This is a genomic window from Emticicia soli (genome assembly GCF_037860775.1).
Taxonomy (GTDB): Bacteria; Bacteroidota; Bacteroidia; order Cytophagales; family Spirosomataceae; genus Emticicia; species Emticicia soli.
The window spans coordinates 1-57671 of sequence record NZ_JBBEWC010000007.1 but is presented as its reverse complement, the minus strand read 5'-3'; the positions used below and the strand labels follow the sequence as shown (position 1 = coordinate 57671).

Annotated in this window: 42 protein-coding genes (1 of these 42 running past the window's edge); 24 read left to right on the top strand and 18 right to left on the bottom strand. The window is 39.7% G+C overall.

Translation table 11 applies throughout. From position 1 onward, the window contains the following. The 5 genes from WAE64_RS12320 to WAE64_RS12300 form a co-directional block, all read left to right on the top strand. On the top strand, window positions 1–456 hold the final stretch of the coding sequence (locus tag WAE64_RS12320) for a glycoside hydrolase family 44 protein (RefSeq protein ID WP_340236848.1). It extends 1425 nt beyond the left edge of the window; only the last 456 of its 1881 coding nucleotides appear in the window; its start codon lies off the left edge, out of view; it ends in the stop codon at window positions 454–456. Between the two features lie 116 nt (window positions 457–572). Further along, a complete protein-coding gene (locus WAE64_RS12315; RefSeq protein ID WP_340236846.1) occupies window positions 573–980 on the top strand; it encodes a Dabb family protein in 408 nt (135 codons plus the stop codon). A gap of 95 nt (window positions 981–1075) precedes the next feature. Further along, complete coding sequence (locus tag WAE64_RS12310) at window positions 1076–2830, top strand: glycoside hydrolase family 9 protein (protein ID WP_340236845.1); 1755 nt, start codon at window positions 1076–1078, stop codon at window positions 2828–2830. Between the two features lie 128 nt (window positions 2831–2958). After that, window positions 2959–3324: a DUF4406 domain-containing protein gene (locus WAE64_RS12305; protein WP_340236843.1), complete on the top strand. Its 366-nt coding sequence runs from the start codon at window positions 2959–2961 to the stop codon at window positions 3322–3324. A 32-nt stretch (window positions 3325–3356) separates the two neighbouring features. Beyond that, window positions 3357–4130 (top strand): cupin domain-containing protein, encoded by a 774-nt coding sequence (locus WAE64_RS12300; RefSeq protein ID WP_340236841.1) that lies wholly within the window; start codon window positions 3357–3359, stop codon window positions 4128–4130. A 63-nt stretch (window positions 4131–4193) separates the two neighbouring features. On the opposite strand, the gene WAE64_RS12295 is transcribed toward WAE64_RS12300, so the two are convergent. The 4 genes from WAE64_RS12295 to WAE64_RS12280 form a co-directional block, all read right to left on the bottom strand. After that, window positions 4194–5831 (bottom strand): glucoamylase family protein, encoded by a 1638-nt coding sequence (locus tag WAE64_RS12295; protein ID WP_340236839.1) that lies wholly within the window; start codon window positions 5829–5831, stop codon window positions 4194–4196. 85 nt (window positions 5832–5916) lie between these two features. Beyond that, the gene (locus WAE64_RS12290; RefSeq protein WP_340236838.1) at window positions 5917–6906 is read right to left on the bottom strand and encodes a LamG-like jellyroll fold domain-containing protein; all 990 of its coding nucleotides are present in this window, start codon (window positions 6904–6906) and stop codon (window positions 5917–5919) included. Beyond that, on the bottom strand, window positions 6906–8438 hold the full coding sequence (locus WAE64_RS12285; protein ID WP_340236837.1) for a RagB/SusD family nutrient uptake outer membrane protein: 1533 nt from the start codon (window positions 8436–8438) through the stop codon (window positions 6906–6908). Before WAE64_RS12285 ends, WAE64_RS12290 begins: the two co-directional genes overlap by 1 nt. Before the next feature lie 34 nt (window positions 8439–8472). Further along, entirely contained in the window at window positions 8473–11484 is a 3012-nt protein-coding gene (locus WAE64_RS12280) for a SusC/RagA family TonB-linked outer membrane protein (RefSeq protein ID WP_340236835.1), read from the bottom strand. A 343-nt stretch (window positions 11485–11827) separates the two neighbouring features. On the opposite strand from WAE64_RS12280, the gene WAE64_RS12275 reads away from it, so the two are divergent. Next, window positions 11828–14632 carry a triple tyrosine motif-containing protein gene (locus WAE64_RS12275; protein ID WP_340236834.1) on the top strand — a complete coding sequence of 935 codons (2805 nt, stop codon included), beginning with the start codon at window positions 11828–11830 and terminating at the stop codon, window positions 14630–14632. 34 nt (window positions 14633–14666) lie between these two features. Here WAE64_RS12275 and WAE64_RS12270 read toward each other — a convergent pair whose 3' ends face one another. The 4 genes from WAE64_RS12270 to hisG form a co-directional block, all read right to left on the bottom strand. After that, window positions 14667–15938 carry a Xaa-Pro dipeptidase gene (locus tag WAE64_RS12270; RefSeq protein WP_340236833.1) on the bottom strand — a complete coding sequence of 424 codons (1272 nt, stop codon included), beginning with the start codon at window positions 15936–15938 and terminating at the stop codon, window positions 14667–14669. Window positions 15939–16246: 308 nt separating this feature from the next. Further along, the gene (gene hisD / locus WAE64_RS12265) at window positions 16247–17515 is read right to left on the bottom strand and encodes a histidinol dehydrogenase (RefSeq protein ID WP_340236831.1); all 1269 of its coding nucleotides are present in this window, start codon (window positions 17513–17515) and stop codon (window positions 16247–16249) included. Then, a complete protein-coding gene (locus WAE64_RS12260) occupies window positions 17516–17821 on the bottom strand; it encodes a phosphoribosylpyrophosphate synthetase (protein WP_340236830.1) in 306 nt (101 codons plus the stop codon). It lies immediately after the preceding gene. Between the two features lie 195 nt (window positions 17822–18016). Further along, the gene (gene hisG / locus WAE64_RS12255; protein ID WP_340236828.1) at window positions 18017–18886 is read right to left on the bottom strand and encodes an ATP phosphoribosyltransferase; all 870 of its coding nucleotides are present in this window, start codon (window positions 18884–18886) and stop codon (window positions 18017–18019) included. 474 nt (window positions 18887–19360) lie between these two features. On the opposite strand from hisG, the gene WAE64_RS12250 reads away from it, so the two are divergent. Together WAE64_RS12250 and WAE64_RS12245 are read left to right on the top strand one after the other, a co-directional pair. Beyond that, window positions 19361–21196, top strand: a complete 1836-nt coding sequence (locus WAE64_RS12250) for a CocE/NonD family hydrolase (protein WP_379977065.1) — start codon at window positions 19361–19363, stop codon at window positions 21194–21196. A gap of 372 nt (window positions 21197–21568) precedes the next feature. After that, window positions 21569–22027, top strand: coding sequence for a hypothetical protein (locus tag WAE64_RS12245; RefSeq protein WP_340236824.1), 459 nt, complete (start codon window positions 21569–21571; stop codon window positions 22025–22027). A 126-nt stretch (window positions 22028–22153) separates the two neighbouring features. Here WAE64_RS12245 and WAE64_RS12240 read toward each other — a convergent pair whose 3' ends face one another. Continuing rightward, a complete protein-coding gene (locus tag WAE64_RS12240; protein WP_340236822.1) occupies window positions 22154–24430 on the bottom strand; it encodes a GH92 family glycosyl hydrolase in 2277 nt (758 codons plus the stop codon). Between the two features lie 138 nt (window positions 24431–24568). Here WAE64_RS12240 and WAE64_RS12235 point away from each other — a divergent pair, with 138 nt between their 5' ends. The 6 genes from WAE64_RS12235 to WAE64_RS12210 all read left to right on the top strand — a co-directional run bounded on the left by WAE64_RS12235 (window position 24569) and on the right by WAE64_RS12210 (window position 36460). Then, entirely contained in the window at window positions 24569–24892 is a 324-nt protein-coding gene (locus tag WAE64_RS12235) for a DUF6660 family protein (protein WP_340236821.1), read from the top strand. A 105-nt stretch (window positions 24893–24997) separates the two neighbouring features. After that, a complete protein-coding gene (locus WAE64_RS12230; protein ID WP_340236820.1) occupies window positions 24998–27157 on the top strand; it encodes a TonB-dependent receptor in 2160 nt (719 codons plus the stop codon). Between the two features lie 93 nt (window positions 27158–27250). Further along, window positions 27251–29383, top strand: coding sequence for a heavy metal translocating P-type ATPase (locus WAE64_RS12225; RefSeq protein WP_340236817.1), 2133 nt, complete (start codon window positions 27251–27253; stop codon window positions 29381–29383). A 175-nt stretch (window positions 29384–29558) separates the two neighbouring features. After that, the gene (locus WAE64_RS12220) at window positions 29559–30728 is read left to right on the top strand and encodes a Gfo/Idh/MocA family protein (protein ID WP_340236815.1); all 1170 of its coding nucleotides are present in this window, start codon (window positions 29559–29561) and stop codon (window positions 30726–30728) included. A gap of 251 nt (window positions 30729–30979) precedes the next feature. Beyond that, entirely contained in the window at window positions 30980–34285 is a 3306-nt protein-coding gene (locus tag WAE64_RS12215; RefSeq protein ID WP_340236813.1) for a hypothetical protein, read from the top strand. 48 nt (window positions 34286–34333) lie between these two features. Next, window positions 34334–36460 (top strand): outer membrane protein assembly factor BamB family protein, encoded by a 2127-nt coding sequence (locus tag WAE64_RS12210; RefSeq protein ID WP_340236811.1) that lies wholly within the window; start codon window positions 34334–34336, stop codon window positions 36458–36460. A 213-nt stretch (window positions 36461–36673) separates the two neighbouring features. Here WAE64_RS12210 and WAE64_RS12205 read toward each other — a convergent pair whose 3' ends face one another. Further along, window positions 36674–38365: a tail fiber domain-containing protein gene (locus WAE64_RS12205; RefSeq protein WP_340236807.1), complete on the bottom strand. Its 1692-nt coding sequence runs from the start codon at window positions 38363–38365 to the stop codon at window positions 36674–36676. A gap of 151 nt (window positions 38366–38516) precedes the next feature. Here WAE64_RS12205 and WAE64_RS12200 point away from each other — a divergent pair, with 151 nt between their 5' ends. The 6 genes from WAE64_RS12200 (at window position 38517) to WAE64_RS12175 (ending at window position 44935) form a co-directional block, all read left to right on the top strand. Then, on the top strand, window positions 38517–38669 hold the full coding sequence (locus WAE64_RS12200; protein ID WP_340236805.1) for a hypothetical protein: 153 nt from the start codon (window positions 38517–38519) through the stop codon (window positions 38667–38669). 220 nt (window positions 38670–38889) lie between these two features. Then, window positions 38890–39405: an RNA polymerase sigma factor gene (locus WAE64_RS12195; RefSeq protein ID WP_340236803.1), complete on the top strand. Its 516-nt coding sequence runs from the start codon at window positions 38890–38892 to the stop codon at window positions 39403–39405. Window positions 39406–39434: 29 nt separating this feature from the next. After that, window positions 39435–40226 carry a HEAT repeat domain-containing protein gene (locus WAE64_RS12190; protein WP_340236802.1) on the top strand — a complete coding sequence of 264 codons (792 nt, stop codon included), beginning with the start codon at window positions 39435–39437 and terminating at the stop codon, window positions 40224–40226. A 221-nt stretch (window positions 40227–40447) separates the two neighbouring features. Beyond that, window positions 40448–42850, top strand: coding sequence for a TonB-dependent receptor (locus WAE64_RS12185; protein ID WP_340236801.1), 2403 nt, complete (start codon window positions 40448–40450; stop codon window positions 42848–42850). Between the two features lie 105 nt (window positions 42851–42955). Beyond that, entirely contained in the window at window positions 42956–43894 is a 939-nt protein-coding gene (locus WAE64_RS12180) for a DUF4097 family beta strand repeat-containing protein (protein WP_340236800.1), read from the top strand. A 288-nt stretch (window positions 43895–44182) separates the two neighbouring features. Beyond that, complete coding sequence (locus WAE64_RS12175; protein WP_340236799.1) at window positions 44183–44935, top strand: DUF4097 family beta strand repeat-containing protein; 753 nt, start codon at window positions 44183–44185, stop codon at window positions 44933–44935. 137 nt (window positions 44936–45072) lie between these two features. On the opposite strand, the gene WAE64_RS12170 is transcribed toward WAE64_RS12175, so the two are convergent. The 6 genes from WAE64_RS12170 to WAE64_RS12145 all read right to left on the bottom strand — a co-directional run bounded on the left by WAE64_RS12170 (window position 45073) and on the right by WAE64_RS12145 (window position 52471). After that, window positions 45073–45639: a MarC family protein gene (locus tag WAE64_RS12170; RefSeq protein WP_340236797.1), complete on the bottom strand. Its 567-nt coding sequence runs from the start codon at window positions 45637–45639 to the stop codon at window positions 45073–45075. 187 nt (window positions 45640–45826) lie between these two features. Further along, the gene (locus WAE64_RS12165; RefSeq protein WP_340236796.1) at window positions 45827–46858 is read right to left on the bottom strand and encodes an aminotransferase class V-fold PLP-dependent enzyme; all 1032 of its coding nucleotides are present in this window, start codon (window positions 46856–46858) and stop codon (window positions 45827–45829) included. Between the two features lie 91 nt (window positions 46859–46949). Further along, a complete protein-coding gene (gene cdaA, locus WAE64_RS12160; protein WP_340236794.1) occupies window positions 46950–47738 on the bottom strand; it encodes a diadenylate cyclase CdaA in 789 nt (262 codons plus the stop codon). Between the two features lie 87 nt (window positions 47739–47825). Next, a complete protein-coding gene (locus WAE64_RS12155) occupies window positions 47826–49016 on the bottom strand; it encodes a sialidase family protein (protein ID WP_340236792.1) in 1191 nt (396 codons plus the stop codon). A 422-nt stretch (window positions 49017–49438) separates the two neighbouring features. After that, entirely contained in the window at window positions 49439–52066 is a 2628-nt protein-coding gene (locus WAE64_RS12150) for a TonB-dependent receptor (protein WP_340236790.1), read from the bottom strand. Window positions 52067–52297: 231 nt separating this feature from the next. Next, complete coding sequence (locus WAE64_RS12145; RefSeq protein ID WP_340236788.1) at window positions 52298–52471, bottom strand: hypothetical protein; 174 nt, start codon at window positions 52469–52471, stop codon at window positions 52298–52300. Window positions 52472–52658: 187 nt separating this feature from the next. On the opposite strand from WAE64_RS12145, the gene WAE64_RS12140 reads away from it, so the two are divergent. Beyond that, window positions 52659–53363 carry a cytochrome b/b6 domain-containing protein gene (locus tag WAE64_RS12140; RefSeq protein ID WP_340236787.1) on the top strand — a complete coding sequence of 235 codons (705 nt, stop codon included), beginning with the start codon at window positions 52659–52661 and terminating at the stop codon, window positions 53361–53363. A gap of 6 nt (window positions 53364–53369) precedes the next feature. After that, window positions 53370–54140: a molybdopterin-dependent oxidoreductase gene (locus WAE64_RS12135; RefSeq protein ID WP_340236785.1), complete on the top strand. Its 771-nt coding sequence runs from the start codon at window positions 53370–53372 to the stop codon at window positions 54138–54140. A 3-nt stretch (window positions 54141–54143) separates the two neighbouring features. Here WAE64_RS12135 and WAE64_RS12130 read toward each other — a convergent pair whose 3' ends face one another. Then, window positions 54144–54746 carry a 2OG-Fe(II) oxygenase gene (locus WAE64_RS12130; protein WP_340236783.1) on the bottom strand — a complete coding sequence of 201 codons (603 nt, stop codon included), beginning with the start codon at window positions 54744–54746 and terminating at the stop codon, window positions 54144–54146. 156 nt (window positions 54747–54902) lie between these two features. Here WAE64_RS12130 and WAE64_RS12125 point away from each other — a divergent pair, with 156 nt between their 5' ends. Next, a complete protein-coding gene (locus WAE64_RS12125; protein WP_340236781.1) occupies window positions 54903–56498 on the top strand; it encodes a peptide chain release factor 3 in 1596 nt (531 codons plus the stop codon). A gap of 37 nt (window positions 56499–56535) precedes the next feature. On the opposite strand, the gene WAE64_RS12120 is transcribed toward WAE64_RS12125, so the two are convergent. After that, window positions 56536–57036: an NADH-quinone oxidoreductase subunit C gene (locus WAE64_RS12120; protein WP_340236779.1), complete on the bottom strand. Its 501-nt coding sequence runs from the start codon at window positions 57034–57036 to the stop codon at window positions 56536–56538. A 168-nt stretch (window positions 57037–57204) separates the two neighbouring features. On the opposite strand from WAE64_RS12120, the gene WAE64_RS12115 reads away from it, so the two are divergent. After that, entirely contained in the window at window positions 57205–57603 is a 399-nt protein-coding gene (locus WAE64_RS12115; protein ID WP_340236777.1) for a hypothetical protein, read from the top strand. Window positions 57604–57671 lie beyond the last annotated feature (68 nt).

Sequence of the window (57671 nt, the reverse complement as noted above, 5' to 3'; positions counted from 1 at the left end):
TTCATTCTTGATAACCAAACAGCAAAAGTACTAAGTTTAAAATCTTTGCCAAGCTCCGAGACTTTTTTCTCAAGCACACGAAATGCATTAACAGAAAGTTCAATCCATATTACCAATAATAAAATAGCGGCAGCCTTGCCGCCAATGTCGGTTACCTCAATACAGCTATCAGGTAAAATCGGGCAGTATATTATTCTGAATACAGAAGAAACGAGTGAGGCAAACATTAAGGTTTTTCCGAACCCATCGAGTGAGAGAATAACTGTTCAGTGGGGAGCTGAGGTATTCGAAAAGATTGAAATAATTGACGTACAAGGTCAACTTATTTATGAGCAGCCTATTCCGAATGACAATCAACAATTAGAACTCAAACTTAGCTTAACCGATAAAATTTATTTTGCCCGCTTAAGCCAAGGGAATAAAGTAGTTGTTAAGAAAATAGTAGTGCAAAAGTAGTTGTTTCAAAACGGAGGGTCTCCTGAATATATCATTAGATAATTGTCAATTCGACAGTTATTTGCGTTATTCGCATAAGTTTTGGCATTAACACAAAACATTAAATTGAACAAAAAATGAAAGGAATATCACGTAGAAACTTTGTAAAAAATACGGCTCTTGCCACAGGTGCTGCTAGTATTATTGGTACTGCCGAAGCAAAACCGGCCAAAGAGTTATTTGTACACCATGTATATTTTTATCTGAAAAACCCAAGTAGTGAAGCCGACAAAGCAAAATTATTGGAAGGACTAGAGAAATTATCAAAAGTGCCAACTATACGCATGGTACATATTGGTGTTCCAGCCCCTACAACTCGTAGCGTAATTGTGCGTGATTACTCTATCTCATGGTTGTGTTTCTTTGATAACCTTGAAGAAGAAGAAATTTATCAAAAACACCCAATTCACCTCAAATTCGTTGAAGATTACTCACACCTTTGGGAAAAAGTAAATGTTTACGATTCGGTTGGTCCTAAAAGATAATTACCTATTTGCAGGCAAAACCTTGTTTTGCTCATTCAAGCCACACTTTCTGGTACTAACATAAAGTGTGGTTTTGTTTTTAAACCTCTATCACCATGACCAGACTATTCAACTTCAAAAAAATTGCAAGCATTCTTATTCTCTTTATTGGTTTGCAACAGGCTTTTGCTCAAAATGAAAGCATAAGGCTAAATCAGGTTGGTTTTTATCCTAATGCACCTAAAGAGGCCGTTTGGGTAGGCGAAAAACAAACCGACTTTGTGATTTTAGCAAAGGATAAAAAAAAGGTAGTTTTCAATGGAAAATTGTCAGAACAACGAACCAACGTTATCTCACAAAAAACTACCCAAATCGCCGATTTCTCTGCGTTTACAAAACCAGGCACCTACTATATTTCTATTCACGATAAGGGCATCTCCTACCCTTTTGAAATCAAAAAAGATATTCACAGAGAAGCCGCCAAAGCCTCATTAAAAGGCTTCTATTTTCAGCGTGCTTCAATAAAATTACCAGAAAAATATGCTGGCAAATGGCAGCGAAATGAAGGCCATCCTGACGACAAAGTTTTGATACACCCATCGGCGGCGAGTAAAGAACGTCCCGAGAATACCGTCATTTCATCAACAAAAGGCTGGTACGATGCCGGAGACTATAACAAATACATTGTAAACTCGGGCATTACAATGGGTACGCTGTTTTCGTTATATGAAGACCACCCTGAATATTTCAAGAGCTTTGACATTAATATTCCGGAAAGCAACAACGCCATACCAGATTTACTGGATGAATCACTCTGGAATTTAAGATGGATGCTTACCATGCAAGACCCTAACGATGGTGGCGTATATCATAAATTAACCAACGCCTCTTTTGATGGCATGGTAATGCCTGATAAGGCAACCAAACCTCGCTATGTAGTTCAGAAAAGTATTACTGCGGCGCTCGATTTTGTGGCTGTAATGGCACAGGCGAGCAGAATTTTTAAACCTTGCGATAAGCAATTACCGGGTTTGGCCGACTCTTGCCTGACTGCCGCACTTAAAGCGTGGGACTGGGCAAAAGCAAATCCAAAGTTATTTTATAGACAAAATGAGATAAATAAGCAGTTTGACCCAGATGTAGTTACAGGCGAATACGGTGATGGAAACAATGCCGATGAATGGATTTGGGCTGCCGCCGAACTTTGGATAAGCACCAAAGATGATTCTTATTCTCAGGCAGTAAATTTATTTCCTGATGCTAATCTTCAATTACCAACATGGAGCCAGGTACGAATGCTAGGATATTATAGCTTAATTCGTTCTGAGGCAATACTGACCCCTAAGGGAAAGGAAGCATTACCTGCCTTGAAAAAGATGCTTACAGGTTTTGCAGATGGGCTTCTTGATGGCGTTAATCAACAAGCGTATAATATTGTGATGGGTAAAACTGCCAGAGATTATATGTGGGGCAGTAGCTCACATGCAGCCAATCAAGGCATTGCGCTTTTGCAGGCTTATAAAATTACAGCTGATAAGAAATATCTAAATGCTGCTTTAGGCAATCTGGATTATCTATTAGGAAGAAATGCCACAGGATATTCGTTTCTGACAGGTTATGGTTCTAAGCAGGTAATGCACCCACACCACCGCCCGTCGGAGGCTGATGGTATTGTTGAGCCTGTTCCGGGTTTACTTTCTGGTGGGCCAAATCCGGGTCAGCAAGATAAATGTACTTACACTACAAAAATTGCTGATGAATCTTTTACCGACCATGTTTGCTCTTATGCTTCTAACGAAATCGCCATTAACTGGAATGCACCAATGGTGTATCTGGCTGCTGCGATTGAAGCCTTACAAAAGAAATTCTGAGGTTTTAGGGTTAATAAGCCCTTAATGATTTCTCAATAAGGCATATATTTTTTAGATTTAGGGAATGTTTAGGCTAAATATGTTTAGCCCGAACATTCCCTAATTTTTTATTTAAAAATCTTCTTTTTATGGAGCAACAAATGATTCTGATTGCAGGGCCGTATCGCTCGGGTACAAATGATGACCCAATTCTAATTGAAAAAAATGTACACTTGATGAACGAAACAGCCTTGGAGGTTTATAAAAAAGGCCATTTGCCTGTATTGGGTGAATGGTTTGCCCTTCCTCTGATTGCCACAGCCGGTTCAAAAGAAATGGGCGATGAAATCTTTAACCAGATATTTCACCCCGTAGCAGTTGATTTAATCAGTTTTTGCACAGCGGTGTTAAGAGTAGGTGGCCCATCAAAAGGCGCTGACGAAATGATAAGCACAGGACAAGAAAAAGGAAAAATCATTTATTATGATGTTAATGAGATTCCTGCGATTAAATAAGTGATTCATATTATTCACCTAAATTCAACCTCATGAAAATTCATTTACTCCTCCCCTTTTTCTGCGTTTCACTTTTCAGTTTTGGACAAGAAGTTTATAAACCTATTCAAGCTAATATTTATCATTGGGCTAATGCGCCTGTAACGAAAAAAGAAAACACCGAGCAGCGTTTCTTGCTGGAAGGTAGCTCGGTTGACTTTAAGCACATTAAAATCCATGCTACAAGTATCTCGCCGAAACAAACACCACACCCAAGCCACAAGCACGAAGAAGAAGAATTGATTATTGTAAAAGAAGGTGAGCTAACTGTTACGATTGAAGGCAAAACCCAAACTTTAGGCACAGGTAGCGTAGCACTCATCATGTCAGGCGATGAGCATGGTTTTGAAAATAAAGGAAATAGCACTGCCACTTATTATGTGATGCGCTATGAATCGAAAGAACCTAAAAATATAGAAAGAGGCAAACAGGCTGGCGGCTCATTTATGATAAACTGGAACGATGTTAGTTTTAAAGAGCATGACAAAGGGGGTATCAGAAAGTTTTTTGATAAGCCAACTTCAATGACCAAGCGCTTCGAAATGCATGTAACTACCCTGAAAGAGGGCATGGAAAGCCACCCGCCACATACACACAGAGCTGCAGAAATACTCTTACCTATTGATAACATAGCAGAGGAACACATAGCTGGGCAATGGATAAAAGCCGGAATTGGAGACATTATTTTTCTGGAATCAAAAGTGCCCCATGCTATCCGAAATATTACAAAAGGCACTGTTACCTACTTTGCTTTTCAGTTCGAATAAAAAACAAAGCCCTTGGCAATGCCAAAGGGCTTGTTTCTCAAATTTTACTTTATGTTGGGTCAATTATTGAAAACCTAGTTTTGTTTTACCAACTTTTACCTCCGGTGCCGACATGAATAAATTCCAAAGCAATGCTGTGCGATGGTTTTCAATCATGAGGATAATGGGCCCTTGGTCAATCGCCAGAAACGAATCTGCAAACCAGATGTTTGTCAGATTGAAAGCATCGGCAAAACCATGATTCTTCCATATTTTGTCTCCTAATTTATAATAAAAGAAATGCAACGCCGCCATTGATTCTTTAGGCGTGTAAGGCATAGCCGATAAAGCTGCCGTTGGTGTAATAACACCTAAATCTTCGGTTGGAGAGTGAGCAGCATAACCTGTGTTGGTATCGCTGGCAGTTAGTCCCCAACAATTTGGGCCATACCCATTATAACCTTTCGGGTTAGCCACACAATAACCGTAGTTTACTTTAGTATGTGCTACGTTTTGTTCCCAATAATTAGCATATTGGTCTTTCAGGTTACGAGGGTCAAGACCCAAAAACGAATAGTGAGAGAAAAACAGCGGTCCACCATATTCAAAACCTAACGGCAATACTGTACCATAGTAGTTTTTACCATTTTTCATTTTGCCGTTATCAGCCCAGCCATTGTCGTATACGTCTTTCGAAATACTGTGCGTTGGCGATGCCGCAGCCAGAAAATAAGTAATCAAACACTCGTTCCAACCACGAATCTGGTGGTTCATTTTCCAACCAACAGTTGGCGACCAGTGCCAGTAAAGCACTTTTTCGCCACCTTTAGTAAACCAATCCCATTCTACGGCCTCCCATATATCATTAACTTCTTTTCTGAGTTTTGTTTCTTCTGCGTTACCTAAAGTAAAATATTGGCGCACTGTCAACAAACCCTGAATCAGGTAAGCTGTTTCAACCAAATCGGCACCATTATCGTCAGGACTAAACGGAATAGTTTCGCCCGTTGCTCCATTCAACCAGTGAGGATATACCCCATGATAACTCTTTGCCTTGTTTTTAAGGAAATCGGTTATTTTCAGCATTCGGTCTAGCCCCTCTTTACGGGTAATAAATCCACGCTCAATAGCTACCGGAATAGCCATGATACCAAAACCCGAACCACCGGAAGTAATCACATCGCCCGAAGTATTTCGCTCACGAGCCAAGCCGGAAACCGGATGACCGAAATCCCAGAAATACTTGAAAGTCTGTTTCTGTACTAAAGTTAGAAGCTCATCGTCGCTGATACGAGGAAATTTATCTGTCGTATCAATTTTGGTTGTCATACCAAATTTGATTGAGCTATTTAATAAAGTCTTGTTTTTTGATATTAATTCCGGATTAACCATTAAGTCGTATTGCGTAATGCTTTTTAATGGTTGTTGCGGAACAACACTCACTGCACTATCATTTTTTGAAAATGATAGGCTCAGAGGAACCTTAATCGATGTGTTTTTTTCCTGCAAAGTGATATTTGACTGGGCGGATTCTTTGTTGAGCGGAGCGGAAAAGGAAATATCGACTTTGGGCAAAAGATTAAGGTTGTTCGCATAAAACCCGGCAGACTGATTGCCGTTAACCATCACAGTTCTGAAATAAAACTGCTCAGGGGCAACACTTTGGGTTTTACAAGAACACAGCAACATTATCAATATGACACCCAAATTGAAGATTTTCATGCTTGTATTAATTAAATTAGTGAATAAAAAAGCACCCACCCACAAGGATAGGTGCTTTGATGTTGATGAGTGTTAACTGCGATGATTATCTTCCTGCTAGCTCTAACTGATAAAGTGAGCTGATATCTCCTTCAGAAAGGGCTTTATTATATACACGGATTTCGTCGATTTGTCCATTAAACAAACTTTGCCAATCTTGAATTGGAGATTTAGTATAGCCTGTACTAGCATTAGCAAACCCACCAACTAAAACTGTTGTAGATGTTGGAAATACTAATGCGCCCAATTTACCATCATTCCTTAATCTAAAGTTTTTGTTTGATACAAGAACACCATTACCATAAACATCAATAGTTGAAGCCGCAGCATCGTATCTTACTACTATTTGAGTCCATTTACCTGCACCTTTCACCACTTGGTAATCAGTCCCCATAACACCAAAATTGTTCAAATTATCATGTCCTGCTCTTACAGCACCTGAATATTGACCCAAAATACCTTTCAATACCAAAGTATCGCTTGTTGGTTTATAAGATGCCGTTTCTAAAATAAGCCCAATCGCTCCACCCCAGTCAGTCTGTGCAGCTAAAGCTTCATTTAGAGCAAAAACGCTTGATGCTCCCTTATCCTTATTTTTAGCATTTACCCAAGCAGTAGCCGTAAAACTAGCAAAACCATTTGCACTATTTAAGCCTGCAATAGTAGGATAACGCAAATAACCATTACTCAGACTCACTGCCTGCCCTTTAATACCGGTTGCAAAAGAAGCATTTTCGACTTTGTCTGGTGCTACACCAGATTTTCCCTCTTTATTATCGCCATTAAATCCCCAATAAGCTACAAGATTTGAAGTTGCTACTTCATCAGCACTATTATATCCGCCAATTGGTGGTAAACTTGGGCCATCATCTTTAGAACATGATGCGAAAAAAATACCTGCTGTTAGCACACCTGCTAAAACTCCCAATGAAATTTTACTCGTCTTCATAAATCGAAAAATTGTTAAAAATGTGTAAATAATTGTAGGTTGATTGCAAATCGGCTTTTCGCCGATGCTATTGGTCTGTCGGTTCATTAATAACCGTTGTTTTGTGTAAGCTTTCCACCACTTAAAGCAATCTGCAAAGATGGAATCGGCAACAATTCATTTACTCCAGGTCTGAAGTTTCTATTATGAGCCGATAACACTTGAGCAGCTCTGCCCGTACGAACCAAATCAAAGAATCGGTCGTGTTCCATTGCTAATTCTACGTGTCGCTCTTGCCAAATGGCTTCTCTCACCTGTGTCTGAGAGCCAACTGTCAAATCTTTTAAGCCCGCACGCTGACGTAATCTATTTAAATTAACTATTGATTCACTTGGTTTGCCCAGTTCATTTGCCGCTTCGGCATTCATAAGCAATACCTCTGCAAAACGTAACAAGTGAATATTTTTTTGTTTTTTATCACGGTTACCCAGCCAACTTTCTACATTTTTGTTTTCTGAATGATACGCTTTATAGTTGTATCGTAGATTCTGAACTGAATCAGCACTTGGAATACGGAAGCCATCAAACAATACCGTACCTGTATGTTTGCCACTATTATCAATAAAAATGATGGTGGAATTTCTTCGTAAATCACCAGATTCGTATGCACTTACCAAACTTTGCGAAGGCGTGCAGAATCCCCAACCAAGGTCTGTCCAACCACCTGCGCCACCAACACGCGGTCCTTGCGACATAGAATAATTACTCACTCCATAGTCAGAATTATTAAATTGCCCAGTTTGTACTTCAAAAATAGCTTCACGGTTATTATCACCTGCTTGTCGCCAAATGATAGAGTAATCGGGCACTAAATCATACTGGCCTGAATTCATTACCTCTTTAGTTAGGTCATAAACCTTCTGCCATTCTTTACGATACATATACACCTTTGCAAGCAGCGACTGTGCAGTTCCTTTTGCAATTCTACCTGCGCCTGTCTGCGTTTTTAATGGCAGATTATCGGCACTAAACTGCAAGTCTTCCGTTATCAATTGATAGATTTCATCAACGCTTGCCCTGGTCTGGAAAACCGGGTCGGTGTTAGCATCGCTGGCATCTTTAGGAACTCTCACAATTTTAGGTACTCCACCAAACCATCTTACAAGATTGAAATAATAATAGGCTCTTATAAACCTTATTTCTCCACTCAAGCGTTTCTTAGCAGCATCATCGAGGTTTGAACCATCAATAATTGCCAATGCATTGTTTACTTTGGCAATACCATTATAATGTCCACTCCAAAGTGCTTGTACAAACGAATTAGTTGAGGTTACTGTAAAATCATCAAGTACGCCTGCTGTAATCTGCTGATCAATGGCGGTGCTGCCTTTATCGGCGTCATCAGACATAATATTTGTAGCTGATACAAAAGCAAAACCATGCACGTCTCCTTCTGCTCCGAATGATTCGCCTGTTAATAAGCTATTATAAACACCTACTACCAGATTCTGAACCAAGTTAGGGTCAGTATCAGCAGTTGGCTTGCCTTGCAGTGGCACATCAAGAAAATCACTGCTACAAGAAGAGGTCCAGAACAGACCAATAAGCCCAAGACTTATTTTGATTATATTTTTTTTCATCGATTTCATTATTTATAAAAATCCGTTTTTAAAATTAAAACCCTACATTCAAGCCAACTGCTAATGTTTTAGTAGTTGGATACGCATTCAGCTCAATCCCTGCTTTTGTGGGGTCTCCTGTTAGTTCAGGAGTAAATCCGGAGTATTTTTTAAATGTGAAAAAGTTTTGAGCGGTCACAAAGACCCTGATAGAAGCGACTTTTAGTTTACTGGCTATATCAGGAGAAACGTTGTAACCCAAGGCAATATTATTAATACGAATGAAATCACCAGATTCAACAAAGTAGGTTGAGGCAGGTAAATTACCCGCATTACCGCCCGGTTCGTTGTTTATTCCGCTTCCTCGAGACCAACGTCCGTACGCCATTGAAGCCTCTATGTTATCGTACATTCCTTGTCTGAAAGCACGCTTTCCATTATAAATCTTATTTCCAAAATTACCGTAGCCATCAACGCTTAAATCAAAGCTTTTGTAGGTTACTCCCAGATTAAAGCCAAAATAGGCTTTAGGCTGATATGCTCCTGCAAATACCCGGTCGTTATCATCAATTTTACCATCGCCGTTTGTATCCTGATATTTGAAATCACCCGGTGATGCGCTTGGCTGAATAACTTGTCCGGTTGAGCTTTTATAAGCATTAATTTCTTCATCAGTCTGGAAAACGCCTAATACCTGCAATACATAAAAACTACCAACTGGCTGGTTGTTATCTGTACGGGTAGTGTATTGCTGTGAACCACCAATGCCGCCATCAAGAATAGGTTGACCACCATTCAACCCAATAACCGAGTTTTTGTTGAAGGTGATGTTTCCACCCACACGATAGCTCAGGTTTTCATTAATCTTATCTCTCCAGTTCAAAGCAGCTTCAAAACCTGTGTTTCTGATAGAAGCAGCATTTGTTAGCACAACTCCATCTTTATCACCCGTTACCGAAGGCACTTTTACATTTATCAGGAGGTCTTTAGATCTTTTATCGTAGAAACCAAACTCTCCTTGTAGTTTACCGTTTAGCAAGCTAAAATCTAGACCCAAGCCAGCTTCCTCGGTAGTTTCCCATTTCAGATTCGGGTCTTTTATTTGCGTAATGGCAGAACCAATGGTAGCTACTCCTCCACCAAACGGATAAGCAAGGTTTGGTTCAACTGTTACAATATAACCATCGGAACTGATGCGGTCGTTACCCACACGCCCCCAGCTTGCACGAAGTTTCAAAGTCTGAAATATTGTATTTCCTTTCAAGAAATCTTCATTACTCAATACCCAACCAGCACCAAACGATGGGAAGTACCCCCAACGATTTTGCACCGGGAAACGTGAACTACCATCAGCACGCATAGTTGCGGTAAACAAATACTTATCGTTGAAATTGTAGTTCAAACGGCTGATGTAAGAATTTCTGGCCCACATATCGCCGTCACCTGCATTGGTAGACGTATTAGCATTACCAGTATTGATGTACCAAAGATTTTTAGCAGGAGGCACGTCTCTTCTAAATGCCTCAAAATTACTCATGGTGTATTTCTCGGCTGTTGTACCTCCCATTAAAGACACTGTATGCTTCCCAAACGTCTGGTTGTAAGTAAGCGTATTATCCCATACCCAACGGAAGAAAGTTTCTGCCGAGGTCTTAAGATTACTATTCGGGTTACGTTGATTTCCTCCGGCCTGAATAAATGTTGTTTGGTCGTTATTGAACTGATAGTTGTACAAACGGGCATTTTTGAAATTCAAATCACCACCTATACTACTACGAAACGTAAGAAACTTAAACGGCTTAAAGTCAAGATAAGCTGATGATTGCAGGCGGTTGATAACTGTGTAATCGTCGTTATTATTAATATCAAGTATCGGGTTACCAACATTATTATGCAGAGAAGTATTGCCATATTTGCCATCAATCATCGACGGAATAATCGGGGCAGCTCTATATGCATTGTTGTAAGCTGCATTCAGGTTTACGTTCTGGTCTCGGCTGTTTGAAAACGAAGTAGCCAACCCTACAGTTAGTTTTTCGTGAAGGGTAAAATCATCATTCAAACGAGCAGTGAAACGTTTAAAATTGTTTTTAATTACAATTCCCTCGTCGCCCAGATAACCTAAACTTAAATAGTGCTTCGATTTTTCAGAGCCACCTGAAATAGAGAGATTATGGTTTTGCATAAAAGCATTTCGCAGAATCTGTCCGTACCAATCGGTTGATACTTCACCTGGTTGAATAATGTTTCCGCTGGCTGCGCTCACATAATTGGCGTACTCGGTTGAATTAGCCATTTTTACCAGATTAGTTGCCGAACGTGTACCTATCTGCATATTATAGTTAATTACCATTTTACCCGAAACACCCTTTTTGGTAGTAATAATTACTACACCATTAGCACCACGCGAACCATAAATAGCTGTTGCCGAAGCATCTTTCAGAATATCAATATTCGTAATATCGGCGGTATTAATGTTGCTGATGTCGTCGGTAAGTACACCGTCAACCACAAAAAGTGTTGCCGTACCTGCCAAAGCCGTACCAGTACCACGGATACGAATGTTTGGCGAGCTACCCGGACGACCACTGCTAATGATTTGCACCCCTGCTACTTTACCCTGAATGGCCTGCGTAGGCGTCATAACAGGTTGTTTCATCAGTTCTTCACCTTTCACGCTCGAAGTAGCACCTGTTACATCAACCTTACGCTGTGTACCATAACCTACTACAACCACTTGCTCTAATTCGTTAAGCGATTCTTCAAGACCAATTGTCAAATCTGATTGATTATTTACCGGAACTTCTTTAGTTGTGTAACCAATAAAAGAAACAATCAGCGTGGCATTAGGCAGTGCATTGATACTAAACTTTCCTTCGAAGTCTGCCACGGCTCCGGTATTAGTATCTTTGATTCTGACAGAAGCTCCCGGAATGCCTTCTTTTGTTTTCTGGTCGATTATTTTGCCTGAGATTTTGTTCTGTGCAAAAGTGAATGAACAACTAAACAAAAAGAGAAAAACACCTAAGCCTCTTTTCAGAGATTTGTTGAGAGAAATTTTATTCATACGGTAATTAACGGATGTAAGAATTTGTTTTGTTGTGTTTTTTTAATACTTAATAATACCTCCAAAAAACCAGAGCGGGTGTCAAGAAAGTACATCATGCGCTGTGGTTACCAAAAACTAACTGAAGAACAATTACTAAAACACGTTTACTTTGTTAAAGTTTAAAAATTATCATTTATTGAAATAAACAAAGAATTTATTTAATTTATCCGACACAAAGTACAGGTTTTTAAAACCATTATCCTAAAAAAACGCTACATCAATACTACATCATTTTGTGTATTTTGTATGGTTTTTTAGTAATTTTACCACATCATTGCCAAAAACACATACATCATAGCGCATGCTACGACAAAAAAATACACTTTACTGCTGCATCATATTATTGTGTTTGCTTACGAATAAATCTTTCTCGCAAAGACTAGCAGATTTGTGCCAACCAGATTTATTTAACTACTCACAACAGACATATAAGGCGCATCGACAAAACTGGGGAATTGCACAAAACCCAGTTAACAAGTTTATGTATTTTGCTAATTCAAAAGGCTTATTGGAATTTGACGGTACACAATGGACAACCTACGAGCTACCTGCCAGACAGATTGTACGCTCGGTAATGTGTGATAAAAATGGCAGAATTTACACAGGAGCTTTGGGTGAATTTGGCTATTGGGCAAAAAAGCCAAACGGAGTGTTGGCTTACCATTCTTTAAAGAACTTGATTAAAGAAAGTCAGTTCAATCAAGAGGAAATCTGGCATATTATCGAAACACATAATGGAATCATTTTCCAATCGTTTGCCTATATGTTTATTCTTCAAGGCAATGTAGTAAAGAAATTATCAACACCCGGTAATATACTTTTTGCTTTTGAAGCAAACGGGCGATACTTTCTGGAAGTGCTCGACAAAGGTCTGTACGAAATCAATAACAATCAGTTTGATTTTATACCAAATAGTGAATTTCTGAAAAATGAATCGGTGCATACAATTCTGCCCGGTGCCACTGTATCTACTTTTTTGGTAGGAACTAATAAAGGCATTTATTCTTTCGATGGTAAAGTATTTAAGCCTTTCAATAAACAACTTCAACAGTTTGTTCAGCAAAATCAATTAAACGCCGGCGTAAGGTTGGCTAATGGTAATTATGTTTTTGGCACTATTCTGAACGGCGTGGTGATTACCGACAATCAGGGGAATATCATCAATAACTTTAATCAGAAAAATGGTTTACAGAATAATACGGTGCTATCACTACAAAATGATGAAAGCGGTAATATCTGGCTTGGGCTCGATAAAGGCATTGCCATGATAGCTATGAGTTCTCCGTTTAAATACTTTGAAGACATAGAAGGCGAACTGGGGACTGTATTTGATGCCGCCATCTTTCAGAACAAATTATATCTGGCAACTAATCATGGTGTATTTTATACCTCACTCGAAAAACCAACCCGACAGTTTAGCTTATTGCCTAATACCCAAAGCCAAACCTGGGACTTGGAAGTGATTGACAACCAATTGTTTTGTGGGCACAACAATGGCACATTTAGAATTGACAACCTGAAAGCTACGCCTATTTCGACTATTACGGGTGGGTTGGTGATTAAATCTTTAAAGAATTACCCTAATCATCTCATTCAAGGTACTTATACCAAATTGTGTATTTATGAAAAAGATAAATCGGGGCAGTGGATTTTCTCCCACACTATCGATAATTTCTCCGCCCCTATCAAGCAATTGGAAGAAGACGAAAAAGGAGAAATTTTTATAAATACACTAAACAATGGCATTTTTCGACTACGTCTATCGGCCGATTTAAAGAAAGTTGAGAAAGAAACTGCAATTAAGCAAAACTTTACGCCTAAAAACCTAAGTAAAATACGAGGTAAAATAGTAGTAACGACTGATAAAGGCATAATGGAATATGATGAAGCCAGTCAATCTTTTCGGCTTATAGAAGCCTTGAAAGAACACATCAATACCCAAAAGATATTTAATGTAAGCAATACAGAGCAATGGATGCTGAAAACAAATGGTTCGTTTGGTATTGTTTCGACCCAGAATATCTGGCTTGAGTTACCCCTAAAAAAAGACACATGGGTAAGCGACTACGAAAACATGAAGGTATTTGGCTCTACTTTTTTCTTTTGCAAAGAAAATGGCTTCACAATATTAGAAAAGAATAGTATTCCGGGTTTGTTAGGGCTTAAAGGCAAAAAACCTATCATTAGAAGTGTAAAAGTTGAAAATTATCCTGAACTGAATCAGCTTTTTACCGAAAATGATAAAAGTTTAAGTTTCAAGTATAACCAGAATACCCTGAATTTCACTTTCAGTTCGTCTGACTATTCGTCGTCTGTCAGATTCAGTTATTGGCTTGAAAACAATATGAATCATTGGTCGGAGTTTTCGGAGAATTATGAGAAAGAGTTTAACAACCTTTCGCCTGGTGCCTACACCCTGCATTTACGCACCAATACCAGCGATGCCGAAACTGTTTTGCATTTTGTGGTACGTGATCCCTGGTATTGGAATCCATTGAGCAAAACCCTTTATCTGCTTCTGTTTATTGGTATTTATTATTACTTATATAAACTGCATCTGAAACGCCTGAAAGAGCAAAACATGAAATTGGTACAGGAGAAAGAAGAAGAACTGAGACGACAGCAGGAAAAAAGTAAGCAAGAGATAATCAGGCTGCGCAATGAACAACTAGAACAAGATGTTGTGCGTAAGTCAGAAGAGCTGGCGAATTCGACTATGCAATTAATTAAAAAAAATGAATTATTACAAAAACTGAAATCTGAAAGTCAGGAAATAGAAAATCAATCAAAAACAGGCTCTCTTGGACATATTATCAAACTGATTGATAATAATATTTCCTCTGGGCACGACTGGCAAGTATTTGAGCAGAATTTCAACAGAGTGCACGAAGAGTTTTTTAAAAAATTACTGGAGCGTTATCCGAACTTATCTCCGGGCGACTTGAGGCTATCTGCCTATTTACGCATGAACCTGTCGTCGAAAGAAATTGCTCAGTTACTTAACATTACTTACCGAAGTGTTGAATTGAAACGCTACAGGCTTAGAAAAAAACTGAATCTGGAAACAGATGAAAATCTGGTTGAGTGGCTGATTGGAGAATTTTAAAAAGCCGAGGATAAGATCCTCGGCTAAAATAGTATTATTGATTTTTATAAACCTTACCGTCTTTCATTACAAAAACCATTTTCTTTTCAATCAGCGTAATGTCTTGCTGAGGGTCTCCATCAACAGCTACAATATCAGCCCATTTACCAGTGCTTATTGAGCCAGCTTTATCTTTGATACCAATCAAATCGGCAGCATTGATGGTGGCAGCTTGTATGGCTTGTATTGGTGTAAGACCAAATTTTACCATGTAGAAAAACTGCTTAGCATTATCGCCGTGCGGATAAACACCCGAATCTGTTCCATAAGCTACTTTTACGCCAGCCTTAACAGCCTTCTGAAAGTTTTCTCTTTGCAAACGCCCTACGAGTTTTTCTTTCTCTATGATTTTTTGAGGAACACCCATTTTTGAGTATTCTGACAAAATGAAATCATCGTTATAAATATCCGCTACCAGATACGTTCCTTTCTCTTTCATCAGGCGAATGCCTTCTTCGTTTACGAAACTTCCATGTTCAATAGATGATACTCCGGCTTTTACAGCCATAATAATCCCTTCGGTGCCGTGTGCATGAGCCGCTACTTTCTTGCCCCACAAATGCGCTTCGGCAACAATAGCATTCATTTCTTCTTGCGAATACTGCGGCGCCCCTACCGATTCTTCTTCGCTCAATACTCCGGCAGTTGCACCGAATTTAATTAAGTCGACACCGTATTTAACATTCGTACGAACCATTTTACGTACACCGTCAACACCATCGGCAACACCTGACCCTTGTTGAAAATGCACATTAGGCGAGAAGCCCGTTAAATCGCCATGACTTCCGGTTGCCCCTATAAAGAATCCGGCAACATACAACCTTGGGCCGGGCACTTTGCCTGCATTAATGGCGTTGCGAAGGGCAACATCAATATATTCGCTAGCGCCTACGTCTCGGCAAGTTGTAAAACCTGCTTCTAAGGTGCGCTTTGCATAAATATGTGCAGTAATGGCTACATCTACCGGAGACTTACGGAAGAGGTCTTCCATGTAGTTTTCAGGCTGACCCGTAATGTGCGTATGGCAGTCTATCAGACCCGGAAGAACAGTTTTTGTGCTTAAATCAATTACTTCTGCGTTAGCAGGTATCTTCACATTGCTTCCTACTTCACTAATCAGGTTATCTTTTATAAGTATTACCTGATTATTAAGAAAAGTACCTTTCTCGCTATCGAATAATTTTCCGGCTTTAATTGCCGTAATTTTCTCCTGTGCAAAGGCAAAATTGCTTCCAAAGATTAATAAGACACAGATTAGTTTCTTCATGCAGGTAGCAGATTAGTATTGGTAAAATTTCGATGATGTGATTGCAATCTATTGATTTTCAAGAAATAAGCATTCTTTTGAATAACAAAAAAACGCAAAATTATGTAGAGACGTATTGCGATACGTCTCCTGTCGTAGAACCTGCTTTTTCCGCTAAAAATGGAACAAATAATATAAAAATTTAACGCATTTGGCCATACTTCGTTCAAAAATCTAGATAAGCCTTTGAGACGTATTGCAATACGTCTCTACGAAAAATACAATTTATCTAGAATTTTCATTTCTTAAACCCTAACTACCGGCAAATTCTACATCAGGCTTTCAACCCTAAGCGTTACTGCTCTTTTATGCGCTTCCAAAGATTCAGCTTCGGCCATTAATTCTACAGTTTTACTGATATTTTTGATGCCTTCCTCTGAAATCTCCTGAAAGGTTATCTTTTTCACAAAACTATCTAACGAAACACCGCTGTATGCACGGGCATAGCCATTAGTTGGCAGAGTATGGTTAGTACCAGAGGCATAATCACCGCAAGACTCTGGTGTATAATTCCCTAAAAATACCGACCCCGCATTAACAATCTTCTCTGCTACGCTTGCGTAATTGGCAACCGATAAAATAAGGTGCTCGGGTGCATAATCATTCAATAATTCAACACAATCTTCTTCGTTTTCAAGTAGAATAATTTTTGAATTTTCGATAGCCTGTGCAGCTAACTCTTTTCGTGGTAAACGATTCAACTGCCCTGAAACAGCCAGATTCACAGCAGAAACCAGTTTTTTGCTTGTTGTAACCAATAGTACCTGGCTATCGGCACCGTGCTCCGCTTGGGATAATAAGTCAGAAGCAACAAAGGCAGGTACGGCCGTATCATCTGCAAATACTGCTACTTCCGATGGTCCGGCGGGCATATCAATGGCTACGCCTTCTTTACTTAATAATTGCTTAGCGGCTGTTACATACTGGTTCCCCGGCCCGAAGATTTTATATACTTGCGGAATAGTTTCGGTACCATAAGCCATAGCAGCTATGGCTTGTGCCCCTCCTACCCTGAAAACCTGTGTTACACCAACCAGCTTGGCAGCATAATAAATAGCAGGGTGATTACTCGGCGAACACAGTATTACCTCCTGACAAGCTGCAATCTGGGCAGGTACACCCAACATCAGCACAGTTGAAAACAAAGGTGCTGTGCCACCAGGAATATAAAAACCTACTTTTTGTATACCTACGCTTTTTCTCCAGCATTTAATACCCGGCATGGTTTCAATTACCTGCGGCTCTTGTTTTTGCGCCACATGAAAAGTATAGATATTGTGGTACGCCTGCTGAATAGCCGATTTGAGCTCATCAGAAAGTTGATGCTCGGCAGCATCAATTTCTGATTGAGATACACGAATGGTGTCTAACTCAACCTTATCGAATTTCAAAGCAAATTCTTTCAGGGCATTATCGCCCTCAGCTTTTACTTTGGCTAAAATTGGCTGTACTTTTTGTTCAATATCTGCCATTTCCTGCACAGGGCGTGCAAGCAATTGTTTCCACTCGGTGCGTGGAGGAAAAGAAACTATTTTCATTTATCGAATAATTTTCAGTTTTTCAACCAATTGTGCCGATACGCTTTCGGCATACACGCCATAAGCATTTACCAGAACACCCTTGATATTGTTTACCACAGAAGAAATTGCATACACCACTACTTCGTCGTCGGGGTTAGTATCACCCTCAAAACGATATACCTTATCAATCTGAAATTCTTCAGGTTTTAAGCTGGCATCGTTTACGTGGCAATACAATTCTTCATCCTTCAGATTAAAATTATGGTCGTAGCCTTGGCTTACCAAAGCATTAATTGCCGCCGAGGAGGTATCGTAGGTAGTCATGTTAAAAGAATTTGGAAACAGTTTGAGTTAAATTTTGAAAATGAAAAAGGATGATTTTGGTTCAAGACGAGAATTAAAAACCGGAGTTTAGCAGAGCTAAATGAGCGGTCCGCCGCTGCGGGATTTTTAAAGCGAAGTATTGAATCAAAAGCAACTTTTTCAATTCAACAAGATTAACTCAAACTGTTTCATGTATCAATAAATCATTTTTTCGATTGGAATCACCAGAATGCCTTCTGCGCCTGCTGCACGAATCGCCTCAATGTTTTCCCAGAACTGATTCTCTTCTAATACCGAATGAATCGAACTCCAACCTGGCATAGCCAAAGGTACAATGGTTGGGCTTTTCATGCCCGGTATCATATTGATAATATCCTGAAGCTTTTCGTTAGGGGCATTCAACAATATATATTTGTAATTCTGAGCAGTTTGCACGGCTCTTACTCTGAACAACAATTTATTAAGCGTTTCGTGCTTCTCTTTCGATAATTTTTTATTGGTAATTAAGATAGCCTCTGAGCGAAAAATAGCTTCTACTTCTTTTAGGCCATTACTCAATAATGTACTACCCGAACTAACAATGTCGCAAACACCATCGGCAAGGCCAATGCTAGGGGCAATTTCAACCGAACCACTGATTTCGTGAATCTCGGCTTTTACGCCTTGTTTTTTAAGGAAATCACCTAAGATACGTGGATAAGATGTAGCAATACTTTTGCCTTGAAAATCGTCAACACCATTATAGTCTACGCCACGAGGAACAGCAATAGATAAACGGCATTTTGAAAAACCTAAACGATAGCTTATATCAGCCTTGCGATTCGACTCCACAAAAACATTTTCGCCTACTATTCCTATATCGGCTACGCCGTCTTCTACATAACCCGGAATATCGTCATCTCTTAAAAAAAGGAATTCGGCCGGGAAGTTAGAAGACGAGGTTTTAAGTTTGCCAGTACCACTTTCAAACTTAATTCCACATTCTTTAAAAAGTCCAAATGAGTCTTCGCTTAATCTTCCTGATTTTTGTAGCGCTATTCGTAAAATTGAATCTTTATTTAACATTTATTTATATTTTCATTGAAAGGACTGCAAAAATACGCTATGGAACGGTTTTTGCAAAGAGATTAGAAAGTATAAAAAAAAATATAACTTTTAATATAAATTTAACTTGAAACTTTTTTGCCTATGATGTAACTTTACCTCGTCGTAAGAGTATCCAAAACTATCCTAAACATTAAGTATTAACCACTAGTAATTCTATGAGACAATCGGTACATTTCAGCTACCGCTCACCCCGTGCGGTGACTCACACTAAAGCCAAAAAAGTAATTTCAGTTATTATCATTGCGTCAATCTGTCTGCTAGCGATTTTTTTCTGAAACCAAGTGAGTACAATTTGAGCGCGCATAATTGAAAAATTATGCGCGCTTGTTGTTAAATGCTCCGCCTTTCTTCTAAATTAGCATCCGATTCTTCTTTATATAACCTTACATTCTAAAATAACACTTCATGAAGAAAATTTTCAGCATTTTTCTCATGCTATTATCGCTTGCGACTATAGCACAAAACGAATTTATTAAACAAAACTATACCAAGCACGAATACAAAATTCCGATGCGTGATGGTACAAAACTGCATACGGCCGTGTATGTGCCTAATGATGCAAGCGAAACAAATAAGTACCCATTTATGATGCAGCGCACCTGTTACAGCGTAGCACCCTATGGCGAAGACAAGTATCCGGGAAGACTGGGTCCTTCGCAGTTTTTGATGAAAGATAAATATATTTTTGTGTATCAGGATGTGAGAGGTCGTTGGATGTCGGAAGGAACATGGACAAACATGACCCCAAATAACCCTGGAAACGATGACAAAACTGCTCCTGACGAAAGTTCGGATACGTATGACACAATAGAATGGTTGTTAAAAAACGTACCGAACAACAACGGTAGAGTTGGCCAATGGGGTATCTCTTATCCGGGCTTTTATACAGTAGCAGGAGCTGTTGATGCGCATCCTGCCTTAAAAGCATCGTCGCCACAGGCACCTGTGAGTGATTTCTTCTTTGATGACTTCCATCATAATGGTGCTTTTATTCAAGCTTATTTGTTTACGTTTCCTGTATTTGGTATTCAACACTCTGGCCCAACCACGCAGGCGTGGTATAACCAGCAGATGATTAACACCAGCAATACACGTGACGGCTACCAGTTTCAACTGGATTTAGGGCCATTGAAAAATGTACAGAAATATTATAAAGATAATTTCTACTGGCAAGAAACCGTAGAACACCCCAACTATGATGAGTTCTGGCAAAAAAGAAGTATCATTCCTCATTTAAAAAATATCAAACACGCCGTAATGACTGTTGGTGGCTGGTTTGATGCCGAAGACTTATACGGCCCGCTGAATGTATATAAGAAAATAGAGAAAAATAACCCAAGTACTTACAATACATTGGTAATGGGGCCTTTTGGGCATGGTCGTTGGTCGGCGGAAACCGGGCATACAATGCACAGTAATGTATATTTTGGTGATAGTATCGCTACTTTTTATCAGAAAAACATTGAAGCGCAGTTTTTCACGCACTTCCTGAAAGGAGCTGGTGATGGAAAAACAGGCTTGCCTGATGCTTACTTATTTGACACAGGCAACAAAGAGTGGAAACAGTTTGACAAATGGCCTGCGGCTTCGGCAGAAAAAATAACGTTTTATTTGAATACAAACGGAAAACTAGACCAAAGCAAACCGGCTAAAGTAGGTGCAAGTGAATATACAAGTGACCCGAAAAAACCAGTGCCTTACAGCGAAGACCTTACGGCCATGACCGGCTTTACTCCTTTCAACTATATGTCGGAAGACCAACGCTTTGCAGCCAAACGCCCCGATGTTTTGGTATTTGAAACTGATGTACTGACCGATGATATAACACTAGGCGGTGAGATTTTTGCCAAACTAAAAGTAAGCACTACGGGTAGCGATGCCGACTGGGTTGTAAAACTGATAGATGTTTACCCTGCAAATGAGCCTAATCACCCTTATGTACCCAACAAAAATATGCTTATGGCCAATTACCACCAGATGGTACGAAGTGAAGTAATGAGAGGCCGTTTCAGAAATAGTTTCGAAAAACCTGAGGCCACTATACCAAATAAAGTAACTGATGTGAATATTCAGTTGCAAGATGTTTTGCACACTTTCAAGAAAGGCCATAAAATACAGATTCAGGTACAAAGCACTTGGTTCCCGTTGATTGACCGCAATCCTCAGAAATTTGTACCTAATATCTTCAAGGCCGAAGAGTCTGATTTTATCAAGGCTACGCATAAAGTATATTCTGATTCGAAAATCGAAGTACAAATACTTAAATAAGCATTTGTTGCAGGAAATATTTTCACAAAAAACACTACCGTTTAATAATACTTGGCATGAATTTTGGTTTCAGGATAATACCTATACGAAAATGAATTGAGGAGTTGATATAGGCTAACGGGTTTAGGCAAATCTTATGATTATAACTTACTAAAAATTTTATTACTCTAGCGACAATTTTCTTGTCGTCGGGTAAGATTCATCGTGTATTAAACAAAAAAACGCTGCATTTTGCGGCGTTTTTTTTTGCGTATATCTCTAAACAAATACGATCTTATTATACGTAAACAAGTGATTTTCAAGCATCTAACCATAACACTTTTCTCTGTAATTCGTTATCCTTACAAATCAAACTAAAACGACACAATGACAATGATTGAAAACAATAATGCGTTGGCAGGCAAATTGCCTAAAAGGCCTTATCCGGAATTGAAAAAACTTGAGCCTCTGGTAGGTAAATGGAAAATTAAAGGGGATGATGGACTCGAAGCCGTTTCTCACTACGAATGGATGGAAGGCGGATTCTTTCTGATTCATTATTTTGACCTTAAACAAGGTGACGAGCACCACAAAGGCGTAGAATACATTGGTTTTGACGAAAACACACAAACCCTACGTTCTCGTCTGATGGAAATAAACGGTGGTAACTTCTCTTACACCTACCAGTTGGAAGGAGATACACTCTGGTATTGGTTTGGCGATAAAGGTTCGGGGAATTATAGCAAATCTAAGTTTAGCCCTGACTTTAACTCGTATGAGGGAAAATGGCAATGGCCTAATACTGATGGCTCTACTGGAGGATATAGCTATAAGGCTACTCGTATTAAATAGATAAAACCCCATCCCCAACCCTTCCCCAACAGTGGGGAAGGGAGCAAAAGTCCCTCTCCTTAATGTAGTGGTCACCGCTACTTAGGGATTTAGCGTGCCCTGCTTAGGGTGTGGGGTTTGAAACTCTTATTTCGTTAAGGAAAAAGGCGCATCAGCCTCATTAACTCCTCTTTTCTTATTTGGTTCGGCTGACATTTTTATATCAATTACAGCCCCTTTCATTAATTTCTCGTGGCTTAGCCAGTTTTTGCTCGTTGTCACACCATTTTGTTTTACTTCTTGTATATACTTGTTGCTGGCACTATTGGCAGGCGCATTAATGGTAATGGTTTTACCATTTTCAAGCGTAAGTGTAGCCTTTTTGAATAGCGGTGCACCCAGCACATACTCATCTGTACCCGGACAAACCGGATAAAACCCTAAAGCCGAAAATACATACCAGGCCGAGGTTTGTCCGTTGTCTTCATCGCCACAATAGCCATCTGGTGTAGCCTGATACATTCGGTTCAATACTTCTCTAATCCAGTATTGTGTTTTCCAGGGTTCGCCGCCGTAATTGTATAAATAAATCATGTGCTGAATAGGCTGATTGCCATGTGCATAGTTACCCATGTTCATAATCTGCATTTCTCTTATTTCATGAATCACAAAGCCATAGTAAGAATCATCAAAAACAGGTGGCACTACAAATACTGAATCAAGCATTTTGGTAAACTCTTTCTTGCCTCCCATCAGGTTGGCCAAACCTTTTATATCATGAAAAACGCTCCATGTATAATGCCAGCTATTACCTTCAGTAAAAGCATCGCCCCATTTGAAAGGATTAAACGGCGATTGGAAAATGCCATTCTGATTTTTGCCACGCATCAGCTTTGTGCTTGGGTCGAACAGATTTTTATAATTCTGGCTTCTTTTGGCAAAGCGGTCAATTTCTTCCTGTGGGCGTTTCAGCGCCTTAGCTAACTGATACATACAAAAATCAGCATAGGCGTATTCAAGCGTACGAGCCGCATTTTCGTTGATTTTAACATCATAAGGTACATAACCCAATTCGTTGTAATACGCTACTCCTTTACGCCCTACCGAACTCACAGGGCCTTCGTTCTCTGTGTTTTTCAAAAGTGCCTCATACAAAGTCTGCATATCAAAGCCTTTTCCTCCTTTCAGATAAGCATCAGCTATCAACGAGGCAGAGTTAGAGCCAATCATACAGTCACGGTGGCCAGGGCTTGCCCATTCGGGTAAGAAACCACTCTCTTTATAAGCGTTTGCCAATCCTTCCATAATCTGTGCATTCATGGTCGGGAACATCAAGTTAAAGAAAGGAAAAACGGCACGGAAAGTATCCCAGAAACCATTGTCGGTAAACATATAACCCGGCAAAACCTGACCATTGTAAGGGCTATAATGCATTATTTTACCTTGTGAGTCAATCTCGTAAAATTTACGAGGGAAAAGCATAGTACGATAGAGACATGAATAAAACGTAGCTATTTGTGCATCAGAGCCACCTTCTACTTTTAGTCTGTTGAGTAATGTATTCCATATTTTCTCGCCTTTGGCTTTGGTGGTATCAAAAGTATCGTTTCCTAATTCTTTAAGGTTCAATTCTGCTTGTTCGAAACTAATAAAAGATGAGGCAACTTTGGCATGAACCTTTTCGCCCTGATTGGTAGCGAAGCCAATCACGGCACCTACATGATTATCTTTTAGCTCTAAAATAGTATCGTCTAGCTTCTTGCCCGTCCAAACACCTGTATTCGCAAAAGGTTTATCAAACTGAATCACAAAGTAGTTCTTAAAATTCTCAGGCACACCGCCACTGTTTTTGGTAGTATAGCCAATAATTTTTCGCTCGGCCGGAATTATCTTAATGTAAGAGCCTTTATCAAGCGCATCAATCACTACATAAGCCTCATTTGTTTTCGGAAAAGTGAAACGCATAGCGGCCGCTCGTTCAGTTGGTGTTATTTCGGCAGTTACATTGTGGTCGGCCAGATAAACGCTGTAATAATGCGGCTTGGCGATTTCTGATTTATGTGAAAACCAACTCGCACGCTCGTCTTCATTGAATCGGCGCTTGCCTGTAATAGGCATAATGGCAAACTGACCGTAGTCGTTTATCCAGGGGCTTGGCTGGTGTGTTTGTTTAAATCCTCTGATTTTATCAGCATCGTAAGTATAAGCCCAGCCATCGCCCATTTTTCCTGTTTGTGGCATCCAGAAGTTCATACCCCAAGGCAAAGCAATAGCAGGATAAGTATTACCTGTTGACAAACTCGGTTTAGAGGCCGTGCCCATTAGTGTATTTACAAAATCGACGGGGTTGGTGGGTCTTGCTTGCCCGAAAGAAAAATAAGAGAGTGCGAGAAATAAAAGTGTAAGTGTATTTTTTTTGAGCATGAGTGTTATTTTAGGTTGAGAATTGCAAAAGTATTAAGAAAATCCACTCAAAATGTTGCATTGTTGCAAAAATAAGCCTTAAAAATAAATATTTTTCTTGCACTCCTGTTGCACGGGTTTCTTATATACATTTGCAACATGAATCAGTTTACTAACATATTTCTGAGTTTTTACCTGCTCTTTCTAGCGTGCATGCCTTGCCATGATACTGCCGAGGGTGTAGGCAATATTGAGCAGACTATTGTTAGTAGCCACACAGATTCGCAGGCCGACCACGGGGCAGACTCTGACCTGTGCTCGCCACTTTGTAGTTGTGCCTGCTGCGGTACACTTATTATTTCGCCTTACACTGCGCAGATGCCCTTATATCAGGCTCCGGCTTACAGAGCGCAGTTCTGTAATAACACAAAAGATACCGCAAGCTATAATTCCTTACTCTGGCAACCGCCAAAATTAGTTTAATACGACTTAAAACCGTGTTCGTAAAGCACGAACACCGCTAAAAATCCAGTGCTTATTTGTAAAAATAAGCCTTAAAGTCTATTGTATTAACTAATTTTCAGACATATGAACCGAAACACCTTATTATATATATTCATTTTAATAACCAATATCTGTTTTGCACAAAATCAAGCAAGTATCATTGTTAAAGACAGCAAAACAAAAGAAGAATTAATTGGCGCAACTGTAGCCGTAAAAGGCACAAAAATTGGAGGCACGACCGACATTGAAGGGAAAATCAGCTTACAAGCGGCACCAGCCGGAGAGCAAACAATTGTGGTTTCGTTTATCGGCTATACCAACTTTACTCAAAAACTCACGTTCCCGCTAAGTGCTGATGTAGAAGTCTTGTTGGAAAGCGATAATGAAGAACTGGAAGAAGTAGTGGTTTCTACCACCCGTATCAGCCGTAATATTGAGAGTATCCCGACACGGATTGAGGCTATTTCGATGGAAGAAATTGATGAAAAAGCCAACATGCGCCCAAATAATGTATCGATGATACTGCACGAAAGCACAGGAATACAGGTACAGCAAACGAGCTATACATCAGCCAACCAGAGTATCAGAATTCAAGGGCTTGATGGCCGCTATACCCAGATTCTAAAAGACGGATTCCCAACCTTCGGTGGTTTTTCGAGTGGTTTAAGTTTGTTAGATATTCCACCGCTAGACCTTCGTCAGGTTGAAATCATCAAAGGTTCGGCATCAACACTTTATGGTGGTGGCGCCATTGCCGGGGTAGTAAACTTTATATCGAAAGAACCGAGAGAAAAAGCAGAGTTTTCGGCCATTATTAATCAGACCAATACAGGTGGCGGTACAAATTTCAGTGCGTTTTCGAGTAGAAGAAATAAAAAAGTTGGTTATACTATGTTGGTTTCGGGTACAATCCAGAAACCTTATGATGTAGACAAAGATGATTTTACCGAGATTCCGAAAAGCCGTGATTTAAACATTAATCCTCGTTTGTTTGTCTATTTTAATGATAAAACCAAGCTGATAGTAGGTAACTCAACAACTTTTCAGAATCGTTTTGGTGGAGATATATTTGTAATTAATGGCAAAGCCGATAGCCAACACGCTTATTTTGAGAAAAACGAATCGGTGAGAAATATCTCAACAATACAATTGAGCTCGCAGATTTCAGAAAACAGACAATTGGTTTTAAAGCAAAGCGTGAGCCTTTTCGACAGACAGATTAAAGTACCCGATTACAATTTCAGAGGTTTACAAACCAATGCTTATACTGATTTCTCGTACATAATCAGCGAAAACAAGCATACGGTTTTGCTTGGGGCAAATCTTATTTTTGATGATTTTAAAGAAAAAGAAAGCCTGAAACCACGCACCGAAAACAACTTTGTAACAGGTGTGTATGTACAGGACAACTGGGATTTAACAGAGAAATTTCTGATTGAAGGAGGCTTTCGCCTCGATTATGCCAAACGCCATGGTGTTTTTCCATTGCCTCGTATTTCGGCATTGTATAAGATTTCGGAGCATTGGAGCAGCCGTTTAGGTGGTGGTTTGGGCTATAAATTGCCAACCATGTTTACAGAAGCTACCGAAACACTGGCTTTTCAGGATGTGCTGGCTGTTGATAGCAAGGCTAAGGCCGAAAAATCGTATGGTAGTACGCTTGATTTTAACTACCAGAATACCATCGGAGAAAACCTTATTACGGTAAATCAGATGTTCTTTGTTACGCAAATCAATCAACCACTTGTGTTAAGAACAAATGCTGATAAGCAACTATATTTTGAGAATGCAGCCAAGCCTGTAATATCAAAAGGCTTTGAAACTAACGTAAGATTTACATTTGCCGATTGGGTAAAACTTTTTGTAGGTTATACTTTTACAGATGCCAAAGCAACTTACAAAAATACCAATCAAACAGTTGCACTTTTGCCAAAAAACAAGGTTAACATGGCACTTTTAGCCGAAAAACATAAGAATTTCAAAATCGGCTTAGAGGCTTATTATTCTGACAGACAGGTATTGAGCGATGGCCGATGGACTCGCCCCTATTGGGAGTTCGGCTTGTTTTTAGAGAAAACCTTTGGCAACATAAGTGTATTTGCCAATGCCGAAAACTTTACCGATACCCGCCAGAATCGTTTTGAAAAAGTAGTATTTGATGCCCATAACACGCCTAAGTTTAACGAGGTGTACACGCATACCGAAGGACGTGCATTTAACGGGGGCATTAAAGTTAAGTTTTAATTGTTTCTAATGTAGAAACTGTTTGAGTTTGAACAAAGGACGCTTTAGAATTCTCAAACGGTTTCTATACCCAAGTTTTAAAATGATTGATATATGAAAAATGAACACGAACATAATCACCCACAGGGCATCAGTACAGACCCTAATCATGTGCATACCTATGATGAGCAGGGACGGATGACTTGTTGTTCTTTAGAAGAAAAGATATATACACAAGCCAATGCAAAAGAGTTGTTGATAGCTCGGCCAGCTGCAAAAAAGAATGCCAAAAGTCATGACGAAAATGACCACAATCATTCGCACGAGCATGACCATGAACATGGTCACTCACATGACCACGATCACAACCATGACCACGGAGATGCGAGCGATTGGAAGGTTTATATACCTGCTATATTCAGCCTTGTAATGTTATTAATTGGCATTGCCCTGGATAACTACATTGAAAATAGCTTTTTTGAAGGCTATGTTCGGCTCGGCTGGTACATTGTAGCCTATTATCCGGTAGGTTTTCCGGTAATGAAAGAGGCTTGGGAGGCTATCATTCGCAAAGAGTTTTTTACTGAGTTTACGCTTATGGTGCTGGCCACAATCGGTGCGTTTGTAATAGGTGAATACCCCGAGGGGGTAGCCGTAATGTTGTTTTATGCCGTAGGCGAATTGTTTCAGAGTGCAGCCGTTAATAGAGCCAAAAACAACATTAAAGCCCTACTTGATATTCGTCCGGCGTCTGCTAGTGTCTTAAGAAGCAATACCTATCAGGAAGTAAAACCGGAAGAAGTACAAATTGGCGAAACGATTCAGATTAAAGCTGGAGAAAAAGTACCGCTCGATGGTGAAATGCTCAGCGAACGCAGCAGCTTTAATACCTCGGCGCTTACAGGTGAAAGCAAACCTAAAACCATTGAAAAAGGAGAGCAGGTTTTGGCCGGAATGCTTAATCTGGATAAAGTAATTGAGATTAAAGTAAGTAAGAAATTTGCCGATAGCTCGCTGGCTCGTATTCTTGACATGGTGCAAAACGCCACTACCCGCAAAGCCAAAACCGAGTTACTTATCCGTAAGTTTGCCCGTGTTTATACACCAATTGTGTTTTTTCTTGCACTTGCACTGGTGTTTATACCTGCGCTGGTCGTTGAAAATTATGTTTTCAAAGATTGGCTATACCGGGGGCTTATCTTCCTGGTTATTTCCTGCCCTTGTGCGTTGGTTATTTCTATTCCTTTGGGGTATTTTGGCGGTATTGGTGCGGCATCACGCAACGGTATTTTGTTTAAAGGCTCCAATTACCTCGACCTGATAACCAAAGTGAATACGGTAGTGATGGATAAAACAGGTACACTTACCAAAGGGGTATTTAAAGTACAAGAGATAGTTACTGAATCGCTTGATAAGGACGAGTTCATCAGACTTGTGGCTGCGCTTGAAAGTAAATCGACACACCCTATTGCCAAGGCAATTGCAGAATATACTTCGGATAAAAAATCTGTTACAGTAGCCGATATTGAAGAGATTTCAGGACATGGGCTAAAAGGTAAAGTTGATGATAAAGAAGTGTTAGCGGGTAATCTGAAACTGCTACAAAAGTTTAAAATTGGTTACGACAAAGCCATTGAAGAAATAGTTGAAACCATTGTGGTGGTGGCTATTAATGGTAAGTATGCCGGACATATTATAATAGCCGACGAGATAAAAGAAGATGCAGTTGAAGCCATAAAAGAAATGCATAAAAACGGTGTAATACAAACCTTAATGCTCAGTGGCGATAAAAACTCTATTACACAAAAAGTTGCAAAAACCATTGGCATCGACACTGCATTCGGCGATTTATTGCCTGAACATAAAGTGCAAAAAGTAGAAGAACTACGCAAAGACCCAAGCAAAGTAACTGTTTTTGTGGGTGATGGTATAAACGATGCGCCTGTGCTGGCACTTAGCGATGTAGGCATTGCTATGGGTGCTATGGGTAGCGATGCAGCCATAGAAACAGCCGATGTAGTAATACAAACCGACCAGCCATCAAAAATTGCAACGGCTATTAAAATTGGTAAAGCTACCAAGCGCATTGTGATACAAAACATAGTACTGGCTTTTGCCGTAAAAGTAGTCGTATTACTATTGGGGGCAGGAGGTTTGGCCACTATGTGGGAGGCAGTATTTGCCGATGTGGGTGTGGCTTTATTAGCTATTCTTAATGCCGTAAGAATCCAACGGATGAAGTTTTAAGCCAGTTCAGAGCTTTAATCGAGGTAGTTCTTTTGAGCTACCTCTTTTTGTTTATAGCAATTGCGCTAATAAATACCGATAAAAATATCTATATGAAATTTACGTATTCAGAGCTAAAATTGTAAATTTAACAGCTTAACTGCATAACCCTGAAAATACAAAAACCTATTAAAAAATGAACGACACCTTATCAAGACAAAAGTTTTTGCAATATACTGCCTCGGCAGGTGCTGCCCTCCTACTCGCCTCTTTAGAAAGTTTTGCTGCTGAAAAAGCCGATAAAAAGCTAAAGGTAGCAGTAATTGGCTGTGGTAGCGTGAGCAATCGTTATTTACCTCAGCTCTTATCGTCTCCGCTGATAGAAGTAGTGAGCTTGTGTGATATTAAGCCCGAACGTGCTGTTGAACAAAACAAACAGTATAAAGTAAATGCCAAAACCTATGCCAATATTGATGCAATGCTGGCAGGTGTGCCCTTCGATATGATGGTAACACTTACCGATATGCAGGTGCATGGCGAACTAAATAAAAAAGCACTGCTTGCAGGTAAACACGTATGGAGCGAAAAACCGATGGCTAATACCTATGCCGAAGGCAAAGCCTTGCTCGAGTTAGCCAATCGTAAAAAGTTGCGTATCTGGGGTGCTCCGGCAGTAGTGAATAGCCCACAGTTTGCATTTATGAGCAAAACTATTCAAGAAGGGAAACTTGGCAGAGTAGCTTCGGCTCATGGCCAATATGGGCATACAGGGCCAACCTGGAGTGCTTTCTTTTATGAAAAAGGCGGTGGCAGTATGCCCGATTTGGGCGTTTACAACATGGCTACACTTACAGGCTTACTAGGCCCTGCTAAAAGCATAATGGCCATGACAAGCATAGTAAACCCTGAACGTACCGTTGACGACAAAGGTAAAATAAAGGTTGAAGCCGAAGACAATGCACACGTATTACTAGAACACGACAAGGGCGTTATCTCTCATGTAATGTGTGGTTTTAATTATTTCGACCCACACGGGCATGAAGCAGGAAACCAGAGTTTGCACTCGATTCAGATATTTGGTGATTATGGAAATATGCGCCTAATTGGCTATGATTGGGAAACAAATGGCGTAATACTTGACACCTCATGGACTGAACCGCCGAAACTAACCTCGGCAGATAAAGGTGGTTATGAATGGCAGGAAGGCGCCCGTGTTGTAGGCGAAAGTATGGTAAAAGGCATTGAACCCCGCATTAATGTAGAACACGCCCTGCACGTTTTAGAAATCATTGAAGCCGCCCGAAAATCATCGGCTACGGGAACGAAAATAAAGCTAACTAGCACCTTTAAGTGGCCGATGGTTTAGGCTATCTTGAACCTTGCCGGGGCGGCGTACCGCTTTACCTGATTTAATAATTGAACTGATACACACCCATAGAAAGAAGCATCGGAATCTACTTACTGAGTCTTAGATTATAAGGTATGTTTTTTTATAAAGTTACAGAAAATCAATAAAATCATTTAATCAGGTAAATCAAAGTTCAAGACTTAATTCCCTCAATATTCTAGCTAATTATACCAAAGTGAATTACTTTTGAATAAAATTTTTGCCCTTTTATGAAACACATACTTTTGTTTATATTTTCGTTTTTTACGCTTACATCCGTCGCACAAAGCTTATCTGAAGACGAGGTTAAAAAATATCTCGATGCACTACAAAAAGAAGAAATTATTTCAGAATTTGGTAAAGACGGCTTCCTTAAAACTATTGCCAAAGATAACCCGGCCATTAAGCAACGCTTATCAGGTATGCCCTTTGGTGCATTGAGCAAAATGCCTGATTCTTTGTTCAGGTCGAGGGCTGCCATTCTTGGTTTTGTGGGTGTTTTTGAGCTGGTACGCAATGTTGGTTCTGCGGCTGACGAGCTTGTGCAGTTACGTGAGATGTCGGAAAAAATATTAGGCGAAAGTATGTATTTTAAACCTGATATTGACGGAGATGTAAATGCCCGAAACCCAATCTCTTTTCTGGGTCTTGAGCAAAACTTGAAAGCATCAAAAGAAAAATACCTGGTTCTTGCCGATAAATTAAAAAGTATTCAGTTGATTGACCAGAAAGTTTATGACGAGTTATTGAAATGGCTTGAAAAAGACCGTATCAAGCTCATAAACGATTTTGGTTTCTTTGTTTATGCTGCCAAACAAACCTGGTTTTATGACAATTATGCCTCACAAAAAAGCATTCAGTTTAAGTTTATCGATAGCCTGCAAGCAGTAAACTTGCTTTCAAAAGCAAAAGCCGAAGCCATTAAGCAATCTTATAAACCTTTTGAGTTAAAAAGTAAAATAGATATACTTTCTGAAAGCAATAATGTAGTAATAATACCTCGTGAACAGGGTAATTTTACAAGAGAAGAGATTTATGAGCGTATGTTTAGCGAGGTAAAAACCAAACTTCTACCCGATTTTGCGTTTACAAATTTCTCGGTAAAAGAAATAAGCAAACCCACCACAGAACAATCTTTCGACAGCCCAATGGGTTTACCGTTCAAAAGTCCTCTGGATAAGAACAAGAAAAACTTTAGGCTTCAATATACAGTTAATGGGCTTACTTACGCCCAGAAAGCCGACACCGATTTTTCGTGGTTAAGTAATTTAAAAAGCCTTATTCCGCCAGATATTGACATTGACAGCAGTGTGATAGCCTCGTATGCAACTGTTTTTTCTCCGCTGATTGGCATTAACGCCAAAGATTTCCAATCAATTAACGACTACCTGACAGATAGAAAATCGGATAAAAGATTGATAATGCTTACCAACGAGGTAAACCCACTACTGCCAATCAGAGATGCCCGCAAAGCATTGCTGCTGGTAGATAGTACCCAAAGTCTGGTTTTCAAAACCAAGTGGCAAGATAACGCCTTTATTGGAGGCCTATTAGGCACTGAAAAAGTTGATTTCTCAAATGCATATAGCCGTGATAAACTGACGGCTATCATAAAAGACCTGCAAGAAAATAACATTCTTCCGGCCGACAACAAAGATTTGATTGATAAAGCCATTGTTGACCTTAGGTTTGAGGCCCGCAATAGAAGCAATGTAAAACGTAGCTTACTGTTAAGTTTTCCATCTATCATTGCCAAGGTTAATTTCAGCCCGAAAACCGACACTGAAAAAATAAACGCTTTCAAAACATTTATAGCCGAATTGGCTCGGGTTTCGCATAATAAATTCAAGCCCGAAAAAATCAATGATAATTTTGCTAATGAGATACTGAAAAGCAGCGAGAAAGACCGGAATCTGGTAATGAGTTTCAGGCTCAAAGACAAAAAGTATGAGTACAAGCAAGAGGTGCCTAAAATAGAAAAAGAACTGATTGAGGCACAAAAAAACCTTAAAAACAATAGCTTCGTCAATTTTGACAATGTAAGCCTGCATGAATATCAATTAATTGAACTCGTGAATGAATCATTGGAAGAAAACAAAATTGATGGCGCATTTTATAAAATCAATACCAGTTACAATACATTTACTCTAGGCGAGCAAGGCAACTATATTTTTCTGACCCAGCAACAATATGAGTATATTGATAAAACGCATAGCGAGATATTCAACGAACCTATCACCGAAAATGCGTATCATTCTTACCAATCGCAGATTGCTGCTTTCAGCACCAAAGATTTTGCCGATGCCCTGAAAAGAGAAAATATGCTGAGTGATGAAGAACTGAAAGCTATTGACCTAAACAAAACCAAAGAGCCATCTGAGGTATTAAAAGCAAGTTCACAAGCTGTTGTATTCGATTTGAATGAGCTGGCAGGCAAAAACAACGCTGAGTTGTATGAATATATTCTGAAAAAGTTTGGCACCAAACTATTACCAAATACCACAATCAGCGACCTGAATTATAAAAAAGCAAGAGAGTTCTCTGACTCAACAGAATATGGCGAGTATCTGGTTTCTGTAAAAATCAACGGCCGTGCATACGAGCAAAAGCTCTATGTCTCTTTGGCAAAAGTAGTGCAGAACGCCCTAGACTCGCTAAAAAATGAAAAATCGCAGTATTTTCCGGGTATAGGCGAAAACCAGTTTAAAGTCGTAAACGATTACCTCAACGATGTTGCTTCTCCGCACAGGCTGGTTATTGTATGCGACTACCGCAGCCCTAAGATTTCGTTTGTTTTGTTTGATAGCACGCAGGCAGGGCTGGTTGCTGAAACTCTGCCTAACAACTATGTTGATTTTAGTATGTATAATCGGGATTTCAGCCGTGACAGTTTGCAAAACACAATTTTTGAACTGGGCAGAATGGGTTTTATAGAGCCGATGAACGAAGCCCAGAGAGATGAATTTATTCTGAAATTCCGTCGGGTTCAAGGCTCAGGCAAAACTTTGCTGGAAGCACTACCGGGCGTAATTGCGAAAAGCAATATGTGGGAATTGGAAGATTTCAAAGATGTATATAAATCTATTATTGACTCACTGAAAACAATTTCAAAAGGGCGTTTTAATCCTGTAAAAGTTGAAGATAATTTTCAGAAAATGCTAAAAAAGGGAGAGTTTAAAAACCGCACCTTTACGTATAGTTTTGAACTGCATAACAAAAAGTATAGCGAAAGCCAGTTTATAAAAGCATTGCCTAAAAGCAAGAATAAAGACAACCAGTCAGGCTATGACTATTTTGACTTTGATACTGCAAAAATGCTTGAACTGGTAAATAAAGCTGTTGCTGAACAAAACGCTGAATATGCATTTTATGAACTATACAACGGCGAAGATGATGAACTAACAGGCCCGCAATTTATCTTTTTATCGGCCAAGCAATACCGATGGATAAAAAACAAATACCCCGAGTTATTTGAGACCTACGAAGATAACCGACTCTACGATTCGGATAAGATTGATGATAAAAACAAAAATTAGAGCTTTGTATAGCCTTTTATTTTCCCCAACCTAACGCTATTTTAACCTATGAAAAAAAACATTTATCTGGCATTGCTATCAACGGGTATCCTCTTGATAGCAACTGCCCTTCAAAAAAATTATCAGCCCGACGATGAGGAGTACACCGAATGGAAAGAATACCTCGGAGGGCCTGATAGAAACCATTACTCGACCCTAAACCAGATTACACCTGAAAACGTTTCGAACCTGAAAGTTGCATGGACTTATTCTACGCCTGATTCGGGGCAAATGCAGGTGAATCCTATCATTGTTGATGGTGTGCTATATGGTGTAACTTCATCGGTTCAGGCTTTTGCTTTAGATGCCGCCACAGGAAAGGAAATCTGGATGTTTGGCGATAAGCTGAAAAACTTTGCCAGCACTAGCCGAGGTGTGGCTTATTGGAGCGAAGGCAACGACAAAAGAATTTTGCACACCATAGGCCAGAATTTGTATGCCATTGATGCCACAACAGGTAAACCGATACCGACATTCGGCGATAACGGCAAGGTAGATTTACACACAGGCTTACCCGAAATAGCCCAGAAGAAATTTATTATTTCGAATACACCCGGAACAATCTTCGAAGATTTGATTGTGATGCCGCTTCGCTTGTCGGAAGGTGCAGACGCTGCACCGGGAGACATCAGGGCATTTAATGTAAAAACAGGTAAACTGGCTTGGACATTCCACACTATCCCCTACCCGAACGAGCCGGGCTATAATACATGGCCTAAAGAAGCCTATAAAAACACCGAAGTTGGTGCAGCCAACAACTGGGCTGGTATGGCCGTTGACAGAAAAAGAGGGATAATTTATGTACCAACAGGCTCGGCCGGCTATGATTTTTATGGCGGCAAAAGAATCGGCAAAAACCTTTATGCCAACTGTTTGCTGGCTTTAAATGCCCGCACAGGCAAGCTGCTATGGCATTTCCAGACTACGCACCACGATGTGTGGGACAGAGACCTACCCGCACCTCCAAACCTGATTACAGTGAAGCACAATGGCAAAATGGTTGATGCTGTGGCACAGCTAAGCAAACAAGGCTACATTTATTTGTTCGATAGAGTTACAGGCAAGCCACTTTTTCAGATTCAGGAAATAGCAGCACCTAAATCCAACTTGCCAGGTGAGGTAACGTGGCCCACGCAACCTGTGCCCGTTAAGCCTGCGCCATTTGCCCGTCAGGCTCATACCTTAACAGAAAAAGACATTAGCCCCTACGCCGAAAACCGTGATTCGCTGATAGCGCAGTTTAAAACTTACCGCCGTGAGCGTTTTGCGGCACCAAGCAAAGAAGGTACTATTATTCTACCGGGTTTTGATGGTGGTGCCGAATGGGGAGGCGCAGGTGCCGACCCTAAAGAAGGGATTATGTACGTAAACAGCAACGAAATGCCTTGGATTCTTACCATGAAAGCAACACCCAAACAAGATGCCCTAGCCGGACTTGGCACAGGTGAGCGCATTTACGCAACGTCTTGCGTGGCTTGTCATGGGTCTGATAAAAAAGGGAATGCAAAAAGTGGGTATCCATCGTTAGTTGATATTGAAAAACGCCGTGATAAAGCCTTTGTAACACAAATTATCAGCAATGGTAAAGGTATGATGCCGGGTTTTACAACACTTAGCAATACTGAAAAACAAGCACTTGTGGCATTTTTGTTTGGCGAAGAAAAGAAAGAAGTTGGTGGTTCAGGCAATGCTGGCACAAAAACACCTTATTTGCCTTTTGTGAGCACAGGTTATAACAAATTTTTAGATAGCAAAGGGTTTCCAGCTATATCACCTCCTTGGGGCACGTTGAATGCCATTGATATGAACACGGGTGAGTATCTCTGGAAAATTCCGTTAGGAGAACATGAGGCATTGAAACAAAAGGGTATCCCGACCACAGGTTCTGAAAACTACGGTGGCCCTGTGATAACTGCCAATGGTTTATTGTTTATTGCAGGTACCAAAGACGAGAAGTTCAGAGTTTTCAACAAGAAAACCGGAGCTTTGATTTGGGAAACCAAACTTCCAGCGGCGGCATTTGCCACGCCGTCAACGTATCAATTAAACGGTAAGCAATACGTAGTAATTGCCTGCGGAGGCACAAAGCTCGGTGCTAGGAAAGGAAACCAATACGTCGCATTTGCACTTCCTTAATTAATAAATTCAAGAGATAATAGTAAATATTTTTTCAAAAAATTTGATTCAAAATAACCCCATCCCCAACCCTTCCGCATCGGCGGTCCGACCCAACTGTGGGGCAGAGAGTTTAAAGTCCCTCTATCCACAGTTGGTGAGCGGCCGCCGCTGCGGAGGGATTTAGGGCGACCCGCGTAGGGTGTGGGGTTTTTAATGTCCATATTCGAACAATCACTTCTTCGCTTCTACGACTGCTTTGGTATCATTAGCATTTGCCGCTAGGGTGTTTTTGATGTCTTTTATTTCTGCTTGAAGGGTTTGGTGTTCTTTCATTAGTTTCTCAATCATGGCTTGTTGCTCTTGCATAGCTTTAATCATAGGAGCCATCAGATCGTTGTAACGCACTGATAAATAACCCTCATCATCTTTTTTAAGCAAGCCCATGTTTTTCTTGCCGAAATCATCTAGTGTTTGTTCTAAGTCCTGCGCAATCAAACCCATTTCTACACTTTTCGACTTATCGTTTTTACGAACGTATTGCACCGGTTTCAAGGCTTTTATAAAGTCAATTCCTAATGGCAAAGCCTGAATCTGTTCTTTCCATCTTCTATCAGATGTAACTGTCCAGGCTACTTGTACGCCTGCATAAGTAATAAAATTGTTACCTATTCTCACTTGATTATCAGCCGAAGCCGATGGCACATTAGCCCCTCTGCCTACCACAACATTATTTGAGCCTGTAGTTACATTACCACCGCCAAGCAATACATTATCAGAGCCTGAACTTAAATTTGACCCTGCACTATTTCCTATTACAACATTAAATGAACCAGTATTGATACCGCCCCCTGCAAAGCTACCAACTGCTGTATTTGAGTTGCCACTTGTAGCGTTTTCTAAGGCCAAATAACCCAAAGCTGTATTTGCACTTCCAAAATTATTGCTACTCAAAGCACTATAGCCAACCCCTACATTATTAATACCCACAGAGTTTGACAACAATGCCTGATAACCAATTGCTACGTTGTTGCCACCGCTTGTATTGTTACGCAATGAATTGCTACCCACAGCAGTATTTTCGGTACCACTATTACTGGCAGGAGTATTGCTGCCTCTTAACGCAGCAAAACCCACAGCAGTGTTGTTTCCGGTTTCGGCAGTTGTACCATTATAAGCATATCCTAAAGCTCCCGATCCAATAGCAGTATTATTGCTTCTGGCTTTGTTGCTTCCTAATGTGCCTTGCCCAATACCAACGTTATGCCCTCCAATGGTGTTGTCTTGCATTGCCTGATAGCCACTGACTGTATTGTTGCTACCAGTAGTATTGCTATACATGGCTCTGTATCCGCTGGCTACATTAGCAGCTCCGCCAAGTGTTGAGTACAAAGCACTTGTACCAACTGCCGTATTATAATAGCTGCCTGTACTACTATATAAACTTCTGCTCCCAACAGCCGTATTGCTGTTACCACCTACATTTGAATAGAGTGCATAATTCCCGACTGCTATGTTATCTCCGCCTGTAGAATTTGAGTAAAGCGAGTACTCACCAAGTGCTACTACGCCAGAGGCAGTTGTGTTGTTAAACAAACTGTTATAACCGATGCCTGTATTGCCTTGTCCTGTTGTATTGTTTGTAACAGCCTGACTACCAACAGCCGTATTGCGGCTGCCTGATGTATTATCGAAAAGAGCTGATAAACCTACAGCCACATTCTGGCTTCCTGTAGTGGATTTTAAAGATTGCGCTCCTAAAGAAGTATTGGTAGTATTATTACCCGGATTCCCGTTTTTACCTCTCACGCCTTTAGGTGTGATGGTAATTGAGCCATTAACGACTTCTTCTACATAAACCTGAGCTTGAGTTTCATAACAGACTAGTAAGCCCATTATAATAAAGGCAGATAAAAGATTTTTCATGGTCATTGTTATTTTATGAAGGATTTATTGAAATTAAATTTACCTAGCTAAGAAGTACGAATAATAAAAAGGGGCGAAAATCTGACTGTTTTTTTACTAAGTGGTAAATTGATGATAAAATCAGGCTACTAATATATAATAACCTGAAAATGTGGGAGTTAAAATCTATATAGAACAATCAATTAGAAACTCTTACCTTATAGGTGAAAACTCTGAGCTAAACGAACTATGGTCAGAAAACGAAGAAGATTACGAAGAATGGCGAGGCGGCGTTGAAGTTCTAATAAAAATACTAGAACGATAATGTATATGGAAACGCCAACATAGCGTCTCCAAAAATTCCATACAAAAACACAACCAGCACCCCTCCCTCTTACCATCCTAATAATCAAGCACTTACCCCTCATCTAAGTCAAAAAACTCACCCAATTAAATCCTCACACAAATATTTTTTAAAAACTTTTGTAACCTTTTTGTTTTCTCCCAGTAATCATTGTTAGAAACCTAAAACGAAAAAGCTTTTTATGACTGATGAGGCAGCTATGCAATTTGTAGCCAGTGGCGACTTGGATAAGGCTGCGATTTTGTACGAACGCTACAAACGCCCATTATACAATTTTTATTTAAGATTTGGAGTAGAGCGAGATTCTAGTCAGGACTTGACGCAACAGGTTTTCTATCGTGTTATTCATTATAGGCAGAGCTATCGGGAGGGGTACGAGTTCCGGACATGGATATACCGCATTGCACGGAATATCTATCACGACTTTCTCAAGGAGCATTCGCACAACCATAAAGATTTACACGAAAACATTGATGTACCAGAAGAAGAAAATTATGATGATGAACAATACCTTTTAATTCAGAAAGCCCTAAAAAAACTACCACAAGAATACCGCGAGGTATTGACCATGAGTAGATACGACGAACTGAAATACGATGAAATAGCCGACATACTTAATATTTCGGTGGCATTAGTGAAAGTTCGGGTACACAGAGGCTTGAAACAACTAAAAGAAGAATTTTTGAAACTCAATTAAAATTAACAATTACTAGGAGGACTGTGGTTATGGAACAATTATTTGCCGATTATTTAGAAGATAAGCTGACTGCCAAACAAAAACAGGAACTCGAAACCTTGCTGGCAGAAGACGATACACTCAGAGATGAGTTTGAAGATTTAAAGGCTTTTTATGTCGATATGCACAAACCGGTAGACCTCGAGCCAAAAGCAAATCTGGATTTAGGTTTCTACATGATGCTCGAAAAAGAAAAGGGTGCCGAGCAAAAGAAAAAAGACAAAGAGCAAAAAAGCGCCATGAGAGTAAGCTGGATCAACTCTCCGCTACTAAAATATGCCGCCGGCGTTATATTATTACTAGGCATTTTTGTGATTGGTCGCCGAACAGCCGATAAGAATCTGGGAGATTTGAGTGAAATAACAAAAATCAAAAACGATGTAGAAGAAACTAAACAACTGGTAATGCTCTCGATGCTTAAAAGAGAGTCGGCTTCAGAAAGGATTCAGGCAGTAAACTACAGTTATGACATAAACAAGCCTGATAACGAAGTACTAAAGGCATTGATTAAAACGCTCAACAACGACCCGAACATCAATGTACGTACAGCCGCTGCTGAGGCGCTGTCGCACTTCGGAGATGAGAAGATTGCCAGAGATGCTTTGATTCAGACCTTGCATAAGCAAGAAGAGCCAACATTACAGATTACGATTATTGATATTCTGGCGAATCTGGGCGATAAAAGAGCAGTAAAACCAATTCAGAAGCTATTACAAAATAACGATACCGATGAACTTGTGAAACGCAAAGCAATGGAAAGTGTTAAAGTCTTGACTTTATAAGCCCCCTAGCCCTAGCGAGCCATAAGATACATCATTTGGAAACATTTTTCCATCGACTCATCACAAATGAGTAACCCACCAACTATTATAAGAGTAGTTTTGAGAGATGTTCCTATAATTGTTGCAGTTATTAGCACCTGATAATTTTTTTACTAAAAACTGCAACGTTTATACCCTAAGCTGGGACTCTTAATAAGACTATTAATTTTTAAACTAAAATTATGAAAAAGTTTCTATTACTAACATTACTCCTTGGAGTAAACGGAATCTTATTGGCTCAAAAAAGCAAAATCACAGGTTTTGTACTCGATTCAACAGCCAACAAACCAGTTGAATTTGCAACAGTATCGCTCTTAAAAGACAGCAAACCTGTAGAAGGCACTACTGCCGACGAACGAGGGAAATTTACATTAACAAAAGCAAATCAAGGCACTTATCAAATCAGAATTACATTCATCGGCTTTAAAGACAAACTCATCGATAATGTGAAAGTAAGCGACAACGAAGACCTAGATTTAGGAGTTATTAAAATCTCACAGTCGGTTCAGCAATTACAAGAAGTTACTGTGGTTGAACAAAAAGCATTGTTTGAAGAAAAACCAGACCGCCTGGTGTACAACGCCGAAAAAGACATCACGATAAAAGGCGGCAACGCAGGTGATGTGCTTAGAAAAATACCATCGATAGCCGTTGACCTTGATGGTAACGTAGAGCTGAGAGGTAGCGCCAACATTAAGGTTTTGATCAATAATAAACCTTCAAACCTGATGGCCCGTAGCATTGCCGATGTGTTGAAACAAATCCCGGCCGATGATATTAAGCAAATTGAGGTTATCACCTCGCCATCGGCTAAATATGATGCCGAAGGTACGGCAGGTATCATCAACATTATCACCAAAAAGAATAGTATTCAAGGGGTGAATGGTAACGCCGATTTATCGCTTGGTCAATGGAACGACCGCCTGAATGGTTCTTTGAATTATCGGACAAAATCTATCGGTTTCTCGGCCAGAGGTGGTTTTAACCGCTGGAGAAACAAAGGTGGCAACGAAAGCAACCGTCTTACAAATGTTGAAGGGGTTACGAGTAGTTTGTTACAAACAACCGATTTCAGAGGAGGTGGCGAAAACGGCTACGGCACAATATCGGCCGATTGGGATATTGATTCTCTTAACCGTATCACGGCAAGCTTTAATCTGTACGATGGTAAAAACGGCATGAATTTCGATTACCTGAACGATTACTCAACCCAGGGTGTATCGAACTTGTTCTTCACTCGTAACCTTTACCGAATCTATGACTGGCAGGGAAATACGTTGAATCTTGACTATATCAAATCGTTTAAAAAACCAAAAAGAGAATTCAGCATCCTGACTATGTTCTCGAAAGAAGGGGAAGACAGTTTTTATACACTTGACCAGTCAAACGAGGATAAAATAGTTAATTACCGTGAGAAGAGTACAAACTATAGTGCAAACTATGAAGGAACGGTACAGGTAGACTTCACAAATCCGCTCGATAGTGTAAGCACAATGGAAGTGGGTGTGAAATCAATTTTCAGAAAAGTACAAAGCGATTACCAGGTATCAAACGCACTTGATGGCTCTACCAATTTTGAAGATGTACCAGAACTAGCCAACGTATTTAACTATGCGCAGCAAGTAGCCAGTACTTACCTTACTTACTCACGTACAAAAAACAAATGGGGTATAAACGCAGGAGTAAGATATGAGCATACCTTTATTCAGGCAGAGTTTCTGGCAGGTAAAGTGCCTTTCACAAACGATTACGGCAACCTGATTCCGAACGTAAGTTTGTCACGCAGCTTACCCAAAAACCAGAAGTTGAAACTAAGCTATACACAACGTATTCAGCGCCCGATGCTTTGGTACTTAAACCCTTACGTTAATGCCAGCGAGCCATTACTGACATACTCAGGTAACCCATATCTGAAACCAGAGTTGACACATAGCGCCGAGATTAATTATAATGTGTATATCAAAGAGTCGTCAATCAATACATCGCTTTTCATGCGCCAGACAAACAATGCTATTGAGCGTATCAGAACATTCGATTCAGAAGGTGTAGCAAGTATCAATTTCCAGAATATCGCACAAAATACCTCTTACGGCTTAACGCTGAGCGGTAATACCAAAATCAAGAAGAAATTCACAGCCAATGGGGCAATCAACCTTTATTACAATATTCTGAACAGCCCTGCTTTGCAAGCCACAAACGAGAACTGGATGTATCGCCTGAATATGAACGCCAGCTACGATTTTGGCAAAGGTTTTAAAGCGCAGTTCTTTGGTTTCTTCAACTCACCACGTGTAATGTTACAAGGCAAAATCAGCAGTTTTGCTTATTACAATGTTGCCTTGCAAAAAGAAATAATGAACAAAAAAGCAACGGTAGGTTTAGGTTTCGACAACTTCCTTGCACCATATTTTACTCAGAAAATCGATTTTTCAGGCCCAACATTTACACAAACGGGACAATCGAGATACTATAACCAGGGCTGGAGATTGAGTTTCTCTTACCAGTTCGGAAAAATGAGCAGCCAACCACAACGTCAGAAGAAAAGCATCAGCAACGACGACAAAAAAGGTAGCGACGGAAACTAAGGGGTAATGCCCGAAAGGTTTCTCAGAATAGGCCTCATTTCATGAAAAATAACATACACCAGTAACACTTAATTTAAAATATTGAACATAAACCAGTAAAAAATCATGAAAAAAGCAATTGTTGTAATTTTAATCTGCGTTGCCTACGCAAATGCTTTCGGGCAAGCTAAACCATATAAAGTAGCCTTTAGTGGACAAGGAAAAAAAGTAGTAGTTGTTGTTCAACAAGCCTCGGTTAATATTCAGGGAGTTGACGGAAACGAGGTAAGCATTGAACAAACCGGAGAAAACCGTAAGGAATTGCCAAAAGAAGCCGATGGCTTAAGATTAATCACAGGTGGCATTGTTGATAATACAGGTGTAGGTGCAAGTGCAGAGGTTGAAGGTAACGTATTGAAAATTATCATTCCTAAAAACCGTTACACAGGTGTTTTAACTATCAAAGTCCCAAAATCACTTGGCCTAAGCGTAACTGAAAGCCAGAACTGGGGTGAGCAAAAGATTATCATCAGCGATATTGCAGGTGAAATTGAATTGAAAACCGGTAATTCAAAGGCATATCTGAACGATATTACAGGCCCATTGGTAGCTAATACAGGCCACGGAAAGATTTTTGTTACTTACTCAAAACTTTCGCAAAGTTCACCAAGTTCAATCAGTGCCTCAGGTGCAATTGATGTAACGCTTCCAAATGACTCTAAAGCAAACCTGAAGATTCGTAGCTACTACGGCGATTTGTTTACAGACTGGGACATTACAGCCGTAAAGAAAGAAGCTAAAGCAACAGCGAGCTCAGGCACTAAAACCATTACAGGCCAAGGCAGTGTAGACGGCGAATCAATAGCAGTAGCAGGACAATATAAAATTGCTACAAGAGTAGATGGCGGCAATTCTGACGACAGAGATGTATTCAAAAAAGACCAATTTGTATATGTAGCCAGCTCAAGCAAAACAGATGCTTTTGAAGGTACTATCAACGGTGGCGGCGTAGTGATTGACTTAAAGTCGAGCAACGGTAATATTTATGTGAGAAAGAAGAAGTAAGCATAAGGTACCAGCGAATGATTTAGGTTCACGAAATAAGCGTTCTTTCAAATAAAAATCTAAAATGAACCAGACCGCTTTGTAGAGACGACATGCTGGCGTCTCCACAGGTCTTGAAAATTAGAAGTTTATCTATTGGATTTGTCTCTCGAATATCATTTTTTGATTTTACAGACCCTTGGAGACGCCAGCATGTCGTCTCTACGAGAAAATCCTTATTTATTGAGCCAAATCATTCGCTAAAATACCAGTTCGAAAACTCAAATCGACCTTAGCTCCTACTAAATTATGAAAAAACTCCTTACAATCATCGTTTGCCTTAGCTGGCAAATGGGCTTTAGCCAACTCAAGTTTGCCGCTCCGCTCAAAAGCACTTCAAGATATGCCGCAGTATTAATAGAGCGAAACAATATTAATATTCAGGGTTATGAAGGCAATGAAATCAGAATTGAAATCGAAAAGCCGATTACCCCACCAAAACAAGCCGATGGCTTGAAACGTGTAAATATCAAAGGTCTTGAAGATAATACACAATTAGGCATTAATGTATCGCAAGACGATTCAACGCTGGTTATCCGTGAAGTATGCAATTGTTATGGTGGTGTTTATACAATATATCTGCCAAATAAACTCAACTTGATGGTTTATGAAAACTTTCCGCAACATGGGCAACGATGGGCCATAAAAGATATGCTTGGTAGCTTTGATGCCAGCACCGAATTCGGGAATATATATTTACAAAACGTAATGGGTCCTATCAAAGCCTATAGTCGCCACGGTTCGGTAAATGCATATTTGAGTCAGGCAGGCAATATTTATATGTCGAGTCTTTACGGTAAAGTATTGCTTGAAGTACCGGAAAGCATAAAGGCCGACTTAAAAATAAAAACCACAGAGTGGAACGACGTATTTACTGATTTTGAGTTACCTGTTTATGAAAACAAACAAACCTACCTCACAGCCTCATTGAATGGCGGCGGCAACTCGGTAGAACTAAAATCAGACCACGGTAATATTTACTTGAGAAAGAAGAAGAATTGAGTGATTGAGTGATTTAAAATTAGAAATAAAATAATCACTCAATCACTCACTAAATAAAAACTTTAAGGTTTCTGAAGCATTTTAATCATACAATTTAGCTTAAAGCATAGGGCGAGACTTTGTCTTGCCCTTATCTTTTATAGATTAGTCTTGATTAACTTAATAGAAATAGCCAGCAAAATCATTCCGAAAACTTTACGTAGTATATCGGCACCTGTTACACCTAGTTTCTTCTCAATCCAGACCGATGTACGCAATACCATATATACAACTAATATATTGAGCACAATTCCTACAATAATATTCTCTTGTTTATAGGCAGCTTTCAGCGATATAATGGTAGTCATGGTACCTGCTCCGGCAATAATAGGGAACGCCAGGGGTACAATAGACGTAGCTTTACTCGATGAGGTTTCATGCTTGAAGATATTCCGCCCGAGAATCATTTCCATACCTATCAGAAATATAATCAATGCCCCTGCCACGGCAAATGAGTTGACATCGACCCCAAATAAATTGAGAATACCAACCCCCAAAAACAGATAAACAATCATCAACGAACCTGCTACTAATGTAGCTTGTTCGGCATGGATACCACCTGCCTTTTTTCGTAAATCGATAATTACCGGAATAGACCCGAGTATATCAATCACCGAAAAAAGAATAATGGTAACGGAAATAATTTCCTTAAAACTAAAGTTCATTTTTGAAGTAGTATATGGTTAAATATGTGATTGTCTGAACTTTGATTCACCTGATTTGTGTGATTTAACTGATTAAACATTTATGATTTTGAAAGTATTTAAAAGACCATTCATTTATCTCTCATAACTCAAATTTATGGTCGCACTACTACATCAGTGTAATCATATAAATCAGGTAAATCAAAGTTCAGACTAAATTCTTAAGCGCCTCAAATTCCCAATCTTCAATGGCCGGGAAGTTGGCTATCCTGAAGGTGTTTTCTTTCCAGTTGCCGTAGCCATTACCGAGTGTGATTCCGGCTTCTTTGGCTCTTTGTTTTAGCTGTTTTATGGCGTCGCTTACGCCTTCAATGGCAATCACGGTATCAGAGCGTACCGCTTCATTTTCTATCAGCAAAGTCCATACGGTTTCCTGCTCTATAAATCTACAAAAATCCTGATTGCGGGTTTTTATTTTTGCACTTATCAACTCAATGTTTTCAACGTGCTCCATTACTCGCTTTAGCAAATAAATAGCCAAAACATTGGGCGTATAATGCGTCTGAAACTTCTCAAAATTCTCGTGTACAAACAAAAAGCTATTGTAGTGTTTGCTCTCCCCTATCAATTCCGCCTGTTTTATAGCTTTTGGCGAGCAAACCATTACACCCAAACCCGCTGGCAAACCCAGACATTTTTGTACCGATGCCAGCCAAATATCACCTTTGCCCCAGTCTAATTCAATACCACCAAGCGATGAAGTAACATCATAGGCAATAAGTGCTTCGGCTGATGGAATCTGGCTTACATCTACCTGAGTAGCATTAGAGGTTTCGTTTTGTGTAATGCAAATTACATCATATTTTGATGTGTCGGTTTCTAGCAGAGGTATGTTTTCATTTATTCCGAATGGAATATCAAATGTAGCATCGCCTACTATTTTTTTGGTGTACTCAAACCATTTCTGCCCAAAAGCGCCATTGTAAATATGTAGACTACCCTTGGCGGTAAAAGATTGTGCGATTATTTCCCAACACTCGGTGGCTGACGAGGTAAAGTAAACTTTGTAGTCGGCCGGAACATTAAGTTTCTGTTTAAACAGGGTAATACACTGTTTAAGCATATCCATAAAAGCCGGACTGCGGTGGTTCTGGCTAAGAATACCCTCTTGTACTGCATCTTGCAGGTAGGTGGCTATCTGAGGATAAATTTTAGATGGCCCCGGATAAAACGTAATCATTCGGTAATGAGTATAATCATAACGATTTGCAACAAATAAGCAGCATATATAAATAAAATCTATACACTAGCATGATTCAACCAAACCATCACTATTGAATTTCGTTCAGAAAATATCTTCTTAATTCTCTTTCCAACTCAACAGCCGATACAATTTTAATGTTCCCGTCGATAGCTAAAGAAATCTTGCCGTTTTCTTCCGAAATACAAATAGCTACGGAATCGGTAGCCTCTGAAATACCCAAGGCTGCTCTGTGTCGGAAGCCGTAATTAGAAGGGAGGTCGTCGCCGCTGGCAATTGGTAATATACAATGTGCTGCCTTTATGCGGCCTTTATTAATAATAGCTGCGCCATCGTTGAGCAAACTATATTGGCTGAAAATAGTAACAAGCATCTTTTTAGATAATACCGCATCTACTATATCGCCTGACTCTATAAACTTACTCAAATCATCGTCTTTTTGCAACACAATAATGCCCCCTGTAAACTCGCTCGACATGGTTTTGGCTACATCGCTTACTATTTTCAAAGGCGTAGCATTTTCTTTTTCTAGCTGATTACCCAACAACTTGGCAAAAACCTGATTATTTGCCAATGAGGTAGATTTACCAACCATAAGCAAAAACCGCCTGATTTCCTGCTGAAACAACACAATGAGAGCAATGGCCCCTACACCCATAAAATACTCGAGTATACGTGTAAGCAACTCTAAACCGATAGCTTTTACAATTAAATAAAACAGATAGATAAGTAGATAGCCCAAAAACACCCTGCTTGCTACGCTTCCTTTTACTAATTTATATATATAATACAACAGAAAGGTTACTAATACTACATCTAAAACATCTGTCCACTTTATTTCTAAAAAGCTTATCTGCATCGTTAGGATTTTTAATGTGTGATTTGCGAAAGTACGAAAAAAACGAAAAAACCACACCTTTCGATATGGCTTTTCCTATTAAAATCTTTATTTTCTGGTTTTATTTACATGTTTCCTGAAATCTTCAATTCGGTGAAAAGTCAGAAAGTTGGCATCATGAAAATTATTTGCACCACCGCTTGCATCATCATAGGCTGTTCTTGATGCAAAAATTATATCGTTTTGCTCAAATTGCCAGTCAACGTATTGAAAACCATGCTTGCTAATATCGGGATGATACAATAATTGCTCATGAATCTCCCAGTTTTTAAGGTCAGCCGAGCTCCCCAAAGCCAATTGATTGCGGATACTTGCAGGGGTTTTAGTCTTATATAAGGTATCAACTACGTTCAGCAGAGCCCAGTATCTATCGCTTACATTATCGTACCTTATAGTAAATTTTTTACTTGCGCCTGGCATAGGCACAAATCCTGTTTGTGCATCAAAGCTGGCTTTTTTGCCATCTTTGCTGATATTTACAAACGCAGCTACCTCAGCATTTCCGGCAGGTACATCAACCCGCAGAATATCGAGCACTTTTCCATCTTTACTCACAACAGCGTTTCCTTCGAGCCATGCGTTGAACTTCCCATCAAGATAAGTCGAATCGTAGGGTAAAGCATTTGTTCTTCTCCAGTTATCAGCATTGAGTAAATCGGCGTTTACAGAAGCCGAAATCATCATGGCGCTATATCTTTTTCCCCAGCGTGTAGTTGGCGCAGTGGCATACTCTAAAGCACGCCAGATGCGGCCATTATGAATAAGCACAGGCACAGGTGCGTTATGGTATTCGCCCTCAATTAATAAACCTGTTTTTTTACTGTATGGAATTGTCCAGGTATGCCCTTTATCTGTCGATTTACGGATAATAAAATTGCCATGATGCTTGTTTGTACCCATTATGTAAAGGGCATCGTTATGCACAAAAAGATTCGACCAGAACTGCCCATCAATATTGGCTATCTGCTGCCAGATTTTACCTTTATCTGTCGAAGAAAAAATGCGGGTTTGTGCCGAAGCAAACTCTTTCGATTTAGGGCCGAACTCATCGTGCGAAGCAATATAAGTACCATCAGGTAAAATACAGATTGAGGGCGAGCCTATGTATTTACCTGTCTCTTTGCTCATGTAACTGATTACAGTTCCGGGAGGCTCAGGCACGCTTTGCCCAAGACTTGAAAATGAGATTGCAAAAACAAAAAAGCAGGAGATAATTGTTAAGGTTGAATATTTTGTCATAATTAGGTGGTATAGGTGATTTTAAGGATTAAGTTAATAAATAATTTGAGAGCTAGCGAGCGCCAGTTTTTAAATTTTGTTGATTGATATGCAGAATAAGAGCATGTTTAAAAATTATGATTCGACCTGCAAAGGCATCTTTTTTAGCTATACTTCGTTGCATTTTTTCGATGTAGCTGCTTGCTACATCGAAAAAATGACGCCCGCAGCGGCGGCCGCTCGTCTATCTAAAAAATCTGTCCTTTTCGGTCAGAATAACAAAATTTAAACATACTCTAATTACAATCGCTCAAAAAATTTTATTACTATATACCTCCAAATACATTAAAATTACTATATATCAACAAAAAAAGGTACCACATTCATCGGCTTTGAACCAATTGCTGTGATACCTTTTGGTATGGATTCAGAGGAAAAACCTATTAACGCGGACGGCCCCCTCCAGCACCGCCACTTGCAGGCGCCTGGCCTCCGCCTTGTCCGCCACCTTCGCCTTCGCCTTCTTTTATATCATCGTTATTAACTTTTTTCTTACTGCGGAACATGTTTCCACCTCCGCCGTTGAAGTCCATTTTACCAAATGAGTAGTTGATAGAGAAACGAACCCCTCTGTTGTAAACATTACGAACCGATGTAGAACTAAAGGTAGGGTCAGCAGCAAAGCTCTTGATAACCATTTTCTTGGCAAATGGATTATCTAAGCCAAAGTTGAAGCTACCTTTTTTGTTTTTGAAATCTTTTTTCACACCAATGTTATAGTAGCGGAAAGCACCCTGATACCCTTGTAATTGTACACGGCGGCTACCCATAAACCCAAATGCCTGTGCACCCCAACCTTTGGTAAATGTATAAGAAGCGTTGAAATTAAAGTTTGAGTTCCAACCTTTATTTTCTATTTCAACTATTGAGTTTCGGTAGGTGTTGTCAGCCTGTAAAACAGGAATCACGATTGAGCCATTCAGCAAGTTATAAGTAAAATTAGTACCACCACCAATTCTCAGGCTTTTGGTTGGCTGAAGGTTCAGAAATAAACTTGCGCCGTAGAAATTGGTTTTACCTATATTATCAAAAGTTGAAGTAGTAACACCTGCTTCGTCAACCGACCTTACAGTTGTGATATTGTTGTTGGTAAAACGACGGAACACAGAGAAATTAACCGAATTAGCCTTGAAATAGGTATTGTAGTTTATCTCAAAATTATGGCTTAATTCTGGTTTCAATAATGGATTACCATACGAAATATTCAGTGGGTCGGCATAGTTCACAAATGGGTTTAGCACCTCAAGCGATGGGCGTTGAATACGTTGCCCATAGCTAAATCTAACCTTATGATTTTTCGGAAAATCTTTAGAGACCGTTAAGGTAGGCACTATATTATCGTAAGGTGCAATAGTAGTTTGAGCATCTGAATTCTGGAACTTGGCATTAATAGTGGTGTTTTCATAACGAACCCCCATTTTTAAGCCCCATTTTTTAGGTAATGCTAGTGTAAGCGTACTATAAGCAGCACCAACTTTTTGTTCGTACTCAAAATTATTGGTTCTGCCCGGCAATAAAACCAGGTCGCCCACTTGCTCATCAAACTGATAAAAATCATACGCACTCGTTACATCACGAATAATATATTTTGCTCCAACCTCAAAAATATGTTTTTTGAACGGATAGGTATAATCGGCCTGAAAGGTTGTTTCGGCGTTTTTACCATCGTTATTACTTTTATTAAACGGGCGATTATTCTGGTCGGTTCTGAAATCTGTATTACGGATATTACGCCCATGCTGTACCAATAGCGTAAAATCGTGGCCCTGCTCCTTGAAAGTACGGGTATAATTAAAATCAAAGTCAAGGCTGTTGTTGTTACGCAATTGTTTTACATAGCGTGTAAATTGTTGTAGAACCTCTTCTTTGGTTTCGCCTGTAAGCAAAGAAGTCTGAGGGCCTTTGGTATTAAAATTACCTATACCAAGGCGGCCTGTAAGTGTCAATGAGTTTTTCGGATTAATATCATAATCAACGCTCAATTGTGTGTTACCAAACAAACGGGCTACATTGTTGGCATCTGTTTGCGCAAGTGTGGTATTAAACCCTCTTACTGAACTCTGGCGGATGTTCGACCCATCGCCCGGGGTATTATAACCTGAGTTTCCACCAAAATTTAAAGATGTACCAATTTTTTTCTGGCGTAGGTTAAGGTTTCCAAAGGCATTAGCACCACGCCAGCCAGCACCGGCATTTACAAAGCCTGTTAAACCCTGAAGCGTATTTTTCTTTGTAATGATATTGATGATACCTGCTGTACCCTCGGCATCATATTTAGCCGACGGAGAAGTAATAAGCTCTACCGACTTAATCATGTCTGACGGAATTTGTTTCAAGGCATCAGCAATGTTTGTAGCCAAAATACTAGAAGGTTTATTGTTTATCAAAACCTTGATGTTGCTACTTCCACGCATTTGCACGTTTCCGTCCATATCTACCGTTAGCATCGGAACTTTACGAAGAATATCTTCGGCTGTACCGCCACGGCTTGTAATGTCTTTCTCGGCGTTATATACAAGGCGGTCAACTTTATCTTCAATTAAAGCCGCCTGCCCTACTACTGTTACTTCGTTCAATACCTTAGTGTCGGTAGCCATCAATATATCGCCAACATTTACATCGGCTTTGTTGGTACTAACTTCTACTTTGTTGAGCGTTGCGTTTTTGTAACCTATAAAAGATGCCACCAGTTTATATGTACCTTTAGCAAGGTTTTTAACAGTAAAAGCTCCGTTCATGTCGGTCATGGCTCCGTCTACAACTTTATTGTTTTTGTCATATACGGCAACCGAAGCAAACTCAACCGGTTTATTGCTTGTAGAGTCAACTAATTTACCACTAATTTTTGCAGAACCTCTTGGTGTTTCGTCTTGGGGTGTTTGTTGTTGTTGCTGTGGATTCATTCCCTGGAAACCACCACCAGAACGTCCGCCTCCGCCTCCTGGAAATTGGGCATAAGCTGTGGTGACTAGTCCTAGAGAAAGAACTGTTAGTAAAATTTCTTTTTTCATTATCGTAAATAAATGTTAAACTTTAGAGCGGTTTGGAAGCTAAAGTATATCTTGATTTTGTACAAAATTACCACTCAAACCTGCAATAAATACCAAGGATACAATTAAAAGAATTATAATATTTACCACTACGGTAAAACAATAGATGAAAGGATAAGATGCGTAGATAAGAATAAAACAAAAAAATGCTCTGCACAGGCAGAGCATCTATATACGTAGCTATTTAGGGCTTTACAAATGGTATTTACGGCGAGTCGGATTTATCTGAAATTTCTTGTGCATGGTAAAACTTTCGGGATGCATTTGCTCAAATAAAACCCTCCACTCTTCGAACCTCTCAGGCTCGGATTTTGCAAATTTTTCGAGGTCAATTTTCTTGCTTATCAGGTATTCTTCAAAAGTCATGATTCATGTTTTTGTACAAATTTATTATAAATTTTCTAAATAGCTAAAGCCATGTAGCTATTGTTTCAAAATGATACAATAAGGATTGTCGTTTAGATTTAATTGCTAAGTTAACAAAAACCCAAATTGCTTGTTAAACGTAAATAGATAAAACCGAAAAAATATTCTTTCTATTCACGAAACTAAGATGAAAGAAGTTATAAAAAAACATCCACTGGCCATCAGGTGGTTTCATTGGGTAAACTTCCCGATATTGCTTATCATGATATGGAGCGGAATGCTCATTTATTGGGCTAATGGCGTATATAAAATTCAGATTGGAGACCTAATCATATTTAAGTTTTTTCCCGACTGGTTTTATAAAACCCTCAAAATCCCCTATCGACTTGCTGAGGGCATGGCTACTCATTTTGTTTTTATGTGGCTCTTCTTTCTGAATGGGCTTTTTTACGTTTTATATACACTTATATCAAGCGAATGGCGCTATCTTGTGCCAAAGAAAAACGCTTTCAGAGAAGCCTGGCAGGTAGTTTTATATGACCTGGGCATAAGTAAGTATCACCCACCCGTACAAAAATACAATGCTGCCCAGCAAATAGCCTATTCGGCAATTATCCTTATGGGCTTAGGCTCTTTGCTCACGGGTTTAGCTATTTACAAGCCTGTGCAGGTATATTGGCTTACATGGCTTTTTGGGGGCTATTCTGCAGCCCGAATCATTCATTTTATACTCACAATAGGTTATGTGTTATTTTTCCTGATTCATGTTATACAGGTTATAAGAGCAGGGTGGAAAAATTTTCAATCAATGATTACAGGTTTTGAAACTACTAAATCAGACCTGAAAGAACCAAAAGAAGAAGAAAACCCTAAACCGATTAGTGAAACCTAAAATGCTATGAAAAATCAAAAAGAACAATGGTCGGATAAAAAGATACAGAGAAGAACCTTTTTCTCTTTTCTTGGCTTTGCTTTAGCCAATGTTGGCGCATGGTTTTCGTGGAAATGGTATCAAAACCTACCTAAAACCAATAACAAATTAGATGAAGCCACAAGAGATGTATTAGGTTTTAACGAAAAAGTGAAAGACCAGTTTTTCAGCCACAAGCATCTGGCTAAAACTTATCCCAAGGCAAGAGCAGCCAAAAGGCCACGCCTGAATGGTTTTATTGGTATTCAGGAAAATATTGATGTAACAAAATGGCAGCTTGAAGTACTCAATCCATCAGGTAAGCCTTCGACTTTCTTTCAGATGAGCCATATTAAAGCATTACCGAAACAAGAAATTATTTTCGATTTTAAATGTATTGAAGGCTGGTACCAGATTGTGCATTATGGCGGCATCAGGTTTTCAGACTTTTTACAAAAGTATAATCTGGGCAAAAAAGAAGGCACCAATGAGTGGTATAAATATGTAGGGCTCGAAACCCCAGACGGCAAATATTATGTAGGGCTAGATATTGAAAGTGCTTTACACCCTCAAACTTTACTTTGCTATGAAGTAAATAACCAGCCTCTACCAAAATTTCATGGTGCGCCCTTGCGGCTGATTATCCCGGTGAAATATGGCATAAAAAACCTGAAACGCATCGGTAAGATGTATTTTTCGGATACTCCACCAAGAGACTACTGGCATGAGCTAGGCTATGATTATGACGTAACCCTGTAAGCCTTAATCAATGTTACGCAGCCAGCCCGTTAGGCTGCGGCGCTCACGGGTAGCAGGTAATACTTCGTGTTCTATCTTATCGCTTTCAAATACGGCCAGACGCCCGCCTAAAGGCAATATTTTTTCTGCTTTATCTGGCAAATACAAAACCAGTTCGCCGCCGTTATCGGGCTGCCAGTCTTGGTTTAAGTAACAGATAAACGATAGTTTACGCCCCGAATCGTTTCTGAATTTATCTAAATGGCGTTTGTAGAAAGTACCGACAGGGTAAGAAGCATAGTGGATTTCGTAAGAACGGAGCCCTAAATAACATGTATAATTGACATAAGACATAAATTCTTCAAGACGAGTCAGGAACCGCGTTTCTATCTCATTAGCATTGTCTTTTTCAAGCCAAAGGATTTCGTCTCCTCTGATATTTTTTACCACCTCATGCCCCTTACTAATACCCGCCTGCTTAAATTCCTGTGCCTGATAATGAGCTAAAAAGCTTTCGTTCAGCGCGCCTATTTCTTCTTCTGATAAAAAGCCATCTAAAATCCCGTATCCCTGCTCAATTATTTGAGAAATTATTGATTCAAATGAAACTTGCCATGTTTCTTCCATATTTTATGCGTATTTTTGCACCCGTTTTATGCTTGAGGGCCTCATGTTTTTTATGAATATGCTATACAAACCTTAGGTATGAATCATTTGACATATTCAAACAACAAACGTCAGCTTAAGCAGCCGACAAACTAAGGCTTACAAAATTAGATAAAAATGTCATTTCTTCAAGAATTACACAAACGTCGTACTTTCGCTATCATTGCTCACCCCGATGCAGGGAAAACTACATTGACTGAAAAACTACTCCTTTTCGGAGGTGCGATTCAGACAGCGGGAGCCGTGAAATCAAATAAAATTAAAAAATCTACTACTTCCGATTTCATGGAAATCGAGAAGCAAAGAGGTATTTCGGTAGCTACATCGGTAATGACCTTTGAGTACCGTGACCTTAAAATTAATATTCTGGATACGCCCGGCCATAAAGACTTTGCCGAAGATACTTATAGAACCCTTACGGCTGTTGACAGCGTAATATTGGTGATTGACTGCGTAAAAGGCGTTGAGGAACAAACAGAAAGACTGATGGAGGTTTGCCGTATGCGCAATACACCAGTGATTATCTTTGTGAATAAACTTGACCGTGAGGGACAAAACCCGTTTGATTTGCTTGATGAATTAGAGCAAAAACTAAACATCAGCGTTCGCCCTATTACATGGCCAGTAAATGGTGGTTCAAATTTCAAAGGTGTATACCACCTGCTTGAAAAGAAAATGAACCACTTTGCAGTAAACAAAACCCGTTTGGAAGATGATATTGAGGTGATTGAGTTGGAGTCGGATGTTTTAGACCAGAAAGTAGGCACAAAAGACGCCAATCAGCTTCGTGAAGATGTTGAATTGATTGAGGGAGTATATAGCGAGTTTGATAATGAAGAATATCTGGCAGGTAACCTTGCTCCGGTATTTTTTGGTAGTGCCGTGAGTAATTTTGGCGTAATGGAGTTGCTCAATACGTTCTGCGATGTGTCGCCGATTCCGGTACATCGAATGACTGACAAACGCATGGTTGAGCCGGACGAAAAGAAATTCAGCGGTTTTGTATTTAAAATCCATGCCAATATCGACCCACGCCACCGTGATAGAATTGCGTTTTTAAGAATATGCAGCGGTCAGTTTGAACGTGGTAAGTTTTATAAACACGTGCGTCTGAGCAAAGAAATGCGTTTTTCGAGCCCATTTGCTTTCTTGGCAGATAGAAAAGACGTAGTAGAAGATGCATATCCGGGCGATGTGATTGGTTTGTATGATACGGGTACTTTCAAAATAGGTGATACCTTGACCGAGGGAGAAGAATTGCAGTTTACTGGTATTCCGAGTTTCTCGCCTGAGATATTCAAAGAGGTAATTAACAAAGACCCGATGAAATCGAAACAATTGGAGAAAGGTGTACAACAATTGACCGATGAGGGTGTTGCGCAGTTATTTACGGTACAGCCGGGTAACAGAAAGATTATTGGTACTGTGGGTGAACTCCAGTTTGAGGTAATTCAATACCGATTATTGAACGAGTATGGCGCTAGCTGCCGATTCGATGCTCGCCCCTACTCTAAGGCTTGTTGGATAACGGCTGAAGATAAAACCAAACTTGCTGAGTTTATTCGTCTGAAGAGCAATTTCATAGCCTACGATAAAGACGAGAACCCTGTATTTTTAGCAGAAACCGACTGGATTTTACGAATGAATATTCAGAATAACCCAGACATTAAGTTTCATACTACCTCTGAGTTTAAAACAGCATTGGCGTATTAATAATATAAATCCCCTTCGGTATCGAAGGGGATTCTTTTTAATACTTTACTTTAATGCCATGATATAGCTCCTGCTCCTTATAGTCTTTTCTTAGCGGATGGCCTTCCCAGTCGGCAGGTAATAATATTCTTCTTAAATCGGGGTGCCCTACAAAATCAATCCCTACTAAATCGTAGGCTTCACGTTCGTGCCAATCGGCCGTGCGCCAAATGGGGGTTACCGATGGTACTTTCGGTAAAGCGCCACCTTCACCACTACGAGGCACTTCTACTTTCAATACAAAATTATGCTCGTAAGGTATAGAGGTAAGGTGGTAAATCACCTCAACAGTGCCCACAGTTTCGCCATTATCAATGGCTGTAATACAAGCCAGATAGTCGAAGTATAATTTGGGTTGCACATGCAAAAACTGGCAGATTTCAAGTATTTTATCGGCAGGAACTGTAATGCTTGGTTGTGGAGAGATTTTGTCTTCTTTTAGCACCACGTCATCACCAAACATACTTATGATTAATAATCTTATCAGGTCAAAATCCATTGTCTCTTCTACTGAACTTATGATTGAAAAGTAAAGGTACAAACATATCTTATATCTCCGAAAAAAATAAGTTTATTTCAGATTTAAACCTTTTTTATTCGATTTACTCTAAGAATCACAACGTTGTAAAAATTTTCATAATTATTACCATTAATCTTTATTAAGACAATGAAAAAAATCATTTTAGTGTGTGCGTTTGTGGGTGGGTTAGTTAGTGGTGCTTTTGCACAGGGCGACCGCCTGACTCGTGGAGAGAGGACAGAAAAAACACCTGAACAACGTGCCGAAATCAGAACCAAACGTATGCAGGAGTCGCTTAGCCTCAATAACGACCAGTATCAGAAAGTATTAGCTATTAATCTTGAGCAAGAGAAGAAAAGAGAAGAGTTCAGAAAAGCTGAGAGAGAAAGAATGATGGCTAATCGCCAGCAATTTAAGGCAAACCACGATGCCGCAATGAAAAGCTATGAAAACGTACTTACACCTGAACAAATGACAAAGTTTAAGGAAGAAGCCAAGAAAAGAAGAGCCGAAATGAAAGATAAACGCAGAGGAAAAAGAAGATAGTTTTCGGGAGTGTAAACTGAACTGTGTCAAGTATTTTTACTACTCACTTGGAGTTGTCTTCAAGTGAG

Excerpts from the sequence above, each read along its gene's own strand:
- WAE64_RS12125 (WP_340236781.1), top strand. The coding sequence starts at position 54,903 with ATGTCATTTCTTCAAGAATTACACAAACGTCGTACTTTCGCTATCATT.
- hisG (WP_340236828.1), bottom strand. The coding sequence starts at position 18,886 with ATGTTAAATAAAGATTCAATTTTACGAATAGCGCTACAAAAATCAGGA.
- WAE64_RS12315 (WP_340236846.1), top strand. The coding sequence starts at position 573 with ATGAAAGGAATATCACGTAGAAACTTTGTAAAAAATACGGCTCTTGCC.
- WAE64_RS12290 (WP_340236838.1), bottom strand. The coding sequence starts at position 6,906 with ATGAACCGACAGACCAATAGCATCGGCGAAAAGCCGATTTGCAATCAA.
- WAE64_RS12190 (WP_340236802.1), top strand. The coding sequence starts at position 39,435 with ATGGAACAATTATTTGCCGATTATTTAGAAGATAAGCTGACTGCCAAA.
- WAE64_RS12195 (WP_340236803.1), top strand. The coding sequence starts at position 38,890 with ATGACTGATGAGGCAGCTATGCAATTTGTAGCCAGTGGCGACTTGGAT.
- WAE64_RS12135 (WP_340236785.1), top strand. The coding sequence starts at position 53,370 with ATGAAAAATCAAAAAGAACAATGGTCGGATAAAAAGATACAGAGAAGA.
- WAE64_RS12285 (WP_340236837.1), bottom strand. The coding sequence starts at position 8,438 with ATGAAAAAAAATATAATCAAAATAAGTCTTGGGCTTATTGGTCTGTTC.
- WAE64_RS12225 (WP_340236817.1), top strand. The coding sequence starts at position 27,251 with ATGAAAAATGAACACGAACATAATCACCCACAGGGCATCAGTACAGAC.
- WAE64_RS12115 (WP_340236777.1), top strand. The coding sequence starts at position 57,205 with ATGAAAAAAATCATTTTAGTGTGTGCGTTTGTGGGTGGGTTAGTTAGT.
- WAE64_RS12175 (WP_340236799.1), top strand. The coding sequence starts at position 44,183 with ATGAAAAAACTCCTTACAATCATCGTTTGCCTTAGCTGGCAAATGGGC.
- hisD (WP_340236831.1), bottom strand. The coding sequence starts at position 17,515 with ATGAAAATAGTTTCTTTTCCTCCACGCACCGAGTGGAAACAATTGCTT.
- WAE64_RS12150 (WP_340236790.1), bottom strand. The coding sequence starts at position 52,066 with ATGAAAAAAGAAATTTTACTAACAGTTCTTTCTCTAGGACTAGTCACC.
- WAE64_RS12205 (WP_340236807.1), bottom strand. The coding sequence starts at position 38,365 with ATGAAAAATCTTTTATCTGCCTTTATTATAATGGGCTTACTAGTCTGT.
- WAE64_RS12295 (WP_340236839.1), bottom strand. The coding sequence starts at position 5,831 with ATGAAAATCTTCAATTTGGGTGTCATATTGATAATGTTGCTGTGTTCT.
- WAE64_RS12210 (WP_340236811.1), top strand. The coding sequence starts at position 34,334 with ATGAAAAAAAACATTTATCTGGCATTGCTATCAACGGGTATCCTCTTG.
- WAE64_RS12220 (WP_340236815.1), top strand. The coding sequence starts at position 29,559 with ATGAACGACACCTTATCAAGACAAAAGTTTTTGCAATATACTGCCTCG.
- WAE64_RS12270 (WP_340236833.1), bottom strand. The coding sequence starts at position 15,938 with ATGAAGAAACTAATCTGTGTCTTATTAATCTTTGGAAGCAATTTTGCC.
- WAE64_RS12185 (WP_340236801.1), top strand. The coding sequence starts at position 40,448 with ATGAAAAAGTTTCTATTACTAACATTACTCCTTGGAGTAAACGGAATC.
- WAE64_RS12250 (WP_379977065.1), top strand. The coding sequence starts at position 19,361 with ATGCTATTATCGCTTGCGACTATAGCACAAAACGAATTTATTAAACAA.
- WAE64_RS12275 (WP_340236834.1), top strand. The coding sequence starts at position 11,828 with ATGCTACGACAAAAAAATACACTTTACTGCTGCATCATATTATTGTGT.
- WAE64_RS12140 (WP_340236787.1), top strand. The coding sequence starts at position 52,659 with ATGAAAGAAGTTATAAAAAAACATCCACTGGCCATCAGGTGGTTTCAT.
- WAE64_RS12130 (WP_340236783.1), bottom strand. The coding sequence starts at position 54,746 with ATGGAAGAAACATGGCAAGTTTCATTTGAATCAATAATTTCTCAAATA.
- WAE64_RS12120 (WP_340236779.1), bottom strand. The coding sequence starts at position 57,036 with ATGGATTTTGACCTGATAAGATTATTAATCATAAGTATGTTTGGTGAT.
- WAE64_RS12235 (WP_340236821.1), top strand. The coding sequence starts at position 24,569 with ATGAATCAGTTTACTAACATATTTCTGAGTTTTTACCTGCTCTTTCTA.
- WAE64_RS12230 (WP_340236820.1), top strand. The coding sequence starts at position 24,998 with ATGAACCGAAACACCTTATTATATATATTCATTTTAATAACCAATATC.
- WAE64_RS12280 (WP_340236835.1), bottom strand. The coding sequence starts at position 11,484 with ATGAATAAAATTTCTCTCAACAAATCTCTGAAAAGAGGCTTAGGTGTT.
- WAE64_RS12145 (WP_340236788.1), bottom strand. The coding sequence starts at position 52,471 with ATGACTTTTGAAGAATACCTGATAAGCAAGAAAATTGACCTCGAAAAA.
- WAE64_RS12260 (WP_340236830.1), bottom strand. The coding sequence starts at position 17,821 with ATGACTACCTACGATACCTCCTCGGCGGCAATTAATGCTTTGGTAAGC.
- WAE64_RS12215 (WP_340236813.1), top strand. The coding sequence starts at position 30,980 with ATGAAACACATACTTTTGTTTATATTTTCGTTTTTTACGCTTACATCC.
- WAE64_RS12310 (WP_340236845.1), top strand. The coding sequence starts at position 1,076 with ATGACCAGACTATTCAACTTCAAAAAAATTGCAAGCATTCTTATTCTC.
- cdaA (WP_340236794.1), bottom strand. The coding sequence starts at position 47,738 with ATGCAGATAAGCTTTTTAGAAATAAAGTGGACAGATGTTTTAGATGTA.
- WAE64_RS12240 (WP_340236822.1), bottom strand. The coding sequence starts at position 24,430 with ATGCTCAAAAAAAATACACTTACACTTTTATTTCTCGCACTCTCTTAT.
- WAE64_RS12180 (WP_340236800.1), top strand. The coding sequence starts at position 42,956 with ATGAAAAAAGCAATTGTTGTAATTTTAATCTGCGTTGCCTACGCAAAT.
- WAE64_RS12155 (WP_340236792.1), bottom strand. The coding sequence starts at position 49,016 with ATGACAAAATATTCAACCTTAACAATTATCTCCTGCTTTTTTGTTTTT.
- WAE64_RS12300 (WP_340236841.1), top strand. The coding sequence starts at position 3,357 with ATGAAAATTCATTTACTCCTCCCCTTTTTCTGCGTTTCACTTTTCAGT.
- WAE64_RS12165 (WP_340236796.1), bottom strand. The coding sequence starts at position 46,858 with ATGATTACGTTTTATCCGGGGCCATCTAAAATTTATCCTCAGATAGCC.
- WAE64_RS12245 (WP_340236824.1), top strand. The coding sequence starts at position 21,569 with ATGATTGAAAACAATAATGCGTTGGCAGGCAAATTGCCTAAAAGGCCT.
- WAE64_RS12305 (WP_340236843.1), top strand. The coding sequence starts at position 2,959 with ATGGAGCAACAAATGATTCTGATTGCAGGGCCGTATCGCTCGGGTACA.
- WAE64_RS12170 (WP_340236797.1), bottom strand. The coding sequence starts at position 45,639 with ATGAACTTTAGTTTTAAGGAAATTATTTCCGTTACCATTATTCTTTTT.